This is a genomic window from Streptoalloteichus hindustanus (assembly GCF_900129375.1).
In the GTDB taxonomy this organism is placed as follows: Bacteria; Actinomycetota; Actinomycetes; order Mycobacteriales; family Pseudonocardiaceae; genus Streptoalloteichus; species Streptoalloteichus hindustanus.
The window spans coordinates 1-57,429 of record NZ_FQVN01000020.1; the positions used below are offsets into that span (position 1 = coordinate 1).

The window sequence follows — 57,429 nt, forward strand, 5'->3', positions numbered from 1 at the left end:
CCTGCGCGGCCTGTGCGAGTCGGGCGGCGGCAGCGGCGTGCGATTCGGCGTTGGCCCGCCACCGTTTCGCGTTCTCCTCATGCGCCTTGGCCTTGCCCGCGGCATCCGTGGCCGCCGCCTCCGCCGCGATCGCGTCCACCGCGTGCGCCGCGGTCTCCGCCGCGCCCTTGGCGGCCTCGGCCGAGCCGGCCATGCCCTGCACGACCTTGGCCCACTGCGCCCCGTGCGGCATCCCGTTCTGCACCAGGATGTCCACCTGCGTGCCTGCCCCGGCCGCCGCGGCCCTGGCGTCCTGCGCGTCCTTCACGGCGTAGCCGACGAAACGGGCGACCTCGTCCTTGGCCCGCTGATACAACTCCGGGTGGTAGGAGCCCCCGGCCTGATCGGAGGCCAGGGTCCGGGCGGCCTCGCGGGAGACGTTCGCCGCCGAGGTCATGTCGTTCGCGGCGCGCTCCAACGCTCGCACCCCGTCCGCATGCGCGGCAAGGAGGTTCTGGCGGGCCCGCATCGCCCGCGCGGTCCGCTGCGCCGCCTCGGAGGCCGCCTCGGCCTCCTTGCGCTTGCGCTCCAACTCCTCCAGCTGCTTGTCCCGCGCCTGCGCGTCCCGCTGCGCCGCGGCCAGGTAGCCCGTCTTCAGGAACTCCTCAATCGCCGCATCGCCCGCCGCCAACGCCGCCTTCGCCGCGGCGGAGACCTCCGGGGTGCCCCGGTCGGCCGCCAGCTGCACGTGCGCGCGGCGGCGTTGTTTGAGTTCCTTGTCGTAGGCGCCGTCCCGGCGGTCCTGCTCGGCGGCGATGTCCCGCCCGAACGCCAGGAAGTCCGCCCGGTCATGGGCGTTGCCCTTCAACGCCCGCTCCACCGCGGCGTTGAACACCGGACCACCCGTCCCCGCCAGGGACTCGATCAGGGCACGGTTACGGGCATCCGCCTCGTCCTTGCGTTTCCTGGCCTGGGCCTTGGCGTCCTGCTGCCCGTGGTCGAAGAACCGCTGGATCGCCCCAGCGTCCCCGGCCTCGGCCTTCTTCAGGGTCTCGCGGGCGGCGGTCCGGACTTCCTCGTCCTCGTCGAACGCGGCGATGTCGGCGAGCAGGTCCAGCTGCAACTGCCGCAACACCGCGTCCTGATCCGGATCCTCGGCCGGCGACGAGGACGACTTGTTCTCGGCGGTGGCACCCTGCGCCGGCGACTGGGACTGACCGCGCAGTCCCACCCATCCGGTGGGAAGGGCCGCCGCCGTCCCCTGCGCGGCCGCCGCACCCGTGAGCACCGTGGCCAAGATCAGCACGACGGCGCGGCGGAACCAGTTCGGGACCAGCGTTCCACGTCGTGGTCTTCGCGATAACTTACGCATCACAAAACACGCCCCATAATTCGTAGGAACAGGCGGGGATTCAGCGGGATTTCGGAAGGGGTTCCGTTGTTCAGGGGCGTTTGGTCATGCGGTCGTAACCGGCCTGGGACTGCCCCCACACATCCGCCCACTGACGCGACTGGTCACCGGCGAAGGTGTTCTCCCCGGTCCAGTTGTCACGATTCTTCTTCGCACCCGAAGCGATCGCCGACCACACGGGCCCGGCCTCGGTGTTCGCCCGGTCGATCACCGTCTGCCAGTACCGGGCCTGCTCGGCGCACAACCGCTGCTCGTCCTCCCACGCCTTCCGCGCCGCCTCGGCCTTCTCCCGGCTGGTGGCCCACGCCCGCGCCGCCACCGCCCGCGCCTGCTCCGCGGCCGCATCACCCGCGGCCAACGCCTCCCGCTCCGCCTCCTGCGCGTCCGCCACCAATCCAGGGATCACCGCCAGGAACCGCACACCCGCGTCCTGCGACCGCAGACGGAAGATCTCCACATCCACCGCCGCCGCGGCCATCCACCCCGTCGCGTAGAACGCCCGCACATCGGCATCGGTGGCACCGGGGCGGATCGCGTGCTGGGCGGCCAGCCGCACCTGCTCACCCGGATCACTCTGCGCCAGCAGCCGCACGAAGTCCCGCTCGGCCTGCGCGATCACCTGCCGGTGCTGCTCATCCGCCTCCCGCGCCGCGTCATCCAGCGCCTTGGCCTCGGCGAACCCCGTCCGCGCGAACCGCTCCCGATCCGCATCCGTGCCCTTGAGCGCCTGTTGCGCGGCGGCGTGCACCCGCGGGGAGAACTGCGGGCTGTAGGTGTTGGCCACGCGCTGGGCGAAATCCCGGTTCCGCGCGGCGTTCTGTTGCGCCCGCTCCCGAGCCTCCCGGAACCCCGAGGCCACGAACCGCCGCAACGCGGGCTCGCCCTCATCCGAACGCAACGCCTGCCACGCCGCGACCCGCACCAACGCCTCGGAGTGGTACAGCGCGACCTGCCGAACCATCGGATACCACGGCGACTGCTCGATACCAACAGACCGCGTCTCCACCTCGACCGCGGGAAACGGCGCGGCCAGAGCGGTGGGCGCGCCGGAAACCAAGATCATTGTTGCCGCCGCGAGCCCGGTAAACGTGACACGTAAACGCACGAACGCCCCCCAGTAATGTGTCGGAGTCACGCGATTACCAGCCGCTGGACTATGGCACAACACGTGACCGGGATCAGCGGATGGTGATCCCGGTCACAGTGGTCGGAAATCTGTCATCACGGCCGGGTTGCGGTTCGGTGACGGTTCAACCACCTGGTTGACCCGCATTTCCTCCCGGTCAACGATTCTGGGGCGCGGGCCGCGTTCGCGCGCTATTTGGTTTCTTTTCTCTGTCACGGGGGATTTCTTTGAGAAAATCCTGTCAGTCCGCGGTGCCGGGGACACGGCCGCGTCGTGCGTTGCGGGGGATCGCGGCCAGCGCCGTGCTCGCCGCGACCATCGGCCTGGCCTTACCCCTGTCGGCCGCGGCCGCCCAGCAGCCAGCCCAACCCGGACCTGTTTCCCCGCAACCGAATCCGTCCGCTTCCGCCGGCTCCGGGGACCCGAAGTCCCCGGCGGAGCAGAAGCCGCTGACCCTGGCGATCGGCACGTTGCCGGACAAGCCCGAGCTCGCGGCACGCCAGCAACCCGCGGCGGCACCGGCGCCTCAGTCCACCGATGTGGAGAAGGGCAAGGCCGCGGCGGAGCTCGGCATCGTCGCGGGTCCGGAGTTGTTGGTGCTCAACGACCGCAACTTCACCGCCGCCATGTACTACGCGGCTGACGACCTGGACAAGCCGCACCCGCTGGAGCCCGAGCACCAGAAGGTGAAGGAGGCGGCCATCGCCGCCCTCGGGGCCAACGACGACGAGTGCACCACCTTCATCAGGACCGGCATGGCCGCGGCGAACAAGCAGGACCAGCAGATCGTCGCCGAGCGCCGCAAGAAGCAGGAGGAGGACCGCGCGGTCAAGGCCAAGGCCGCCGGTGCTCTCGGCATCAAGGTCGACGACGCGGTGCTGTCGAAGTCGGTCTACGACTTCATCGTCCACTTGGAACTCAACGCCGACAACCACAAGGACGCCGCGGTCAAGGAAGCGGCGCGCGCGGCGTTGAAGGGCACCGCCGAGGCCCAGTGGACCTTCCTCACGGTCGGCGTCTTCGACGAGCACAAGAAGGACGTCGACCGCCTCATCCAGGAGGACAAGGACAAGACCGAGGCCGAGAAGGCCGCGGCGCTGTCCCGTGAAGCCAAGGCGAACGCCGCATGGCACGCCCTGGGGATCAAGGCCGACGACGCCCTGCTCAACCTGAGCGACCAGGACTTCGTCATCGAGATCTGGAACCGCGCTCCCCGTGACACCGAGGTCCACGGCGCCGCCGAGGCCGCCGTGCGCAGCCGGAATCCCGCGGACTGGAAGTACTTCATCGACAAGGGCGCCAAGGAGGCGCACCTCCGCGACATCGAGAACGCGCTCAAGAAACGCGACGACGAGTACATCCGCCAGATCGGCGAGATCCGCACCCGGGCCGTGAAGAGCCTGGTGCGTCCCGCGTTGGTCGCGGCCGCCGACGCGGCCCTGGCCGGGAGCCCGGTCGACCGGGAGCGGTTCGTCCGGGTCGGCCAGCACCAGCACCTCACCCAGTCCCTGCGCGCCATCACCTCGCTCGGACCGGACATCTACCTCACCGACAGCAACGGTGACGCGGTGCTGAAGGAATGGCAGCCGGGTGACCGCCCGGAGCAGGCGTGGAAGATCGAGGCGGGGCTGAGCGACCCGACCTGCTTCTCGTTCCAGTCGGTCACTCGTCCCAACAACTACCTGCACTGGCGCAAGAACGCCGGAGGCCACTACCGCGCCTTCGTCGGCGTGGACCCCTCCGACGGCTCCAACGCCTTCAAGGTCGAGGCGACCTGGTGCGTGCGGGGCGGCGGGAACACGGTCGTCATCTCTCCGGTCAGCGCGCCGAACAAGTACCTCTTCGTTCCTGGTGTCCGGGACGACGAGGGCACGGCCGGTCCGGCGGTCTGGAACGTCGAGTCCCCCCAACCGCCCACCCCGTTCGACCGGCGCTACGCCTCGGACCAGAAGCTCAGGGACAGCCTCGGCAAGCCGGTGCGCGACCCCGTACTGGACAAGGACAACCTCGGGTACCGGGAGTACGAGAAGGGCCGCCTCTACCGCACCCGCAACGACCACGGGGACTTCGTCCGAACTGATGTCCACGTGGTCTACAACGGTCCGGTCCTCGACAAGCTCGTGGAGATGGGCGGGCCGAACGCGCTCGGCGGGAAGTTCAACGACCAGGCGCCGGCCAAGGACGGCAAGGGGCAGGTGGTGCGGGTCGACCGTCCCCGGGCGGGTGGTCAGAACCTGTACATCATCTGGAGCCAGGCGACCGGCGCCCACGAGGTCCACGGTCTGATCGGCGAGACCTGGGCCAAGGCGGGCGGGGAGACCGGGCCGTTCGGGTACCCCACGACCGACGAGTCCGGCTTCGGCAGCGAGGGCAACCGGTTCAACCACTTCACCGGCGGGTCGATCTACTACCTGCCGAAGGTCGGAATCCGGACCACGCGGGGTGAGATCCACCAGAAGTTCGCGTCCCTGGGCCGGCACGAGGGGCCGTTGGGCCACCCCGTCGGCGAGGAGACCACCTTCGGCACCGAGGGCGGGCGCTTCCAGCGGTTCGCCACCGGGTCGGTCTACTACACCCCGAAGACCGGCGCCGTGGCGATCCACGGCGAGTTCCACAAGAAGTTCGCCGAGTTCAAGTACGAGGCCGGGCCCCTGGGGTACCCGCTGAACGAGGCCGCCGCCACGTCGGACGGCGTGGGCCGGTACATCAACTTCAGCCAGGGCGGCGGCGGGATCTACTGGCACCCCGCGACCGGCGCGCACCTGGTGTACGGGGCCATCCGGGGCAAGTGGAACGAGCTCGGCGCGGAGAAGTCCTACCTGGGCTACCCGACCACCGACGAGTTCGACCTGCCCAAGGGACGTCGCAACGTCTTCCAGGGCGGTCGGATCGACTGGAGCAACGACGGCGGGCACACGATCGCCTACAAGGTCCTCACCATGACGCCGGGCGCGATCGCGCTCAGGGGTGTCCAGTCAGGACGGTGCCTGCAGGTCGCGGGCATCAACCAGGACGCGCACGCGGACCTGGCCGGAACCGAGATCTGGGACTGCATCGGCGGCGCGCCGAAGCAGATCTGGGACCTGGTGAGCCTGGGCGACAACAAGTACGCGCTCAAGAACCGGAACTCCGGCAAGTGCCTGGACCTCCGCTACGGTGACCTGAGCAACACCACCCCGATCGTCCAGTACAGCTGCCACTACGGCTCCACCCAGCAGTGGGAGTTCACGACCGCGGCGGACAACACGGTGGCGCTGCGCAGCGTCCACTCCGCGAAGGTCGCGGACGTGATCGGACCCAAGACCGAGAACGGGGCCTACGTCGGGCACTACGCCGACCTCGCCGGCGTCAACCAGCGTTGGACCGTGATCCAGGTCAGCACCACCAAGTAAGCGCGCAGACGCGCGCACGAACGCGCCGGCTCCAGGCTCTTGCCTGGAGCCGGTGTCGTTTTTGGTTGTCCGCCTGCGAGGGCGGCTCAACGAAGATCGGATTTGTCGGGAGCGGCCGCGGTGCGGCGGGCGCGCAGGGCGCGGACCCTGCCACGGCTCGCGCACGTCGGCGAGGGGCACCAACGACGGCGCCCGGCCGAGTCGACGAACACGCCTCGGCAGTCGTGTTCCGGGCAGCTCTTCAGGGCGTGCCGGTCGGCGCTGGTCAGATGGTCCACGGCCTGGTGGGCGATGCGGGCGAGGGCGTCGCCGACCGTCGCCGGGGGTTCGCGCCGCAGTCGGTCGTCCACAGTGAACCGGATCGCGCTGCTGTGTCCACTGAGGAAGGTTTCCAGTTCCGCTGCCGCGTCCGCAGGCGGCGGTGTCTGGTCCATAGTGGACAGTGCGAGGGCGCGTAGTGCCTCACGCAGGCGCCAGGTCTGGCGGAGATCCTCTTCGTTGGGCGCCCTGGTCGGCGTGAGCTCGCAGTGCTCCAGCCACTCGCCGAGCCGCTCCGGCGTGCTGAGCCGCTCCACGGGGTTCGCGCTGAACGTGCGGCCCCGGGTGGCGAGCAGGTTCAGCCACACGGCGCCGCAGTCGAAGCGGAAGGCGAGCGCGTCCTCTTTCCCCACCCGGCGAGTGTAACGCTCTGGTCGTTACGTGTGCTAGCGTCCGCTGTAACGCATCAACCGTTACAGCGGGTCGGCGCGGGACGGCACCGACCCCGGACAAGGGCGTGATCATGACGACGACACCGTCGCTGCCGGAACAGCTGACCCCGGCCCGGCTGGACCGCGACGAGGCGTACCGGGTGCTCGACCTGCTGCAGGACCGGGCCAGCCAGCAGGCGACCCTGCCCGGCCTGGACCAGCTCGCCCCCGGGTTCCCCGACTGGATCGTCACCGCCCTGTTCGGCGGCACCTATCTCCGCGAGGGGCTGTCCCCGCGCGACCGGCAGTTGGTGAACCTGGCGGCCCTGACCGCACTCGGCGGTGTCGACCCGCAGTTGGCCAGCCACGTCCGGACCTCACTGCGGGTTGGCATGAGCCGCAAGGACATCGTCGAGGTCTTCGTCCACCTGGCGCCCTACGTCGGTGTGCCCAAGGCCCTGGCCGGGCTGCGCGTGGCCGCCGCCGCGCTCGCCGAGGCGGAGAACGCCGACGAGCAGGAGGCGACACGATGACGATCACGGCGACGACGGCGATCACGGTGACGGCCTCGGGGACCGGCACGACGACCGGCGCGATCCGAACCGTGCTCGGGGATGTCCTGCCCGGGGAACTGGGTGTCTGCGACGCCCACGACCACCTGTTCCTCCGCTCCCCGCTGATGCCAGGGCACGAACTGGACGACCCCGGGGCCGCCCTCGCCGAGCTGGACGCCTTCGCCGCCGCCGGCGGACAGGCGGTGGTGCAGTGGACGCCCCGGGGGATGGGGCGGCACCTCCATGCGCTGCCCGACCTGTCCCGGCGTTCCGGCGTGCGCCTCGTCGCCGCGACCGGGATGCACCAGGCCAAGCACTACGGCCAGGCCGATCTGACGCCCGGCGTCGACGAGCTGGCCGAGCTGTTCGTCCACGAGTTGACCAGCGCGCCGGTGCGGGCCGGGATGATCAAGGTCGCCGGGGCGTACCACCACCTGGACGACCACGCGCGGCACGTGATGGCCGCCGCTGCCGGCGCGCACCACGCCACCGGAGCTCCCATCGGCGTCCACCTGGAGGCCGGCACCGCCGCACTGGACGTGCTCGATCTGCTGTGCGGAACACACGGTGTCGCCCCGGACCGAGTGCTCCTGGGCCACGTGCACCGGTTCCCGGACCCGGCCATCCACCAACAGGTCGCCGAGGCCGGGGCGTTCCTGGTCTTCGACGGCCCTTCCCGTCCGCACCACGGCACCGACTGGCGTCTGCTGGCCAGCCTGCGCGCCCTCGTCGACGCCGGGCACGCCCACCAGATCCTGCTCGGCGGAGACACGGTCACCTCCGGCGCGCGGTCCACCGCGGACGGTCCCGGGATGCCGTTCCTGTTGACCGGACTGCGTCCCAGGATCGAACGGGAACTCGGCGCCGACGTCGCGGCCGCGATCCTCACCCGGAACCCGGCTCGCGCGTTCGCGGTCGACTGGCGCGACAGTCCTCGGTGAGGCAGCGGGAGATCAGTCCAGTCGATCAGTCCTCAACGGACGAAGGCGCGCACCTGCGCGATCAGCCGGTCCGGAACCGGATCAGTGCGGTTCAGCCGGCCGACCGCACCGCGCAGCGCGTCCCATCGGCTTCCCGGGCGTAACGCCTCGCGCAAGGCGGCCGCGCCACCCGGGTCGCTTCCTCCACCGGCACCTCCGATGCGGCGTGGCGTGGAGAGGGAGGACGCCCGCCGCATGGGGCGGAGGACGCGCTCCGTCTCGATCGCCGCGACTCTGATCAACCAGCCCGGGAGCTGGGTGCCGCCTATTTCCCGAATCTGGCGTAAGAATCCGAGCCACACCGTCGCGACGACGTCCTCAGCCTGCCCTCGGTTCGCTCCGTTTCCCCGTGCGACGTGCCAGATCAGGGGGGTCAACTCCGAGACGAGGGCGGCCAACGCCTCCTGGTTCCCGGCCCGTGCGGCCTCCAGGCAGGCGGCGTGCCGCGCCACGCCGTCAAGGCCCTCCCAACGGCGGTCAGGAGCGACGACCTTCTCGTTCTCCCCGGTGGGGGCGGAAACAGGTGGAGCGCCGGTGAAAGCGGGGGTTTGCCGGGCGAGCGCGCTCAACAGCTCGGCGTCGGCGCCGGGGCGGGTCGGCTCCGGTGACGTCGACCGGAACGCGGGCGTGTTCCGCGCGAGCGCCCGGACGAGCTGGCCCCAGAAGGAGTCACTCCGCATCGTTGCTCCCTGTTCTCGCGGTGACGGTGGGAGGTTCGTCGCGGGTCTCGGCTCGCTTCCTGCGGGCTCGGGGCGGGGACTGGTCCTTCCGGGGCGCGTTCGACGACCCCGTCGGCAGCGTCACCTGGCTGGCGAGCTGCGCCACGACCAGCGGCGCGGCGATGCCGATCGCCAGCGCGCCGAAGGGCCCGCCGACCTGGCCGGCGCTGCCCGCCGCCGCGGCCAGGCCGCCGCCCACGGTGAGCCGGATGACCACCGAGATCAGGAGGGGCGCCGGGCCGGGCTCACCGGGCTGCCTCCACGGCCAACCGCCCGTGCGCCGGATGGCTCCGGCGAAGTCCAGCCCCTCGACGGCGAAACCACCGAACAGACCCCATAACGCGCACTCGACGACACCCACACCGCGCAGGGTAGCGACCAACTCCGACGATCAACTCCGACGCGGGCGAACGTCGTCGTGCCGGGGATCACTTCGCGGTGCGGTAGTGGTAGCCGCAGATCTCGGCAAACCCCGCCTGTTCGTACAACCGGCGAGCCGGGACGTTGTCCTGTTCCACCTGGAGATAGAGCTGGTCGGCCTGGTGGGCGCCGGCCCAGTCCGCGAGGGCGGCCAGCACGCGGCGGGCCGCGCCCCCGCCCCGGGCGTGGGGGAGCGTCGCCATGCCGAACACGCCGGCCCAGCCGGTGTCGGCGACCGCACGACCCACCGCGACGACCTCGTCCCCGACCACCACGCGCGCGTAGCCGCACGGCCGTTCCACGCGTTCGAGCATGTCCCATTCGGATCGGGGGTTGCCGCCGTGTCCGTGCACGGCGTGCCAGACGTCGAACCAGGCGCGCGTCGGGTGGTCGTCGACCTCAACCCCGGGCGGGTTCGCCGACAGTCGACTCAGGACGTGTGCGGTCGAGGCGGTCTGGAGCGACATCGGGCTTTCCCAGCGGTAGCCGCGTTCTTCCAACAGTGTGTCGAGTTCCGGTGGACAGGCGCCCGGAGTGATCTGGAACCGGGCGACAGTGCCGTAAGCGGCGTGGAACTTCTCCGCCGCGGCGACGCGGAGCTCCAACTCGCCCGGCCCCGCCTCGCCGTGGGGCAGCACCGTGCCCACCCACCAGGCACAGCGGGGAGCGTGGCGCAGCCACCAGCCCTTCGCGTGCTCCACCCGTTCCGCGGGAAGAGCCAGGGCGGTTCTCTCCTGCAGGCCTCGGACCAGCTCCGGGTCGGTGGCGACGGACACCGCTGACACAGGCACCTCCTCCGGGACCGTCGGCGACGGACTCCTCCCGATCTTGGCGCAGGCACGTCCGGTTGGGGAACACGCGCGGGGACGGTGGTCGCGGATGCCCAGGGGGGCGCGGACGAAGACGGGGTTCCCACGAACAGTCGGTTGCCCACTGCCCAGAGATGCTCAAGACTGATCGATAAGCAACATCTTCGAACACAACTGCTCGAAGGGATGCGCACATGAGCAGCGTCAGCAGACGGGGCTTCCTGGGCGCGGTCGGCGCGGTCGGCGCTGTCGCCGCCTCCGCCGGTGTGGCTGGGGCAAGCCCGCGCACCGTGCTCGCCCAGGCCGGCCACCCCTCCGGCCTGACCGTGGACGGCGACCGCTTCCTGCTGGACGGCAAGCCGTTCCAGATCGTCTCGGGCGCCGTCCACTACTTCCGGATCCACCCGGACCTGTGGCGGGACCGGCTGCTCCGACTGCGGGCGATGGGGCTGAACACGGTCGAGACGTACGTCGCGTGGAACTTCCACGAGCCACGACGCGGCGAGGTGGACTTCGACGGGTGGCGCGACCTGCCGAGGTTCGTCCGGACCGCCGGTGAGCTGGGACTCAAGGTGGTGTTCCGGCCCGGCCCCTACATCTGCGCCGAGTGGGATCTCGGGGGACTGCCCCCCTGGCTGCTGGCCAACCCGGAAACGGCGCTGCGCTGCGGAGATCCGGAGTACACCCGCGCCGTGGACACGTGGTTCGCCCACCTCATCCCGACGGTCGCGCCGCTCCAGGCATCCCGGGGCGGGCCGGTGATCGCCGTGCAGGTGGAGAACGAGTACGGCAGCTACGGCAACGACCAGGAGCACCTGCGGCACATCGCGGAGCTGTTGCGGCGGCACGGCATCGACAGCTTGTTGTTCTGCTCCAACGGCACGGCGGACTACATGCTGCGCGGCGGCAATCTGCCGGACGTGCTCGCCACCGCGAACTTCTCCGGCGACCCGAAGGAGCCGTTCGACGCCCTGCGCCGCTACCAGCCCCACGGGCCGCTGTGGTGCACCGAGTTCTGGAACGGCTGGTTCGACCACTGGGGCGAGAAGCACCACGTCACGGACCCCGCCAAGGAAGCGTCCCATGTGGACAGGATTCTCGCCGCCGGCGGCTCGGTGAACCTCTACATGGCGGCGGGGAGCACCAACTTCGGCTGGGGGAGCGGCGCCAACTTCGACGACGGCAGCAGGACCTACCAGCCCACCGTCACCAGCTACGACTACGACGCTCCCGTGAGCGAGTCGGGCGAGCTGACCGAGAAGTTCCACCGGCTCCGCGCCGTGATCGGCAAGTACGTCACCCTGCCCGACGAGCCACTGCCCGCGAGCCCTGCCCGGCTGCCGGCGCGGACAGTGCGGCCGACGCAGCGGGTCGGACTGCTCGACTCGCTCGGCCGACTCGCCGAACCCGTCCGCGTCGCGGCCCCCGTCCCCATGGAGCGCCTGGGCCAGCCCCACGGGCTGATCCACTACCGCACGACCGTCCAGGGGCCGCGCGCGAAGCGAAGCCTGCGCGTGCCGGGACTGGGCGACCGCGCGCTCGTCTTCCTCGACGGCAAGGAGATCGGGCTGCTCGACCGCAACAAGCCGGACCAGGGCGTCGACGTCGCGGTCACCGGCGACTCCGCCCGGCTGGAGCTGCTGGTCGACGCCGGCGGGCGACTCAACTTCGGGCAGAACCTCAACGACACCAAGGGAATCCGTGGCAACGTCCTGCTCGGCGCCCAGGCGCTGTTCAACTGGGAGATCTTCCCGTTGCCCCTGGACGACCTCCGCCACCTGCGCTTCTCCAGCCGACCGCCGACACTGCCGGGTCCGGTGTTCCACCGCGCGACTCTCCGCGTCGACCAGCCGGCGGACGGGTTTCTCGCATTACCCGGATGGCGGAAGGGCCTGTTGTGGCTCAACGGCTTTCTGCTCGGCCGGTACTGGGACATCGGCCCACAACGCACCCTCTACGCACCGGCGCCCCTGTGGCGACCAGGGGTGAACGAGCTGATCGCGCTCGAACTCCACCACGCCGGCCCCACCATCGAGCTCCGAGAGGCACCCGACCTCGGATAGATCAGTTTTCCGAGTCGGTAGTCCTACGCGCGCGAAGGCACCAGACGAACCACAACCCTGGGCGGATGACGAAACCCAGACAACGGTTGCCTCCGCAACCAGCGGCGGCAACCGTTGGTCTCGTGGTACCGCTCCTGCTCCTGATGTTGGTGCTGTGTGCCTCCCATCAGCCCCTCCGCGAGGTGATCGGTTGGAGCCGGTTCGACTCGTTTTACGCCTAAGTAGGCAGTTCAGAATGAGCTGGGGTGCCGGCTTTGCCTGTGACACAGGGCGTACCAAGATCAGCGCGTGCGTGAGAAGGTCCTGACCGACCAGCTGTGACCGTCTGGAGCCCTTGATCCCGGTGCACCCGCGACGGTTCCGTCATCCCGGCCGCGAACCCGCCGACGGCGGCAACCGCAACGACGTCACCCAACTGATCCCACTGATCGACGCCATCCCGCCGATCCGAGGCGTGGTCGGCACACCACGCCGTCGACCACGCCGTCGAACATGCAGGCTCTACGCCGACCGCGGCTACGACCACGACAAGTACCACTGGCCTGGTCCGCACCGCGGCACCACCTCGCTCATCGCCCACCGCGGTGTGGAGCACGGCTCCGGCCTGGATGGGCGCCGCTGGCCGGTCGAGCGAACCTTCACCTGGATCAAAGACTTCCGACGACTCCGCGTCCGCACCGAACGACGAGCCGACGTCCACCAAGCGATGCTCAGCCTGGCCTGCTCGATCATCCGCCTACGCGAGCTCATTCTGAACTGATCACTAAGCCGGCATCGCGTTCGGCGCCTCCGTCGGGGGATGTCGGCTCAACATCCGCCCACTGAACTCGTCGTGGAGTTCGTTCGGCGCTGGCCTCATTCTCGCGGGCCTGAGCGCCACCGTGTGTGGCATCGCGTTCCGGGTGATGCTCGCGATCGCCTTCTCGGGCTGGCGTTCACCGCCCTAGCTTGGGTTTCCACCATGTGCTGGGCTTTCCCGCGACCCTAGGCTGGGCGTAGTCAGCCTCCGTGTCCGCAGCTGTGTTCAGCGCAGGCCGATGGCGTGGTGGAAGCGTCCCGGGTTGTCCAGGCTCTGTTGCTGGTGGGTGGGGACCGCGTCGCGGTTGGCCGCCATGCTCGACAGTCGGTCCAGTGTGGACGCGTCGCGCCCGTCCGGCTCCTCCCTGATGACCTCGCGGAGCAGGACTCGGTGCGTGGCGGGCAGGTTTCCACCGGTGATCTCGTGCACCGCCAGCACCTTGAACCGGCCGCCTGGTGGGAAGATCACCCGTCGGTACTCCGGCCCCTCCGCGTCGGTGAACATCTCGATCCGTCGCGCGGTCAGCGCCCACACCAGGAACTCGACGTTGCCCGGCAGCGAGACGAACGGGGTGGCCAGGGCGTGCAGGAAGCCGTCCTCGGTGAGGATCGCGCCCGGCCGGTATTGCTCCCACAGCTCGGGGTCGACCTCCGCCGAGCACAGCACCGGGCCGCGGTAGGAGGGCAGTCGGCGCAGTCCGGAGACCACGCACCCGGCGTACGGTCGGAACGCGCCGAGGTGGCCGGTGCGCTGCGCCCGGTCGAAGCCCTGGTCCACGGCCTCCGCGTAGACCCGGACGGCGACCAGATCCGTCACCACGGCGTCCTGGCCGTCCTCGTCGGCGCGTGGCCCCGGCCAGTTCGCCAGCAACCGCGTCACCGCGCCGGCGTAGCCGTCGTACCGGGAGCCCAGCGTCCGGCGCAGCCATTCCCGCTCGCGCGGCTCGCTGTGGTGATCGCGGGTGATCCGGTCCGACCCGGGCTCCTCGGCCGGCTCTGGCTCGTCGGCGGTACGGGGCTCGCTGACCGAAGCGAGTTCGTCGGCCGAAGCCGGTTCGCCGACCGAAGCCGGATCGTCGACCGGAGGTGGTTCGTCGGTCGGCTTCGGCTCGGGAGTGGCCGGCTCGGGAGTGGCCGGAGCGGCGGGTTCTCCGGCCAGCTGTGCTGCCAGGGAACCCGGCGGAAGCTCTTCGCTTCGTGCTTCCTCTTCGTCCTGTTCGGACGGTGCGAACACCAGCCGGACCGCCCGCCGGGTGAGGGGGTCGAGGTGTCGGACCAGGTCAGCTGCCGCCTCGGTCAGCTCGCCGGGCCGGTCTCGACCGGGTTCGCCCACGGTGATCCGCGCGTGCCCCGGGTCGAGCGGCACCGCCCGGACCTCGCTGCCGTCCACCGGTTCGCCGGCCGTGCGCACCCACAGCCCGGACTGGACGACCTCCACCGCGACGGTGTCGGTGAGGCGGAACGCCCCGGGGCGGATCTCGTCCAACCCCGGCAGCGGCGCACGGTAGCGGAGCACCTTGGGCACTCCCGGCATGGGCACCCGGCGCGGCCAGTAACCGAGCACCGTGGCGAACGGCCACCACCCCGGCCGCCCATCGGCGGTGATCACACCGTCCACAGTGGACACTCCGGCCCGCACGGCCACCGGTCCGTCGAGCGCGTCCGCGACGAGCTGGCCGAGCGAATCATCGCCGCGCTGATGGGTGCCGTAGGGCGCCAGCGCGACCAGAGCCCGAGCCACCGCCGGCAGCGCTTCCACCAGGTGGCAGATCTCGGACACCGCCACGGCACGGGAGTTCGGGCCGCCGACCACCACGGTCAGGGTGCCCGCTTCGCAGGGCAGGTCGAGCAGAGACGGCGGCGCCCCCAAAGCTCCGTGGTGCAGCCACAACCCGGCCGGGATCGGCTCGACGACCAAGCTGGTCCCGATCTTCACCGCGTGTGGTGGAAGGCCAGATTCCCAGGCAGGCTCAGGGAACCGGTTGCCGCCCTGCCGCGGTGGCTCTCCTGGCCGGAACCACAGCCAGCGGCCGCTGCCACCGTCGGCCAGCACGAACACCGAGCCGCCGGGCACCTGCCGCAGCACACCGTCCGGGGCGACGACCTCCGTCCGCAGCCGCTCGGCGAGGAGGTTCGCCATCGCGCCGGCACCGCCCGAGCCCGCGCGGGAGAGCACCAGCCGCACCGGCCGCCCGGCGGGGAGCAGCGCGGCGAGTCGCACTGTCAGTTCCGGGTCGTCACCGGCGGCCGGGTCGACCACGACCACCGTGCGTCCCCGCTCGGCGGGAAGTGCCCGGGCCAACTCCACCGCCGCGTCCGACGGAACGCCGACCGGGTGGGCGAGCAGCACCGACCCGACCGGGTCGCACGTCAACGCCGAGCTCCGAGGGGCCGGTGCCCGCGCGGTGGTCGGCTGGAGATCCGTCGTCATGGGGTGCTCCGTTGCGTTCTGGCCGCCTCGGGGTCCAGGGCCGGGCCGGTGGGCACGAACGCCAGCACCGAGGTCGGCACGGGCACCGGCGCGGAGCCGTCGTAGCCGAGTGCGCGCGTCACCTCGTCGCTGGGCAGGGGGAACTTGATGCCGACATCGGTGATCAGGTACTTCGTGCCGGCGCGCACGCCGGGCGCCGGTTGCCCGACGACCAGCGCGCCCGCGCCGGCCGCCACCCGCACCTGGTCGGCCGTCCGCTCGTCGGCGGCCCCGGCGCGGGCCGGGCGGCCGGCCGCGGCCACCCGGACCCGGCCCTGGTCGACGGTGACCAGCCGGGCGCCGGCGCCCTCCGCGGCGAAGCCCAGCTCCACGCACAGCGCCCTGCCGTCCAGGTCCGCCGCCGGCGCGGGCGGCTGTCCGGGCAGGCCGCTGCCGCCCTGGGCGGTCGCCGACTTCGGTGCTTCCGCGACCGCCGCCGGGGTCAGGGGGATCGGTCGCACCGGCTGCCCCGGGTACGCCCTGGCGGTGTCGGGATCGGCCAGCAGCAGCGCGAGATCCGTGCCGGACAGCGCGGACAGCCCGTCGGCGCGCACCAGGTAGTGGTCCTTGGCCCCGCCGGTGACCGTCACCTCGAACACCTGGCCCACCCGGGTGGGCTGCCCGGCCACCCGCGGTCCCTGTGCGCCGCGGTCGCGCACCGCCGGCGGGGTCAGGTCCGGACCGGCGGGCAGCGCGTTGAGCCAGGACGGGTCGACCCTGACCGGCGGGCTGCCGCCGAAGCCGAGCGCGACCAGCACGGCCTGGCTGACCACCTTCATCCGCTTGCCGCGCCACACCAGGTAATGCGCGCCGTCCTGGGTGGAGACCGGAACCGCCCGGTCCTCGGGCACCGCCTCGGCCGGCCACGACCGGCCCACCGACACCGCGACGCCCGGCCGGTCGACGGCTCCCGGGGAGCTGACCGCGGCCGAGCACACCTGCCAGGAGTCGGTGACGAGGCGCGGTGGCGCGGGCAGCGCGTCGGGCGCGTCGGGGATGCCCACCGGCAGGCCGTGCGGCACCCCGTCGAGCGAGGACCGGGGCACCGTGCGGACCTCGGCCTTGCCGCCGCCGGCGGCCAGCAGCGCCGAGGTGTAGTTCAGCGCCGGGCGCAGCGTCCCGTCGAGGAACAGGTACCTGCTGCCCGTCTCCTTCTCCACCACGATCGAACCCGGTTGCCGCCAGGAGTCGTCGCCGCCCCGCACCACCAGCCCGTACACCAGGAAGCCCACCATCAGCACCACGCCGAGCAGCGCCCCGAACGCCGCGCCGACGGTGGTCCGCCGCATGGGCGTCTCCTGCGCGTCCGGCTCGCCCCGGACCAGCGCGGACACCAGCCTGCCCACGACGAACAGGTGCGCGTGCAACTGGTCTCGCTTGTTCTGCACGACCGCCTCCCCTCAGCCCCCGCCAGCCCTCAGCCCGCCAGCCCGCGCACCAGCGAGAACACGTCCAGCACGGCGAGCGCCACCGGCACCACCGCGACCGCCGACACCGTCTCGGCGATGTCGGCGGCACGCCCCCAGTACGGCAGCAGCCGGCGGCCGGGCAGCCGGCGTGCGCCCGTGAGCAGCAGAACCGCCACGGCGACCAGCGCCGCCACCAACGCCATCCGCGCGACCGGGGCCAGCCCGGCGACCAACCCGAGCACCAGTAGGGCCAGTCCGACGGCGCCGCCCGCCGCCACCGAGATCCGCTGCCACGCGCCGACCAGCACCCTGGACCGCAGCAGCAGGGCTACCGACACCACGCCGACGAGGGTGCTCGGGGCCCAGCCCGGTTCGGGCACCAGCAGCGCGAAGCACCCGACGCAGACCACGCTGATCGCCACGAACATCGCGGAGAGGAGCTGGTCGGCGCGCGCCGCCTTGGCCAGCACGGTCCGCTCCGGCACCGGCTCGACGTCCTGGCCGAGATCACCCGCGCCGGTGGGGATCTGCGGCAACCTGATCCGCACCATGCGCGCGGCGGCGCTGGGCGCGACCACCCCGGCGAGGAACGCCACACCCGCGACCAGTCCGGCCGCCTGTGCCCCGGTCAGCCCGGCGACGGCGGACAGCAGCCCGCCGCCGGCCGTCGCCGCGCCGGTCAGCACGATCCCGAGGAACAGCGGGGTGTCGGCGCCGGTCGCGAGCAGGGCGATGATCCCGGCGGCGGTGGCGAAGGCCGCGCCGGCCGCCATCGCCGGCGCGCCGGTCACCCCGACCGCCCCGGGCAGCAGCATCCCGGACACCAGCGCGAAGGGCACCGCGGCGACGCCGAGCAGGGTGCCGACCACGCCGTCGCCGAGGGCGCGGGAACCGGCCGCCGCCCCGCCGAGCAGGGCGACGGCCAGCGCACCGGAGGTCAGGCAGCGCAGCAGGACGTCCCCGGGGTGCAGGACGACGCCGGCCAGCGCGGTGGCCAGCCCCAGCGCGCCGAGGGCGAGGAACAGCCGCCTGGTCAGCTCGGGCCGCCAGTTGTCGCGGCGTCCCTCGACGGCCGTGCGCACGCCGTCGATCACGTCGTCGAAGTCGATCGGGGGCAGCGGCGCGGTGCGCGGGCGCAGGTGCAGCACCTCGCCGTCGCGCAGGCCGAGCGACCGCGGGGTGCCCTCCTCGTCGAGGGGCGGGTCTCCCATGCGCTGCAACACCCAGTGGCCGCGGCCGGCGGCGGCGTGGGCGCGGTCCGGGTCGGCCCGGCGGACCAGGACGGGCAGCAGGTCGAAGATCGGGGTGTCCACCGGGACGGCGAAGTCCGCGCGGCCGTCCGGCGCCAGCACGGTCAGCCGGCACAGGCCAGGGTCGGTGACCGCGGTCATCGCCGCTCACCCGCGCCCGGCGCGTTGTCCGTCCACTGTGGACATATGGGGGAGTCCGATGTGGTCACCACGTCGAGTCCTCTTCGGGTTGGGCCAGGAATCCGGTCTGGACGAGCTGGACGCTCCTGCGGGTCACGAACTGGGCGCGTCCGGCGGGCAGTTGACGCGGCTGGGCCTCGCCGAGGAACTTGCCTTCCTCGCGCGGGTAGGAGAACAGCAGACCGGGGCAGCCCAGTTCCCACATCCTGCGCAGCACCGGGTCCATCATCGCCCGCATCGCGCCCGAGGTGCTGCGCGCGACCACCAGGTGGAAACCGATGTCGGCGCCGTGGGCCAGGAGTTCGGCCAGCGGTTCCAGCACACCGCCCATGCCGCCGACGAACAGGTCGTAGTCGTCGACGAGGACGAACAACCGGGGACCGCTCCACCAGTCCCGCCTGCGCAGCCGACCCGGCGTGATGTCCGCGCCGGGCAGGCGTGCGCGCAACGACACGGCGGCGTTGCCCGCCAACTCGGCCAGGGTGTCGCCGGCCACCGCGTAGCCGATCCGGTACTCCTCCGGCACCAGGGGGAACAGCGCGCGGCGCGGATCGGCGAGCAGGATTCTGGCCTCGTCCGGGCGGTAGCGCTCCATGACGCCGCGCGCCACCAACCGCAGCAGGTTGGTCTTGCCGGTCTCCGCGTCCCCGAACGCCATCAGGTGTGGCACCTGGCCGAAGTCGTGCCACACCGGGCGAAGGCGCTGCTCGTCGAGACCGAGCGCGACGCGCAGGTCCCCTTCGGCGGGCGGCAGTTCCCTGGCCGGCAGCTCGGCCGGTAGCAGCCGTACTTCCGGCGCGCCCTCGCCCGGCCAGAACTCCGCGATCTCCTCGACCAGCCCCTTGGTCGCCACGGAGAGGTCCTGAGTGGAGCTGCCGCCGTCGAGTCGGGGCAGCGCGCCGAGGAAGTGCAGTCCGTCCGTGGTCAGCCCGCGGCCGGGCAGCGGCGGCACCCCGGCCGCGGCGCGGCTGCTGACCTCGGACTCCAACGAGTCGCCCAACCGCAACTCGTAGCGGGTGCCGAGGAGGTCGCGCAGCCAGGGCCGGATCTCCGACCACCTGGTGGCCGCGACCACCACGTGCACGCCGTAGCCCAGTCCACGCGCGGCCAACTCGGAGATCGCCGACTCCAGGTCCTCGAAGTCCTGCCGGACCGTGGACCACCCGTCGACCACCAGGAACACGTCGCCGTACCGGTCGGCGCCGGCGCCGCTCCGGCGTGCCCGCCGGTAGGCGGACATGGATTCCACGCCGAGGTCGGCGAAAGCGCGTTCCCGGTGTTCCAGGAGGTCGGTCAGCTCCGCCACGGTGCGCCGGACCCGGTCCCGGTCCAGCCGGGCGGCCACCGAGCCCACGTGGGGCAGCCCGGCCAGGCCGCCCAGGGTGCCGCCGCCGAAGTCCAGGCAGTAGAACTGCGCCTCGGCGGGCGTGTGGGTGAGCGCGAGGGAGAGCACCAGGGTGCGCAGCAGGGTGCTCTTGCCGGTCTGCGGCGCGCCGACCACGCCGACGTGGCCGGCCGCCCCGCCGAGATCGGCCAGCAACAGGTCGCGGCGCTGCTCGAACGGCCGGTCCACCACGCCGACCGGCACCCGCAGCGCGCCGCTGCCCGCCCAGTCCGCCGTGCCCAGACCCCGGTGCGGGTCGGGCACCACGGCGGGCAGCAGCACGTCCAGGCTGGGCGGGTCGGCCAGCGGGGGCAGCCACACCTGGCGGGCCGGCGGGCCCTGCCCGCGCATCCGCTGGATCAACGCGTCCATCAGGGTGACCGAATCGTCCACTTCGGACTGGTCCGGCGAGTGGGGCGGCCGCTCCGCCTCCGCCGCCCGCGACGGGGTGGGCAATGGCTGGTGGAGCGGGCCGAAGGGGACCACTTCCCGCGCGACTTGCTGTGGCTCCACCGGATTCTCCTCGACGACGGGGGAGGACAGCGGACCGGAGACGTACCCGGCCCTGAACCGCACCAGGGACGTCGTGTCCTTCTTCAGGTAGCCGTGCCCCGGCGCCGAGGGCAGTTCGTAGGCGTCGGCCACCCCGATCACACTGCGGCTCTCCGAGGAGGAGAAGGTGCGCAGCGCGATCCGGTAGGACAGATGGCTCTCCAGCGCGTGGATGCGGCCCTCGTCCAGGCGTTGCGACGCCAGCAGCAGGTGGACCCCGAGGCTCCGCCCCAACCGGCCGATCATCACGAACAGCTCCATGAACTCCGGCTTGGTCGCCAGCAGCTCGCTGAACTCGTCGCAGACGACGAACAGGGTGGGGAACGGGTCCAGTGGCGCGCCCTGGGCACGCGCTTTCTCGTACTCCAGCCGGGAGGAGTGACCGGCCTGGCGCAGCAGTTCCTGCCGCCGCGTCATCTCGCCGTGCAGCGAGTCCTGCATCCGGTCGACCAGCGGCAGTTCGTCGGCCAGGTTGGTGATCACCGCCGAGGTGTGCGGCAGCTCCTCCGCGCCCAGGAAGGTCGCACCGCCCTTGAAGTCCACCAGGACGAAGTTGAGCGCTTCGGGGGAGTGCGTCGTGGCCAGCCCGACCACCAGGGTGCGCAGCAGCTCGCTCTTGCCCGACCCGGTCGCGCCGATCAGCACGCCGTGCGGACCCATCCCACCCTGTGCGGACTCCTTGAGGTCCAGCTCCACCACCGAACCGTCCTCGCCGAGACCGATCGGCACCCGCAACTGCGCGGACAACTGCGCCCGGGGCCGCCACAGCGCGTCCACCGGGAAGGCGCGGGGATCGCGAATGCCCAGCAGCTGCGCCAGATCGAAGTCGGTGGCCATCGGCTCGTCCGCGTCCACGGCGCCGGAGGTGCGCAGCGGGGACATCAACCGGGCCAACGACTCACTCCTGGCCTGACCGAGAAAGTCCGGCACAGCCAGCTTCCTGCCGTCCGCCGTGCCCGTGACGGCGAGCCGGTCCCGGTCGACCTCCAGGCTCAGCCGGTAGGCCCCTTCGTGGCCAGCCGTTCCCCCGACGTCCAGCAGTAGCGCGTTGCGCAGTCCGCCGGCGGCCAGCCTGGAGTGCTCCGGCAGGACCACACCGTCGCAGAGCACGACCGTGTAGGGCTCCGCGGGGCTGACGGGGGCGTCCGGCTCGAACTCGCCGCGGTTCGCGAAGTCCGGGCCCAGCAGGGCGAGCAGCTCGTCGTGCCCGGTGGCGAACAGCCGCGCGGCGCCGGCCGCGTCCTGCGCCCGCGTGCTTTCCAGGTGCGGCAACCACTTCGTCCACTCCCAGGTGTCGACCCGGTCCGGGCTCGCCAGCACCGCCACCCGCAGGTCCTCCGGCGCGTGGAAGGTGACCAACTGGGCCAGCACCGCCCTGGCGAAACCCCGCGTCTCGGCGGGCGCGCCGACCAGCTCGACACCGGAGAACCCGCGCAGGTGCAGCGCGGTGGCCACCCCGGACACCGTGGAGTAGGCGCGGATGAACCGGCGCAACGCTCCGGCCGACAACGGTTCCAGGTCCTCGACCGGCTTCGTCTGCGGCGGCACCAGCCGGAGCAGCGAGCGCTGCTCCCCGGTGCCGATGCGCACCTCGGCGAAGTCGGCGTTCGCCGGCCTGCGCTCCCAGAGCCTCGGCCCCGCCGCGACCGTCCACAGTCGAGCGGGCTCCGGGTGGTCCCAGTCGACCGCGGCCCGGTGCTGGTCGACCGCCCTGCGCACCTGCCTGCGCACCTGGGCCAGGTAGCGCAGGTAGTCGCGGCGTTCCCCCTTCAGCTTCCGCTTGCGCTCCCCGGAGGACCGGCCGAGCTGGCTGAACACCATGCCCACTGTGGACAGCGCCATGAGCCCGGACGCCACGTACATCCCGCTGTTCGCGCCGGGGTTGGCGAACATCAGCACCGTCGCCCCGGAACCGAGCCCCATCGGCAGGTAGGTCAGCACGGAGGACACGTCGGCGCCCTGCGCCTCGGGCAGCGCCGGCGGCTCCTGCAACTCCAGTTCGCCCTGCGGCAGCGGCGGTCCCGGCCTGCGCGGTGGACGGCTGATCACGAACGTGCTCACAGCCCGCTCCCCATCACCCTCGTCGTGGTCGTCATGTCCGATGTCGCGCTCACGGCGACTCCACCCGCTCCGCCGCCCGCCAGTTCCTCCGCCGTGCCCTCGGCACCAGGCTCCGGAGCGCCCAGGCCAGACCGGCCAGCCCCACCGCGCCGAGCGCGACGACCGCCGCGACGAGCCGCCCGGAGTTGTCGGTGTGCGGCCAAACCGGTGGTGGCACCACCACCGGCTGTCCGTCGGCTCGCCGAGGACCGCTGGATTCCTCCGGCAGCACGGCGGTCACCGCCGTGAGCGGGTTCACCACGCCGTAGCCGACCTGCGGGTCGGGCACGTCGCGCCCCGGTCGGTCGGCGGTGGCCTCCAACCGGTGCTTGACCTGCCTGGCGGTCAGCTTCGGGTGGTAGGCCCGGACCAGGGCGGCCGTGCCCGCGACGAACGGGGTGGCGAAACTGGTGCCCTGCGCGGAGACGTGGCCGGTGCCCGCCGCGCTCAGCCCGATCACGTCGACGCCCGGCGCCGCCAGGTCCACGAAGTCGCCGACACCGGAGAACCTGCCCCGGGAGCCGTCCTCCGCGATCGCGCTCACCGCCAGCACGTCGGGGTAGGCGGCCGGGTAGGACCTGGGGTTGCCGTTCTCCGCGTCGTTGCCGGCGGCGGCCACGAGGAGCACGTCGCGCTGGCTGGCGTAGCCCACCGCCGCCTCCAGCTCGGCGGTGGGATGGGCGGAGGTGACCGACAGGTTGACGACCCTGGCGCCGGCGTCCACCGCCGCCCTGATCGCCGCCGCCATGCTGGCCGCGCTGCCGTCGGTGCCGTTGGTCTGCCGCAGCGGCAGGATGACCGCCGCCGGGGCCACGCCGACAACCCCGGTGCCCTCGGCCTGGCCGGCGGCGATCACCCCGGCGACGAACGTGCCGTGGCCGAAGCAGTCGGTGTCGGCCCGGCCCTGTCCGGACACGATGTCCTTGCCCGGCAACACGCGCCCGGCCAGCTGCGGCACCTGTCCGTCCACTCCGGAGTCGACCACCGCGACGACCTGGCCCGCGCCTCGGGTCAGCGGCCACACCCGGTGCGGGGCGAGGCGTTGCTGCGCCCAGGTCACGCCCGGGTGCACCGTGTTCGACCGAGGGGCGCACCTCCCCTGCCCCGACGGCTGTTCCAGGGGCGGGACGGTCGGCCGGCCCGGCTGGTCGGTTCCCGCGCGGGCCGGCGCGCCCGGTGCCGAGACGGTGGCCAGCACCGCGATCAGCACCACCGCCGGCAAACCCGGTGTGACCCGTGAGATCCGCATGTCGCTGCTCTCCTGGTGAAGGGCGTCCTCGGCGGTGGCCACGATCAGCCGTGCGGCACCACGCCAGTTGCCTTGCCAGTCCTCGTTGTTGTCGACGTCACCGGCGCCCGCTGCCGGCGTGGTCCTCGGGCAGTGGTGGGGCCGGCCTGGCCTGAGCGCCTCCGGCGATGTCCAGCCCCGCCACGTTCAGCAAGCTGGGGAACAACTCCCGCAACCGCGCCTCGTGCCCGGGCAGCACCGCCCGCAACCGGTTCGCCAGATCCGGGTTGCGGTCCAGCAGTCCGATGGCGCCCACCGGTTCCTGCTGCGCGACGCTCGCGATCATCGGCAGCAACCAGGCCGGGTCCTGTGGCCCCATCACGTCGACACAGGCCTCCACCGCGCTCACGGCGTAGGTCAACCTGTGGTCGGCCCTGCGGCTGCCCGCCTCCAGGGCGTACTCGGCGAGAGTGTCCGCCTGCTGCCGAACCAGACTGTCGGTCTGCTGGAGGGACTGCGGTTGCGCGGTGCTGGGGAAACCGTAGGCGTGCGCGTCGGTGACCACCGCCACGGCCGTGCCCGTCGGCCTCGGGTTCAGCGGGTCCGCCGTCCAGAGTTCCGGGAACAGCACCGAGTTGATGACCAACTCGCCCTGCACCTGCGCCAGATTCCCCTCCAGGAGCCAGGTGTTGCCGTGGTTGAGGCCCATCCGACCGAGCCACTCGTCCGCGCTGAGCAGGCCGGCGCCCATCGCCGGGTCGAACACCGCCCACCACGGTCCGTTCGCGCCCTCCACCCGCACCACCGGGGCCACGTGGTAGTTCCAGAAGACCGGCGCGGGTTGGCCCGGTCGCGCCCCCGCGGCGTACTCCGACATCACCAGGAGCGCGGGATCGCTCCGGGCCGCGAAGATCTTGTAGGGCTGGGCCCCGAGCCGGTTCAGCTCCAGCGCCCACAGGTGCGCGCGCAGGTAGCAGCCGTCCTCGGGGTGCTCGGTCGGCATCGCCATCTGCCCGAAGAGGTGGTGGTTGAAGGTGAGGCCGCGCAGTGCCTCGTACCACTGGACGGCCTGGGCCCGCGGCACCGGGTTCTCGCTCGACCAGCCGAGCTGGTGCGCGGCGTAGTCGGTGTGCGTCGGGCGCAGGCTTCGCAGATCGGTCTCCAGATCCGTGCCGAGCAGCTCCCGGTAGGCGTCCCGGACGGCCCAGATGGTCCGCGGGTCCCGGCCCGTTCCACTGAGGACGGTCATCGCCTCGTCGAACTCCCGCGCCCGCACCCGCCTGCCGAGTTCCTCGGCGAGTTGCCGCACCGGTGGCAGCGTCGCGGGGTCGTTCCCCGGCGCCACGGCGGTGGGTCCCAGGTGGGGGGCGCGTGCCGGGTCGGCGAAGAACACGTCCGCGAAACCCAGGACGACGAGGGCCCGTTCGTAGTCGACCGGGCGCAGGTCGCCGCGGCTCACCGCCTGGCTGAGCGCGTCGGCGAGCGGTCCGCGCAGTCCCTCGGCCCCGTTTGGGGACTGCCGCGCCCGGTGCAGCTCGTTGAACAGTTCGGCGGTGTTCACCGGATGTTCCTCCAGCAGACGGGTGATGCGCTGAGTTGGCTGGCCGGCGGCGGTGTCCTGGCGGTTCCAGTGGGTGGGGTCGTCGAACGCGGGCCTGGTCCGCGGCGCGGTGTTCCCCTCGTCCAGCGGACCGGTGTCCCGCGTGGAGGTCGGGACCGGCCCCGACTGGTCGTACCGCGTGTCGGGCACCATGACCTGGCTGTTGGCGGTTCGCTCGATCATCCACAGGTGCCGGGGTTTGAGCGCGGGGGAGCCGTGCACTTCGGCGCCCATCAACCCGTTGTCCGGCACCACGAGATTGGACCGGGTGTGCCCGTCCGGCAGCCGTTTGCCGTCGCTGTTGAAGATCCTTTCCTGGTTTCCCCGGCTGTCCCGGTACTCGTCCGGCAGCCCGAAGTAGTGCGCCACCTCGTGCGCGAGGACGTTGGCGGAGCTGTTCCCGCCCCAGTTCGTCTGGTCGGCGGAGGTCCCCTCGGTGATCCGCACGGTGGTGTGGGCCTGGCTCCGGTCGGCGACGAACTCGACCTTGGCGTGGAACTGGTCACCGGACGGCAACCGGTATCCCTTGTTCAGCACGGAGTCCACCCCTTCGGTCACTCTGGCGCGAACAGTGTCCACTTCGGACTGAGAAGCCCGGTCGCCCCGGTCGAGATGCACGCGCAGGGTGTACTCCTGCACCCAGTGGCCGGGCTCGACCTCCATTCGCCGCAGGTCGTAGCGCACCAGCCCGAGGACCGAGTTCAGGCCCGCGTTCGACCGGCCGCCCTGTCCCGTGGTGGTCCCGCTGCTGGTCAGCACGTCCGCCACTTCCGTGTGGACGGTGCGCACGTGGGCGCGGTCGCGCATCGAATCCCACTGCTCCGGCCGCAGTGGACGGTTCGGCTCGGACCAGGGTGCGGACTTCGCCGTGCTGTGGCGCCAGGTCTCGTCGTCACCGGGACGCCGGGGAACCACGGGTTGCCTGGTGTCCGGCTCGGACCGGTTCTGAGCGACCGGCGGCTCGGGATGAGTCGTTCGGGACGTGCTGTCGGCGGGGTTCTCCACCGGGTGCGCGGGACGAGTGCCGGACGTCGTGGGGGAACCCTGCACCGGGCCGACGAAGTACTCGCGGAGCATGGTGTCGAAGACGTCGTTCGGGCGGAACGGGTCCCACTTGCCCCGTTTCCTGTCGAACTCCTTGTTGAGGTTGTCGATGTTCTCCTGGTAGCGCTGACTGCCGTTCTCGAACTGGTTGTACTGCGGGTTCGTGCCGAGTCTCGCGGCGAGGGCGTTGGTGATCCCGCGGGCCAGCAGCTCGGTCACGGCCTCGTCCGGGATGAGGTTGGTGTTGTAGACGCCGCCTTCTCCCTCGCGGTGGGCGAAGGTCCGGTCACTGCCCACCGAGTGCAGGTGCATGAACTCGTGGACGAGCAGGTGCTGGATGGCATCGGCCTTACGCTGGGGATCGACGGCGAGTCCGTCGAGGTGGTTGGTGTTGAGCAGGACGTGCCCGTTGATGGTTCGGGCCGGGTTGGTCAGGCAGTTCTGGATCAGTTCGTTCCGCTCGTTGTTGACCTTCTCGGGTGTGGCGCCCCGGCCGGCCTTGGCCTGGGCGACCTGGTCCAGCACCCCGTCGAGGACCGCGAGGTTGGCGGGGTTGGTCAGATCGCGCAGGAAGTTCTCGTCCAGGATCTGGCGACGCACGTCCTTCGGGTCAACGCCGTGCTCCTTGAGTTGATCGACCGTCAGGTCGGCCTGTCCTCGGTTCTGCTGGTTCAACGCCTCGTCCATGGCCTGCTGAACGGCGAAGTGCTTGGCGAAGGTCAGCTCGTCGAGCTGCACCACCCGCTCACTGCTCACCTTGTTCGTACTGGTGATGCCGGGGTCTCTGCCCAGCTTGCCGAACAGCGCGTCGAACCCGCTGCGGACCTGCGCGAGGTTGACGTCGACGCCCGCGATCGTCAGCTTCTCGTTGCCGAACTCGGGTGGAAGCCCGTCCAGGATGCCCTGCTTCAGGTCCGCGTCCCGGATTTCCGAGAACTTCTGGGAACTCGTGCTCTGCGGTGCCGGTGAGCTGGAGGGCTGCCCGGGAGGAACGGGCGGCGGCGGCCCCTGTCCCGGGATGGGCGGAGGTGGTGGCGCGCCCGGCCCCGGGGGCCGCCCCGGAGGGGGTGGCGGTGGCGCGCTCGGGCTCGAAGGGTGCGCCGGAGGTGGAGGTGGAGGTGGGGCGGGCGCGGTTGGTGGCCCTGACGTGGTGACAGGAGCCGGTACGTGCTGCGGAGAGGACTGTTGTTGTGGGGACTGCGGTTGTGCGGTGTGGGTGGTGGGGGCGCTGCCGGGTGTGGTGGACGGGGCTGGGATGTTCGGCTCGACGGGAGCCGAGCTGGCGGTGGTGGACGGGATCGGCGGCGTGTGGCCGGGAACCGGTGGCGGGGCTGGCAGCGGAACACCTGGCTGCCCGAAGTGCTGGGGTGGTGCGGGAGGTGGCGGTGGAGGAGGTGGCGGCGGGGGAGAGGTGGGTTGCTGCGCCACGTGTTGCTGAACCGCGGACTGGGGAACGGGACCGGCGTGTGGAGGAGGCAGGGGTGGTGCCGGTGGCGCGGCCTGATGTGGCGGTGGCGCCTGCGGGATCGGCTGCGATGTCGTGCCGGAGTGCTGTGGCGGAAGCGGCGGTGCCGGGGGCGCCGGTGGTGCTGGCTGTGCCGGCGGAACCTGGTGTGCCGACGGGATCGGCTGCGCCGGAGCGGACTGGGGTGGCGTCGGCAGGCTCGTCTGGTGCGATGGCAGGCTTGCCGGTGCCGGTGCCGGTGCCGGGGCGGGCTGCTGCCACGAGAGGGACGACGTCCGCGGTGGGATCTGGGGTGGCTGTGCGCTCGGCTGGACCTGGCTGGGCTGTGGTGGTGGGGCGGGTTGCTGCCACGGCAGGGACGACGAGCGCGGTGGGATCCGGGGCGCGGGCCGGTGTTCCGGTTGCTCCCCGGGGAGGGGTGGACGAGGCGGAGCTGGACGCGACGGCTGCTGCGGCCGGTCCACGGGTGAGACGGGCGAGGTCGACCGCTGGGCAGGTCCCCGCTGCGGCTGTCGTTGCGGAACGGGATCGGCGCCGTCCCGTGGCCGGGTGAGGTCCGGCTGCTGCGAGCTGCTCGGAATCCGCGTGCCTCCCGGCCTGGGCGCCGGGGGAGCGGTGGGCTCGACCGGCCGCGGGCGAGGCTGCCGCGGAGGAGAAGTGCGCTGTCCGCCCACGAACGAAAGACCGTCCATAGTGGACTGTCTCGGCGTCGTCGGCGTCGGAGTCGGTCCGGGGTCGGGCACCGTGTTGTTCGGCACCGTGTTGTTCGGTGAGGTGTTCGCCAGACTGCTGCCGGGGTCGCGGCTCGGCGTGGTGTTCGGGCTGGGAACGGGGGACGGGCTTCCCCCGTGGTGCACAACAGGCGGGTCAGAGAGGCCCGGGGTGTTCGGGGCGCTCCTCGTCGGGATGTCCGGGGCGCCGGTCGGAAGGCCGTCAGCGGAACCCTTCGGCAGGCCGCCGCCTCCACCCCGGTCGCCGCCCCCGAAACCGTTGGCGGGCGGGGGCATCTGCGACAGCGTGTTCGGATCGATCTTGTTGATCTCGGTGCCGCCGTGCGGGCCACGACCGCCGGCCCGGCCCCTCCGGCCCATGCCGCTGACCGCGCCCTCGACCCCGCCCGCCGTGGCGGCGAACGGGTTGAGGTCCTCCCACTGGCCCTGCACGCCCTTGCTGATCTGCTCGGTGAGCCACTCGTGGGCCGCGCCCTGGACGATCGACCCGGGCAGCGAACCGGCGAACTTGGGGGCGAACTTGCCCAGCGCCGATCCGAGGCCGAACCCGACCAGCCCGCCGACGACCCCGGTGATCCCCGCGCTCTTGGTCAGGTTCGCGTCCCACTGGGTGCGGTCGCCCTTGAGCATCTGGATGCCCTGGATCGCCACGTCCATCCCCACCTGGAAGACCACGCCGAACAGCACGGCCTGGACCAGGTTCCGGACGACCACCTGGACCGAGATCCGGGCGGCGGCCTGCATGGCGGGGATGGCCGCGGTCGACGCGCCGAAGGTGAAGGCGGCGTTGGCCAGCGCCCAGGCGATCTGCGCGGCCAGCATGACCAACGTACCGATGATCATGTACTTCGCGTACTCGACCTGGAGCGCGGTCTTCCTGGCCAGTTCGCCGAGCTGCTTGGCGGTCGTCGCCACGGCCGGCACCTGCTGCTGGAACGCGGCGGTGAACTTGCGGAACTCGGCGGAGGCCGTGCCCTGCAACGCGCCCAGCACCGAGGCCGTGACCGAGTCGACCTCGCCGCGCAGCTCGGTCAGCTCCTGCGCCGCCTGTTCCCACGCGGTGCCCAGGATTCGCAGCTTGTCCTCGTCGCCCTTCGGCCACTCGTCGCCGCAGACGATCCTGACCAACCCGTGCAGCTCCTCGGGAATCCGCACGCTCATGACCGCGGTCCGCTCACCCGGTGCCAGACGCGGTCGCCACCGCTCGGCGCGGTGCTCGGCTCCGTCTTCGGCAGGCCGACCGCGAGGGTGTCGACGGCGTTGGCCTCGGTGCGGCGAAAGCCCTTGGCCATCGTGTTCACGCCGTCGCGCATGCTGCGCACCACGCTGCTCATCTCGCGCATGGCGGTCAGCACGTCCTTGCTGTTGGCGAGGTAGTTCTGCTCGAACGACTTCCCGGTCTTGTCGTCGCCCCAGCACTGGCCGACTTCCTGGGTGCGGCTGAGGAGGTTGTCGTAGATCCGCTCCAACCGGACGGCCAGGTTCTCCGCGTCACCCGAGACCTTGCCGAGCCGTTCGGTGTCGACGCCGAACTGCCGCGTCATCACCACCACCTCCGCTCGCCCTGCTCGGCATCGCCCTTGCGCGCCGCGGCCCTGCCCGGTGTGTCCGGCACCGCGAAGCGCGGGTCGTCGGAGACGAGCTCGCGCACGGCGTCGGTCATCGGTGGGCGCTCGGGCAGGAGGGCGTCGGCATCACCGCCGAGCAGGTCCCCGAAGGAGAGCCCCGTGGGCATGTGCGGTCGCATCACCTCGACCATCTCCGCGTGGGCCGCCTTCCGCGCTTCGTCCATTGTGGACAAAAGCAGCGCGGACAGCTCGGCCGGCGCCATCCCGCGGTACGCGCCGGAGGGGAAGCTCAGCTCGGTGATCTCCCCCCGCACGCTCGCGGTGACCGAGACCGCGCGGTTGGGCGAGGTGACCGTCACCGAGATCCGCCTGATCCGGCGCTGCATCTCGGCGAGGCCGGCGCGCCGGCGCCGGTACTCGGCCATCAGCTCGTCGATGCGCTCGTCGTAGTCGGACGGCGAGGTCATTGCCCACTCCCAAGAGGTTCGCCACGCGGGGAAGGGGCTCCGCGCCGAGCCCCAGAACGGCGCGGAGCCGGTCGACCGCCCCGCGCTCCCGACGTGCGACGGCGGGCCACGCCGGGAGCGGCGGGGGCAGGTCTAGCCGGACCGCCCGATCACGCCGGGCGGGGCGTCCGGGTTGGCGCCCCAGACGTCCTCGTCCTCCACCAGCCAGGTGGCGCGTTCCCGTTCCTGCTCCTGTTTGCCCGGTGCACCGGGCATTCCGGGGCTTGTCGGCATACCGGGAGCACCGGTGGTTCCACCCCGACCGCTGCCCGGCCCCGTGCCGCCGGGACCACCCGTGCCGCCGGTCCTGCCGCCGCCACCGGCGGGTCGACCGCCGGAGGCGGGGCCGCCGGCACCGTCCCCATAGGACTTGACGCCCCCGCCGCGAAGGGAACCGCTGCCGGGGCTGTACGGCGGAACACCTCCGCCGCCCGGTATTCCGCCGCCCCCGCCGGGAAACGGGCTCGGGCCACCCTGGGACTTGCCACCGGAAAAGCCCGGCAGGTCGGTGGAACCGGGACCACCGCCCGGGTACGGCTTCAGCCTGCCGGGCTCGCCACCGGAGAAGCCGGCGAGGTCGCTCGAACCCGGTTTGTCCCCGGGATACGGCGTGACGCCACCGCCTTTTCTGAGAACCGGATACCGAGCCAGCCCGCCGTCCGGCCCGCCACCGGGGTAGGGCGTGGGTCGGCTGCCCGGCTTGACAACCGGATAGCGAACCTGGCCGGCGCCTGGGAAGGGAGTTGGGCCGCCCGATCCCGGCCCGCTCCCCGGGTAGGGGGCCGGAACCCCGCCTCCCGGATAACCAGTGGCACCAGGTGAACCGCCGGGGTGGTACGGGTCGAGGCGGGCACCCGGCGCGTACGGGGCCTGGGTGTGGGTGAACGCTCCTGTTCCGGCCAGCCCGGTGCCCGGGTCGTACGGGTCGGGGGCCAGCCCGAGTTCCTTCGGACTGAGCGGGGCGTACTGGGCTGGCACCTGTCCCGGCACGCCACCGGAGAGGTCGGCGCCCGGGACGTGCGTGCCGGCCGACGTGCCTCCGGGAAACTCGCCAGGAACGCCGCCACCCGGGACCCCGGCTCCAGGAAACTGGCCCCCAGGAAACTGGCCGGGAACCCCACCACCGGGAAGTCCGCCACCGGGGTACCCCCCACCCGGGAATCCACCGCCGGAGCCGTCACCACCGGGGAAGTTGGTCAACGACCCGCCGGGCACGCCGGTGAATCCGGGGAACTGCTGGCCCGGCCCGCCGCTCCCGGGTGGTGGGACGAACTGCGGGGGCGGACCCGTGTTGACGCCGTACGGGTTCGGCCCGCCCGGGTTGTTGGGGTTCACGTTCGGGGTCTTGGGCACCGGCGCGCTGAACGTCGGGACCTTGACCTCGTACTCGCCGGCGAGCTCCCCGATCACCTTCCGCATGTCGCGGTCGAGCAGCTTCACGACCTCCGGCTTGCTGGAGACCGTGACGAGCTTGGCCCCGTCCTTCTCGAAGGTGGACGCGCCCAGCCTGGTCGCCTGGTCCGCGTACCAGAGGTCGATCGCGTTGATCTTCGCCTGGGCGGTGCTCAGCTTGTTGCCCGCGTCCACCAGTTCCTGCGGCAGGGACCGGCTCCCGCCGAACTCGGGCTTGGTCACCCGGTCCACGTGGGCGTCGAACACCTTGGCGTAGTAGTCCATCTGGTTGAGGAACGCCTCGGCGCTCGGGCCCTTCCACACCCCGCCCGGCCCGGCGATGGCCTTGGCGTGGACGCGGAGGGTGTCGCGGCACAGCGCGAAGACCCGCCCCAGGTTCTGGATCTTGTTGCCGGCGTCCCAGAAGGACGCCGGGTCGCTGTGCGCCTTCCTGGCGGCGTCACCGCCGTGTTCCTCGGACCCGCCGCAGATCGCCGCCTTGATCTGCTTCCACGTCCAGTTCTGGTAGTCGTCCCCGGTGGGGACGTCCTTTGCCTGCACCATTGTCCCGTGCTCGCTCTCTCACCCGACTTCCGACGGGCGCGGCGGTCCGACCGCCGCCACCGCTACGGACCCCCGGCCACGCCCGGGATTCCCGCGCCGAACTGCTTCATCAGGTCGGCGACGTCGTTGGCTCCCTTGGAGTTGAGCTCCTCGGTGGTCTGGTACTTCGCCGCCAGCTCCTCGACACCCGCGACGAACTTCTCGAAGGCGGCGCCCATCTTCTTGAGGGCGTCGGAGTACTCCTTCTTCAGCCCGGCGTTGCCGGTCGGGCCGGTGATCAGGTCGCGGATCGCGTTGCCGTGCTTGAAGTTCCCGGCCCTGATGGCGAGCGAGTCGACGTCCCTGACCGCGTTCCTCAGGTGTGGCAGGAGCTCCTTGACGGCCGCCGCGAAGTGCTTGAGCGCCATCCCGTCGACGGTGACCGGACCCTTGCCACCCTCGCCCTTGAACACCGGGGGGACGGGCAGGGGGCTGTTGTTCTGGAGCGATCCCTGGTCGCCGCGGGACGACCCGTCCCACTCGGTCGGCGACTTCTTCTCCTGCTTCTCCCGATCCTGCCGGTTCTGGTTCTGCAGGGCGATGCCCTCGTGGGTCACGGCTCACCTCCGCCCGACGCCCAGGCTGTTCCACATGTCCGAGCCGGTGCCCTCCGCGCGGTTGTAGTTGGTCATGATCTCGGTCAGCGCCTGCCGCGCCTGCCTGAGCAGCTCGGGCATCCGCGCGGCGGAGGCGTCCCACTTCGCCTTGCAGTCGTTGTAGGCGAGCCGGGCGTCGCTCTGCCACTCGGCGAGGCTGCGCTCGGAGTTGGCCTCCAGGGTGTCCAGCATGGACCTGATCTGCTTGTCCACGCCCTCGATCTCGCCGAGGACCGCCTGCACCCTGCCGAAGTCAACGCTGTACTGCACCATCTCGTCCGCTCTCCCTGATCGCGTCGGGCGTCGTCGGTGTGCCGGTCACAGGCCGGGCAGGCCGCGCATGGCCGTGGCGGCCCGTTCGAGGGCGCTGTCCTCGGTGACCGTGTAGTTGCGCGCGTTGCCGTGCAGGGCCCGCAACATGGTCTCCAGCTGCCTGATGATGTTCTGGTACTCGCCGGACCAGGCGTTGAGCGAGCCGACGAACCTGGCGGCGGCCTCGCCGCGCCAGGACGTGCCCAGCTGCGCGATGGTGGTCTGCATCGTGTTCGACGTGGTCCTGGACGTGCTCAGCGCGGCCTCGAACTCACCGGCCGCCTTCCGCATCGCCGGAGTGGAAACCGAAGTCGGTTGCGGAGCCATGGTTTTCCCTTGTCTACTCGGCAAAGACCGTCGTGCGGAGTGTCGGCGGGTCTGCCAGCGATGCGCGTGGGCCGCGTGTCTCGACGAGAGCGCCAAACCCGCTGTCCGGATTCCCCTCGACGTCCGGGGCCTTGCCGTGTGCGGGGTGCGCTGTGCGGTATCGCTGTCATGCCCGCTGGAACCCAGTGTGCTCAGCGCGAGCCGCTACCGCGTTGACGATCGATTGACGAATGATTGCCGCAGAGGTCAGAGCCCTTTGCGCGGTTCGCGCAATGGCCGGGCACCGGCCTGGCGGCCAGGAGAACCACGCGTCGTGGAAGGGAAAACCGGTTCGGTCCGCGATCGCGGAGCCCGGATTCCCGCGTGGGGGAGCGATGTGCGTTGTGCCCGTCTCGTGACGGCCGAGCCGCTCGGGCACGGGCGGAGCGGTTGGTGGGACGGGCGGATCGCCCCACCAACCGTCTCGCGACTATTCGACGCAGGGGTCCTCGGGGGACACGCCGTGCGCGTAGGTTTCCCACTCGGCCCGGGTGAGTGGGGTGCCCCGGGCCGCGCAGATCCCGCTGCCGATGGCGGCGGTGTCCAGTCGCCAGACCGCCATCGGGCCGTCGGCGACCCCACCGACCAACGAGTTGTCCTTCGGGTTGAACGCCACCGACGTGACGTTGCTCTTCGGGCCGGACACGGCGGCGACCAACGCCGACTCACGCGGGTTGCCCACGTCCCAGATCAGCGCCGTGCGGTCCCAGCTGCCGCTGGCCAGGGTCCTGCCGTCCGCGCTGAACGCCACCGAGGTCACGGTGTTGTTGTGGCCGGCCAGGCTGGACAGGCGCGCGGGAGAGGCGATCTGGCCGATGTCGAACAGGTGCACCATGTGGTCATTTCCCGCGCTGGCCAGGGTTCTGCCGTCCGGGCTCAGCGCGATCTGCCGCACGGCGCCCTTTCCCGGCTGCGTCCGGCCGCGCGCCGTGGCGTGCCGGGGGTCGGAGACGTCCCAGAGCAGAACGGTGCCCTGGTAGTCCGCGCTGGCCATGGTGCGGCCGTCGCGGCTGAACGCCACCGAGCTGACCACGTCCGTGTGGCCGCTCAGATCACCGCCGAGCTGGACGGGTTGACGCACGTCGCTGACGTCCCACAGCTTGATTCTGTGGTCCTCGGCGGAACTGACCAGGACCCGCCCGTCGGGGCTGAACGCCACCGCCGCCAGTTGCTTGTCCGAAGCGGTGATCGTGGTCAGCGCGCCGGGCCGCCGAGGATCGCTGACGTCCCACAGTCGCACTGTGCGGTCGTAGCTGGCGGTCGCCAGCACCCGCCCGTCCGGGCTGAACGACACCCCGACCACCGCCTTGCCGTGTCCGGTCGCCGTCGCCAGCACCGTGGGGTTGCCCATGTCCGCGCTGTCCCACAACCGCACGCTGCCGTCGTAGTGGCCGCTGGCCAGGAGATCGCCCTTGCCGCTGAAGCCAACGGTCCACGCGGAGGAGGCGGCGCCGAGCGCGGCGGCGGTGCGGACGGGCCACACGGTCACCGCGCGATTGGCCGCACCCGTGGCCAATGCGGCGCCGTCGGGGCTGAACGCGACGCTGCGCACGGTGTCGGAAGACGGGAACGCGGCGAGCTGGCGCCCATCCGCCAGATCCCAGAGCCGGGTGGTCTGGTCATCGCCGGTCGCGGCGATCCTGCTGCCGTCCGGGCTGAACACGACCGACTCGACCACGCTCGTCGCGCCCTTCACCGCGCCGTTCCGCACCGCCTTGCGGCTGCTCACATCCCAGATCGTCACGTCGTGGACGGCCGAGTTGGCGCTGCCGGTGGCCAGTTTCGCGCCGTCCGGGCTGAACGCCACCGAGGTGGTGTAGGAGTCCCCGGGGTTGGCGGAGAACGTGTCGGCCAAGGCACTCTCGGCCGGGACGTCGGTCTGCCACAGCCGGATCGTCGCGTCGTAGCTCGCGCTGGCCAGCAACGGAAGCGTCGGGTTGAAGGCCACCGCCACCACGTCCCGTCGGTGCCCGGTGAACCTGGAGACCGCGGTGAGCGCCCGGGCGTTCTCCACCTTCCACAACCTCACGGTCGTGTCAGTGCTCGCGGAAGCCAGCTGGTCCCCGTTCTTGCTGAACGCCAGGGACATCACGCTGCCCGTGTGGTCGCGGTTGCGCGCGACCTCCACGGGATTGGCCGGATTCGCGATGTCCCACAGGCGAATCGTGCCGTCGCCCTCCCCGCTGGCGAGCAGCCGCCCCTGGGGGTGGAAGGCCACGGCGAACCCGTGGCCGTTCATCCTGATCTCGGTGAGTTGGCGGCGGGAACCCGTGTCCCACAACCGAACGGTGTCGTCGTTGCCGCCACTGGCCAGGAGTTTGCCGTCCGGGCTGTAGGCGACGGCGGCGACGGTGTCGCCGTGCCCGAGCAACCGGGTCGCCGGAGCCGGAGCCGCCGCCGACAGCAGGCTGCCCCGAGCGTCCACAGTGGACGACATGCGGTACGCGGCGAGGCCGAACTGGGCGGCCAGCGCGGGATCGGCGCCGATCAGGGAGTTCGCCCGCAGCGCGAGCTGCCGGGAGACGGCCTCCGAGCGCTGGGTCCGCGCGATCGACCGCTGCGCGAAGGCGTACACCGTGGTGGCGGTGACCAGCACCAGCAGCGCCGCCAGCGAGGCGGTCAACTGGCGCAGCCGCCGCGTCCTGCGCCGGGTGGCCCGCTGCTCGGCGTCCTGTTGGGCGACGCTGACGTCCAGGAACTCCTGCTCAACAGGGGAAAGAGCGCGCTCCGCCCCTGACTCGGTGCGCCAGTCCTGCGCGATGGCCAGCCTGCTTCCCCGGTACAGCAGGGAGATCTCGCGACCGGCGTGCGCCCAGGAGTTGGCGTCCTGGTGGACCTGTTGGTGGAACCGCAGGCCCTCGCGGTCCGCCGCGATCCACTCCCGGAACCGTGGCCACGCGCGGAACAGCGCCTCGTGGCTGATCTCCGCGTTGTCCTCGTCGAGGGTGACCAGCCGGGCGTCGGCCAGCGCGTGCAGGACGGCGGTCGCGGTGTCCGGGTCGGCGGAGTCCTCGATCAGCCGGGAGCGGTTCACCCTGCGGCGGGCCAGTTCCAGGCCGTCGCCGATGTGCACCATGCGCAGCAGGAGATGTCGGGCGATGCGCCGGGCCCGCGGGTCGAGCCGGGAGTAGGTGGCCTCCGCGGTGGTCGTGATCGACTCGTGCACGCCGCCGGTCTCCGCGTAGCCGCGCAGGGTGAGCCGGTTGCCCTCCCGGAGCTGCCAGACGGCCAACAGGGCGTGGGAGAGCAGCGGGAGCAGACCGCTCGCGCTCTCGTCCTCCACCGTGCCGAGGTCGCGCAGCAGCAGGTCGGTGAGGCCGTCCTCCAGCTCCAGCCCGACGAGCTCGGCCGGGCGTTCCACCGCCTCGCGCAGCTCCGCCCCGGTCATGGGGGAGACGACCAGGGCGTGTTCCAGGGCGGGCACGAGCTCCCCGTGGTTGGCACAGTGCCCGTAGAAGTCGGCCCGCAGACCGAGGACCACGTTCGCCACCGGCTCCCCGACGCCCTCGGCCCCGTTCCCGGCCACGGCGCTCACCGCGCACAGGGCTCGGACGAACCGGCGTCGGTGCGTCTCGTCGCGGCACAGGGTGAACAGTTCCTCGAACTGGTCGACGATGACGACGAACCGCTCCCGCCGGTGCCCGTCCACGGGCGCGCGCCGGGCCCCGGCCAGCAGATCGACGAGGGCGTCCTGGTCGGAGTCGACGGCCTCCTCGATCTGCTCGACCGGAATCCTCGTCGCCCGGCTCAGCGCCGTCGCGAGGTGGTGGACGGGCTTGTCGCCCGGGGTGAGCAGGAGCCACGACCAGCGCTGGTCGGTGGCCAGGTCCATGTTCTCCAGCGCCGCGACGAAACCGGCGCGCAGCAACGAGGACTTGCCGGAGCCGGAAGCGCCGACCACGACCACCGGCCCGTCGCGGCTGTCCTCGCCGAGCCGGTCCACCAGCGCGGTGGTCAGCCGCTCCCGACCGAAGAAGTACTGCGCGTTGCCCAGGTCGAAGGAGGCGAGACCCGGGTACGGGCTGGTCTGCCGCACCGGGGGCGGTTCCCGCCGCGTCGCCCCGCCCAACAGATCGGGGTCGTTGGCCAGGATGCGTTCGTGCACCTGCCGCACGGCCGACCCGGGGTCGATGCCCAACTCCTCGGCGAGCACCCGGCGCAGCCGGTCGTACTGCTCCAACGCCTCGGCCTGCCGGCCGGCGCGGAACAGCGCCGTCATGAGAATCCCGCGCAGCCGCTCGCGCAACGGGTGCTCGCTGACCGCCGCCGTCAGCTCGGCGGTGATCGTGTTGGTGTGGCCGAGGTCGAGCAGGGCTTCCGCGCGGTCCTCCATCGCGGTGAGTCGGAGTTCGACCAGGCGGGAGCGCTCCGCCTCGACGAAGGCACCCGGCAGTTCGGCCAGTGGGGTGCCGCGCCACAGCTCCAGCGCCGCTTCCCAGTGCCGGAGCGCGCCTTCGGCGTCCCCGGCCTCGCGCAGCGAACGGGCGCTGGCCAGGTGCTCCTCGAACCGCCCGACGTCTCGTTGGTCCGGCGCCAACTCCAGCCGGTAGCCGGTCCCGGTGCTGGTGAGCACCCCTCCGGTGTCCTCGGGGTCGAGGATCTTGCGGAGCGCGCCGACGTAGGAGGAGACGATGCGGCGCGCGGTGGCGGGTGGCTGCTCGCCCCAGATCCCGTCGATCAGCTCGGCGCGGGGGACGACCTGGTTGGGCCGGGTGGCGAGGAAGGCGAGCAGCGCCTGTTGTTGGGGCGGCCCTAACTCGAGCTCCGCCCGACCGCGCAGAACACGCAGCGCGCCAAGCAAGTTGACCGATAAGTGCAAATCATCCTCGGGAGCCATGCCCGCTGAGCCTACGCACGTCGCCCCTGCCCGGATGGGCGGCCACCGCTGCCGCCGGGGCAGGCGCGAAGTACCGGGGACGGCTGCTCGAACAACGCTCTGACCAGCGTCAATAGCGTGTTGAACGGATATTGGCTGGTTGTTGCGGGCGCCTCACCAGACTCGGGCCGCGTCATCGACCAGGGGTCTGGGGGTACCTGTGCAGGAGTCAATCGTGATGTGGCGCCAGCCCGTCGGTTCGTCCCCCGAGCCGGGGCGGGCCAGCGCGGGCGGTCCGCTGCGGTTCGAGGTCCTCGGCGCGGTCCGGGCCTGGCACGGCGGCCGGGAACTCGCCCTGGGCGCTCCGCAGCAACGCGCAGTGCTGGCGATGTTGCTGATGCGCTGCGACCAGTTGGTCGCCGTCGACGAGCTCGTCGACGGGCTGTGGGGGCCGACGCCGCCGGCGCAGCCCCGCACCACCCTCCGCAGTCACATCTCCCGGCTCCGCCGGGCCCTGGTCGTCCCGAACACCCTGGTGCGCGAGAGCGACGGCTACCTGCTCCGCGTGCCCCGCCAGGCCGTCGACCTCGCCGCGCAGGAGGCCCGGCTGGCCGAGGCCGCCGCGGCGGCTGCGGCCGGCGACGTCGCCGGGGCGGCCCGCATCGGGCGGCAGGTCCTCGACCAGTGGCCCGCGCACGGCCTGGCCGGCATCCCCGGGCCGTTCGCCGAGGCGACCAGGGCCCGGCTGGCCGAGCAACGGCTGCGCGCCGCCGAACAGACGCTCGACTGGCAACTCCAGACCGGCGGCCACGAGGAGGCGGCCATCGAGCTGGCCGGGCTGGTCGCCGCCCACCCGATGCGGGAACGGTTGGCGGAGTTGCTGATGCTGGCCGCCTACCGGTGTGGACGCCAGGCGGAGGCGCTGTCCGTCTACACCGACACGCGCCGGGTGCTCGACGAGGAACTGGGCATCGAGCCGGGACCGGGCCTCCGGGAGATGCACCGACGAGTGCTCCGCGCGGACCCGCTGCTCCTCGCCTCACCTGCACCTGTTGACCCGCGCGGCACCGCGGCCCGCCCGTCACCCACCCACCTGCCCGAGGACACCGCCGACTTCACCGGCCGCGCCGCGACGCTCGCCCACCTCCGCGACGCCCTGCGCGGCCCGCGCCCGCTGGTGGCGATCACCGGCATGGGCGGGATCGGCAAGACCGCGCTGGCCGTGCGCCTGGCCCACCAGGTCCGCGAGCGCTACCCGGACGGGCAGCTCCACGTCGACCTGCGCGGCACCGACCGGCAGCCGGCCGACCCCGGCGAGGTGGCCGCCGACCTCCTCGGCGCGCTCGGCGTGGCCCCCGCCGCGATCCCCGCCTCGTCGACCGAACGGGTGGAGCTGCTGCGCTCCGTCACCGCCGACCGGCACGTGCTGCTGGTGCTGGACAACGCCGCCGGAGCGGCGCAGATCCGCCCCCTGCTGCCCACCGGCCCGCACTGCGCCGTGCTGGTCACCAGCAGGCACACCCTGCCGGAGCTGAGCTGGCTGACCGGGTGGTCGGTGACCCGGTCCCCGCTGACCACCGTGAACACCGGCGAGGCCCTGGCCATGCTCACCGCGATCCTCGGCGAGGCCAGGGTGAGCGCCGAGGCCGACGCGGCCGTCGACCTGGCGGCCGCCTGCGGCCACCTCCCGCTGGCCATCCGGATCATCGGCGCGCGCCTGGCCACCCGGCCCACCTGGTCGCTGTCGGCCATGACCACCCGACTGGCCGACCAGGACCGCCGCCTCACCGAACTGCGCGCCGGCGACCTGACGATCCGCGACTGCTTCGCCGCGAGCCACGAGCAGCTCGACCCCGAGCTGTCCAGGGCGTTCCGACTGCTCGCGGTCCCCACCTGGTCCGGCTTCTGCGTCGGCTCCGCCACCGCCGTTCTCGACCGGCCACCGGCGACGGCGGAAGAGCTCGTCGAGGACCTCGTGGACCGAGGTCTGCTGGACTCACCCCAGTCCGGCTGGTACCGCTACCACGACCTGATGTGGCTGTTTGCCCACACCCACCCGCACACCACGCCCGAGGAGCGAGCAGCCACCCACACCCGCCTGACAGCAGCCCACCTGGCCACGGTCCACCACCTCCACGCCACGGCCTGACCGCCGTCGTCGCCCTGGTGGTCCAGCGGACGTGGCGTGGGACGGGGTCCGGAATCGGCGAGGTGGAGGTGGGCGAAGTGCGCGAGCATCGCGGATATCGGGTCGGGCATGACGCAGTGTGGAATGACGAAAAACTCAGGCCTGAGGGGAGGGCGTGCTGGCAACGTTCCTCCGGAATGCGGAAGGCGCTGGCTTCTCAGGTGGTGGTGTGCGGTTGGTCGGTCGTTGCCACCGGCCTGTTCGTTCCCTTTTGGGTCTCTCCCTGGCGGAAAGGCGCGTGATTCAGGGGCTCGGCTGAGCCAGAGTGGCCCCGTACTCAGCCGAGTGTTCCACGTGTGAACGAGTCCGCCGGTGTCCAGGAGTGGGGTTAACGGCAAACGGTAGCTGATCGCCCTCCGGTTACGGGGTGACGGCGAGGAGGAGGAACGCGCTGAAGACCATCAGGTGCACCGCGCCCTGGAGCACCGTCGCGCGGCCGGACACCAGCGTGAGCGTGCCCACCCCGCCGGTGAGCACGAGGAGCACGAGTTCCTTGCCGTCCAGGCCGAGCACGAGCGGTCCGGTCAGCCAGAGGGAGGCCAGCGCGATCGCCGGGATGGTCAGGCCGATGCTGGCCAGCGCGGACCCCAGCGCCAGGTTCAGGCTCACCTGGAGGCGGTCGCGCAGCGCGGCCCGGACGGCGGCGACGGTCTCGGGCATCAGCACCAGCAGCGCGATCAGCACCCCGACCAGCGACACCGGCGCGCCGGCCGCCGCGACGGCGGCCTCCAGCGTCGGGGACACGGTCTTGGCCAGTCCGACGACCCCGACCAGGCACACCAGCAGCAGGCCCAGGCTCAGCAGCGCCGTGCGCGTCGACGGCGCCTCGGCGTGGTCGTCGGGGGTCCGGTCCACCTTGGGCAGGAAGTAGTCGCGGTGGCGCACGGTCTGGACGAACACGAACAGCCCGTACATCACGAGTGACGCCACACCGGCGAAGGCCAACTGCGCGCCGGAGAAGGTGGGCCCCGGGCTGCTGGTCGTGAACGTGGGCAGGACCAGGCTCAGCGTGACCAGCGCGAGCACGACGGCGAACGCGCCGCCGGAGGCGTGCGCGCGGAACTCCTGCACGCGGTGCCGCAACGACCCGATCAGGAGCGCCAGGCCGACGATGCCGTTGCAGGTGATCATGATGGCGGCGAACACCGTGTCACGGGCCAGGGAGGCCGCCTTGTCGCCGCCGGAGACCATCAGCGTGACGATCAACGCGACCTCGATCACGGTCACCGCCATGGCCAGGATCAGCGTGCCGAACGGCTCGCCGACCCGGTGCGCGACGACCTCGGCGTGGTGCACGGCGGCGATCACCGCGCCGCCCAGCGCCAGACAGACGAGCACGAGCAGCGCCACCCCGAGGCTCTCGCGTCCCCAGCCGACGGCGAGGACCAGCACACTCAGCGGGGGGACGACGACGGACCAGCGGGGCAGCGCGACACCATTCACCCTTTTGACTCTAATGTCCACTTCCCGAAGCGGCCGGCCACGAGCGGCGGACGCGGTGGGAACCGTGGCGTGTCCCACTCCGCCCGGCGATCGGGCGGGCGGCGACGGCTTTCCCTTTGTTGATCAAGATCTGGCGCTCCGGCTGATCACTCCTCTTGCGACAGTCGGAGTGTCCACAGGGGACGCGTCCGGAGGTGTCCGCGTTGCTCGGTCCGCAGTGGACAGACGGGCGAACCTCATTGTTCCGGTTCCCGCGCGACGCGTGAAGTCTGCTGTGGTGCGTGCGCTGGCGCGGTCAGCGGGTGTTCCGGAGTGGGGAAGGCGTACCAGCGAACGGTGATGTGGCGCGTTCCGGGAGCGGGACTGCTGCGGAGCAGGCAGTACCGGGTGAACATTCCCTCGTACTCGGCGTTGAACTCGGCGAGTTCGGCCTCGGTGAGGTGGGCGTTGCCTCGGCTTCCCTGCGCCCACGAGCCGAACTCGTCGCGGTGTCGCACCGCCCAGTCGAACAACCGCAGCTCGTAGTCGTACTTCTCGTCGTAGAAGGCGCGGAGCCGCGCCTGGTCGGCCTCGCTCAGGCGCTCGAGCGCGGGGGGCATCAGGGACTGGGGGACGCGGCGCCAGCGACCGTCCCGCCCGCGCCTCAGCCGCTCGGCCCGAAGCAGTCGATCGAGCATCGGGGACAGCTCGTCGGCCGGACACGAGAGCGCGTCGGCCAACTCCTCGGTGGTGGCCGGCTCGGTCGTCGCGAGGGCCTCCTGCAGCCGTTGGTACTCGGGCCGGGTGTGCAGCTCGATGTCGGCGACGGTGAACTCCCGGCGGACCATGCCGCCGGTCAACAGCACGTGGGCCCTGGCCAGCAGCAGGCCCGCGACGGGCAGTTCGACCAACACGGCCAACGCGACGGCGCTCCAGTGCCCCGGCGAGCCCCAACCCAGCGTGACGTCGAACCAGGCGTCGCAGCACAGCATCGCCGCCGTGAAGGTCATGAGCGTCACCGCGGCCCGCCGACGGCGCCAGCCCAGCCACGCCGCCGCGGCGAAGCAACCCACCAGCGCGACGTCGAACCCCACCCAGCTCCACCGCCACAGGCCCGTGTCGTACCGCGTCGGCAACGTGGCCGACAGGAAGACCGTCCACGGAACCAGAACCGCGGCCGCCCCGGCCACCACCACCAACAACACGCGTCTCAACACACCAAGACGCTAACGCCGCCACCCCCACCCGCCATCAGGGATTGTCCCGGATGAGAGCAGGAGGGTGTTCCCTCCTCGCCGCGGGGGCGGGGGTGGCTCGTCGCTCACATGGTCAGTCCCTCGTCTGGGGGTTTTGGGTGGCGTCCTCCGTGATCAAGAGTGGGGTGGTGTCCGTGCTTCGGTCACCTGGAGTGTTCGTCGACCCGTCCCCTCTTCCCCTTTCGTGGAGGACCGCTGTGGCCAGTGACGACCGCGAACTGCTGTTGAGCCGTGATCCGGACAAGCGAGCCCTGAGCGAGAAGATGCACCGGCTCGGCTTCGGGAGCTACTACGACTTCCCGGAGAAGGTCCCGGTCATCAGGTCGAGCGAGGTGCCCGCCGCCCACTGGAAGGACCCCGTCGGGGACAACACCAACGGGTACGGCGTCGTCGGCAACTGGAAGGTCATGAGCTACTACCGGGGTATCCCGACCTACGTGGGGGACCCGGTCTTCAACGACACCCCCGACGACGCCTCGATGACGGTCGGCGGGTCCAGGACGATCAGCTCGGAGTACACCTTCGGGATCGAGTACTCGGCGGAGGCGAGCTTCTTCGACCTGGTCAAGGCGTCGACGACGTACTCCTTCAGCGCCTCGTGGAGCGAGTCGACCACCTTCACCCAGACGATGACCGTGACCATCCGTCCGGGCTGGGTGTCCTGGATCGAGGTCTCCCCGGTGGCACGCGTGCTCGACGGCGACTTCATCTACCTGCGCGCCGAGTCCGGCACCCGGAAGATCGGCAGGTTCAGCGGGGTCATCGAGGCGCCGGGCATCGAGGGCAACCTCAAGGACGTCTACACCCTCCGCTCCACCCCGATGACCGAGGCGCTCGTCTCCCACGTCCAGTCCCTGGCCAGCCAGAGCGACTCAGGCGTGCGGGCGGTCGGCGACGGAGGCCTGCGGTTCTCCGCCGACCTGCTCCCCGCCGACCTGCGCGCCGGCGCCGAGCGGCACGACACCGACCTCTGACCGCCACCGACCCTTCCGGGAGAAGAACGTGACCGTCGACGGCACCGCCCAGCCCGAGGACCCGACCACGGCCGACGAGGCAGCCGCCCTGCGCGCGGCCAAGGACGACGAGTCCGGGGTCCAGTCCAACCAGCACTTCATCCACTACAAGGACAAGGACAACAAGAAGCGCCGGCTCGCCGCCAACATGCCGTTCCTCCTCTACTGGTGCAAGGGAACGGGGGACACCTACTACCCGCTCGGTCTGTGGGAGGGCAAGGACTTCATGCCCAAGAGCTCGGTGAGCAAGTCCGGCGTCATCCAGTGCCGGTTCGTCACCGCCGACGGGGACATCGACAACCACACCATCAAGAACGCCGAGCTCCAGTACCGCGTCGGCCCCACCGGCTCCTGGTCTCGTCCGGTGCAGCGCAAGGGCAAGTACCACTACCTCGCCCACACCGGCTCCAGCGACAGCATGCGCAAGATCATCAACTGGAACATCTACCCAGAGCAGATCCGGTTCGCGCTGCGCTTCGACATCTCCGGCGCCGGCGACTCGTGGATCTCCGAGAACGAGTACACCGGCTCGATCCGCATGCGTGACAGCAGCGGCGACCGCGCCTGGCTGGCCGCCGTCCGTTACGGCACCACCTGGGACGACCCCTTCGGCACCAGGACCAGCTTCAGCTCCCGCTCCTGGCAGAACGACCTCAGCAGAGGCTGACCCGCCCTTCGCGGAGCTCACGCCGTCAGCCGGAGGTGGTCCCGACCACCAGCACGGCGTGCTTCCGGATGGGCGACGAGTGACGGCGGGCTGAAGGCCCACGATTCGGAGCCTGTCGTCGCGGACGGCAACAGCGGAGCCGAGTTCTCGGCGCGGCGGAGGGGGCGGAGCCGGTGTTCGCCCCTTCCTGCCGCTGCTTCTGCTGGGCCCGGCCGCAATTCACTTGATCTGGCCACAGGTCAGCGCCACTGTGGCGGAACACCACGAGTCGTGGTACCGGCACCCCGGGAAGGCAGCGGCAGCAATGGAAATCCGCCCCACGAGCGACCAGGACCTCGACGTCTTCGTCAACACAGTCCATGCCGCGTTCGGGCGCTTCCCGGAAACCCCGACCGAGGGCGGCGGGGTCTGGTGGTCGGCGCTTGAGATGGATCGCAACCTGCTCGCCGTGACGGCGGACGGACGGCCCGTCGGCACCGCCGGCGCGTACTCCTTCGAGCTCACCCTGCCCGGTCAGATCCTCGCCCCGGCCACGGGGGTGACCTGCGTCGGCGTCCTGCCTTCGCACCGGCGCCAGGGCGTGCTGACCGCCATGATGCGGCGTCAGCTCACCGAGCTGCGGGCCCGCGGGGAATTCCTCTCCGCACTCCTCGCCTCCGAAGCCGTGATCTACCGCAGGTTCGGCTACGGACCGGCGACGTACACGCAGCGGCTGACGGTGCCACGTCGCCAGGCCGCCCTCGCCGTCCCCCGAGCACGCGGAACGGCCGACGCCCTCGCGACCGGCTCGGTCGAGCTGCTGCGTCGCGCCGAGTGCGGCGAGATCCTGGAGGAGGTCTACGACCGGTACCGCCGTGCCCAGCCCGGCGCGCTGTCCCGCCCACACCGCTGGTGGGCCCTGGGCGCGGGGCAGCCCCCGGTCTCTCCGGCGCCGCGCTACGTCGCCGTCCACCGGGACGCCGACGGCGTCCCGGACGGGTACGCCAGCTACTCGGTCGACGAGGCAACGTTGACGGTCGACGAGACCATCGCCACCGACGACGCCGTCTTCACGGCCCTGGCCCGGTTCGCGCTCGGCCACGACCTGATCACCGAGGTCGTGTTCAAGCACTTCCCGCCGGAGCACCCGCTGCGCTGGCAGCTCGCGGACTTCAACGCCGGCAAGGTGAGCGACAGCACCGACTGGCTCTGGGTGCGGCTGCTGGACGTCCCGCGTGCGTTGACCTCGCGCGGCTGGCTCACCGACGGCGAACTCGTCCTCGACGTCGACGACCCGTTCCTCGGCGAGCACGGCCGCTACCTGCTGACCGTCCGGGACAGCAAGGCCGACTGCGTCCCCACGGACCTGGAGCCCGACCTGTCCCTGGACGTGAGCGACCTGGCCTCGGTCTACCTCGGCGGCACCACCCCGAGCACGCTCGTGCGCGCCGGACACATCCGAGCCCACAACCCGGACGCGGCCACCGTCGCTGACACCCTCTTCCGCGCCGAGCGCCCCCCGCACTGCCTGCACTGGTTCTGACCGCACCCTCGCCGACCCCGTACTTGGGTCTGTGTTGGAGCTATGGGGTGACGGATGGTGGCACCGTGCTCTAGCCGAACGGCACTCGGAGCCGTCAGGCCCGGGCAGCCTCACAGCTGGGAATTCAGCACGGCGACCTCGGGCCACGGGTCGAAGCCGTGCTCGATCAGCCAGCGGACGGTCCGCAGGCTGCGCAGTGACCACCACGCCCGGATCACGTCGAGGTCGACGTCAGCGCCGTAGCCAGCGACGACGTCGCCCAGGTGCTCCTCGTAGCCGAGCGTCAGGGTCGCGAGGTCGAACAGGGCATCACCCCGGCCCGCCTCGGACCAGTCGATCACACCGGTGATCTCGTCACCGTCGACGAACACGTGGGTGGGCTGCAGGTCGCCGTGCGTGAACACCGGCGTCCACGGCCGCAGGGCAGCCTCGGCAATCCGGCGGTTGCGCGTGACCACGTCGGTGGGAAGGACGCCATTGGCGATGAGCCAGGCACATTCGTCGTCGAGGTGCGACTCGACCTCGACGAAGCTCCCACCGGTCCGGGGTGGCAGCGGCGCGTCGTGCAGCCTCCGCACGGCGGCGCCCGCCGCGGCCCACGCCGCCGACGACGCGGTCGACGGTTCGCCGAGGCGGCCGAGTGCCGTCCCGGGAAGGGCGGCGAGCGCGAGCACGGGCGGCTTGCGCCACAGGACCTCCGGAGTGGGGATCGGCGCCAGAGCCATCGCCTCGACCTCCACGTCCGTGCGCGCCTGATCAGTGTCGATCTTCAGGAACGCGTCGCCGACGCGCAGCGTCGCGCGCTCGTGATGGGCGACGACGACCTGGACCTCCTCCACGTCGGCCATTATCGCGAGAGAAGTCAGGAACGGTCTCCTGAATCAGCCCAGGGTTCAGACAGTCTCATGGATCGAACGCGCGGATGGACCGGTGTTGGTCGACGTGGAGGACGTTGTTGTCCACCTGGTACCTCGTGCTCGCCGGAACCAGTCCCCGCCACGCGATCTCGCTTGTGTGGTCCTACACCCCTTGGCCATTGCGGTCATCCACCAGCCGGAACCGCCGCGCGAGGTCATCAGCCAGTTCCGCGGCATCGCGGGTGCCGTCAACCGCGAGCACCGGCAGATCTGCCGCGGCGGCCTGTCGGCGAAGCTCGGCGTCCCACAACTCGTCGCGGGCAAGGCGGTTGGCGAACGCCCGGGTGTGGTCGCCGTCCCCCCAGTTGACCCGGGCTCGATCCGGGTCGGCGAAGCGGATGCCGAGCACGCGGCGCCGGAACTCGGGCGTGGGCAGGACGAACACGGCCTGTTCGCGCCAGGTCAACAGCGGGGCGAGGTCGCGCGGCGCGATACCGAAGTAGTCCACCAGGACAAGACGGTCGGCGGGGAGGGCGAGCAGATCCTCGACGAGGAACTCAACCGTCTCGCCGTGCAGGCTGGCCATCCCGTTGAACTGGTCCTCAGGCGTGAGCTGGCTTCGTTGCTCGTCGGCGAGCCTCGCCATCGCGCACAGATACGGGTGTCGATCGGGCGTGCACCGCGCGACCCAGCCGAGCTCAGCCCGGTCGCCGTCGTACACGTACGTGCCGAAGCGCTCAGCCAGGATCCGGGCCACGGTGCTCTTCCCGGCACCTGTGCCGCCGGCGAGCCAACGGACGTGCGCAAGCCGGCGAGCAAGGTCAGAAGCAGTGCCGCGAGCGCCAAGCATTCCCATGGGGAGCAGTGTCATGTCCCCTGAGGCCAAGGAACAGTCTTGTCTTCACACCCTTCGCTGGAGAATATGGGGGTAGAGCACCGGTTTCCCACTGGTCGGCGTACTCGGGAAGCTCGCCAACTGTTGAGTACCAGTCCGAACAGGACAGAGAGCGACGCGGGACCTGTCGAGCCCGGCCGCGGGGGAGTACCGACGGTGACATCCTGCGCCAGACAGGCGATTTTCCTTTCAGAACACATACTTCTGTCACTTGATCACTTCCGGCTGTCGGGAGGGTTGCGACAGTGTCGGCAGGCTGGGCGTATCGGGGGCGTGGGCGACGAGGAGGACGGACCGGTTCCCCTCAGCCGTCGCGCGTCCCCGCCGCGTCCAGGACACCGCAGAACCTGTGAACACCCGATCGACCACAAAGGACGTGTGAGCGTGACAGGCACCACCGAGACCTCCCAGGCTGGCCAGGCGACCTCGACGGCGCGTGGAGTGCGGAGCGAACAGGAGCGGATGGACCACACCCGGGCGATCCTGTCCGGCGGCGCCCGGGCGGACACCCGCGGAGCGCGGCGGATCCACACCAACCGGTCGGGCAACATCCTGCTCGGGGCGTTGCTGCACGCCGGGGCCCGGTTGGAAGCCGGCCTGACGTTGACCGACCTGGAGCAGCACCTGGTCCAACTGGTCTCGACCTACGTTCCGGTGCCCGAGTTGCGGGCCTTCGGCCGCGCCTACTCCGAGGCCCTGGCGGCGGGCCCCGTCCCCGCCCTGCCCGAGACGGTCACGCGCAGATCGGTGGAGTCGGGCTACTCGCTGGCGGAGTTCACCGACAACCTGCCGACGATCGGACAGCAGGTGCTCGCCCAGCCCAACGCGCGGGTGGTGGACCTGGGCGCTCTGGCCCCCGACGAGCCGATCGACGACGATGCGTTCACCACCGCCCTGGCCGACCACGGACGCGGTCTCACCATCGTCACCGGCCCGCCCGTGCCGGACGCCAGCACCCTGGCGGCGTTGACCGTGCGGCTGCGCATGGACCGCTTCCACTGCGTGCGGGAGTCCGGGGAGTCCGGGCGCGACGAGATCTACTGGGCGGTGGGCGCCGGCAGCGACACCACCGCCCGCAAGTCCTTCACCACCCGCGAGTACGGGGCGGTGTCCACTGGGGACACTGAGACCTTCGACTACTCCTACGGCGACAAGACCTACATCTTCAACGGCACCGTCGACCAGCACCTGACCGCCGAGATCGAGTGCTGGGAGGCCGACCACAGCAGCGGCGGCTTCTACAACGACCTGCGCTCGGCGCTGTCGGACTTCGCCCGCTACGCCGCGAGGGCCTCCTCCGAGCTGACCACCGCCGGCGACAACGAGACCGCGAGGGCCGCCGCCTGGGCCGCCTTCATGTCGGTGGGCGCCAGCCTGCTCAACGCCATCCTGGGCTGGTTGACCAACGACGACGACCTGGTGTGCGAACGCAGCATCGGCTTCACCCGCGCCGGCCTGCTCGCCCTGGCCGCCCGGCCCAACAACGAGGACGTCTGGCACTTCAACGGCGGCGACGGCGGGTACCACAAGCTCTACCTGCGCATCAACGACCTCTGAGCCCTCCCGCACCGGCCGGCCATAAGAACGAGAAGAAAAAGGGGGCCCGGCATCCACACACGACGTGGGCGCCGGGCCCCCCGACCCATTTCATCGAAGGCTCGGTTCGAGGTATCCCGTTGGTGCCGCAGATCGCTCCGAGATCTGGTGGTCCTGAATGAGAAAGCGGTGGACACGACGATACCGGAACCGCTGTGCGGGTCGGGGCGTGGATCAATTGGTCGGCCCCGGGGTGGAGGCCGACGTGGTGAATGTTGGTGCGGCGTCGTAGAAGGCGAGGCCCTCAGGCGGCAACGGGTCTCCGGGGAGGACGCGCACAAGACATCTGTGGCTACTTCAGCGGCATGCGAGGCAGGACCAGGCAGCCGCCGATGCCTACCGCGCCGTGGCTGCCGCACGCTGCGTCACCGACGCCGCGAGGGCGGGCCGCGCACTGCGGGCCGCCCTCGCGTGGGTGCGGTGGGGTTACGGCTTGACGGACAGGCTCAGCAGGGTGGACGCCGGGTCGTTGGCGGCCTCGCCGACCTCGGTCCACTCCTCCTTGCGGATCGCGTAGCTCTTCTCGCCGTTGGCGTTGCTCACGGTGGCGGACACGGTGTTCGCGGTGCCCTTGACGAAGATCACGTTGGGGATCTTCATGGTCAGGTAGCCGGTGGTGCCCCTGACCTGGAAGCAGGCGGGGTTGCTGCCGCGGCTGCGGACGGCGAGCACGCCGGTGAGATCGGAGGGGCAGGCGTCCATGAGCAGGATGTGGCCGTCCCCCTTGATCAGGGTGATGCCGCGCTCCTGGAGGATCTTGGCCGCGCCGGGGTAGCTGTAGTCCTCGACGAGTGGCGGCGGCGTGTCCTCGGCCGGGCTCGCCGGAGCCGACAGGGCCGCGGTCGCGCAGCCCAGCGCGACCGCGACGGTCATGGCGCCGAGGGCCGCGAGTCGAGCGTGAGTTCGCATAATGAGTTGTTCCGTTTCATCCGAGCGGACCGAAGAGCCGCGCGCGATTTACACACCTTCGCCGAACCCTGGAACCGGGTGCAAGGTAGCAACGCCGTCTCGGCCTGGTCAAGCACGCTTCAAGCATTCCTTTCAGGGGTGCGGGCCCGGCGGAGCGGAGGGCTTGGGCCGGACGGCCCAGCACATTCTTTCACCACCACTTCACGGTCTTGTGCCACGCGCCACGGGTGACGTATACCTTGATTCAATACAATTTCTTTCAGTTCGGTTGTCGGTTGTTCTCCGGGGGTTCACATGCGAACGGTTCGGATGCTCGCGCGATTATGGGTCGCGCTGGCCACCGCGCTGGCGTTGACGTCGGGACTGCTCCCCTCGGGCGTGGCGATGGCGGAGGATCCGCCGCCGCCGCCCGACCGGGCCAGGGCACTCGCGTTGATGAAGTCGGCGGGGCCGGGGGTCTCCAGGGCGGCCGAGGCCGCGCTGGCGGGCTCCGACGAGGACGTCAGGAAGTTCCTCACCGAGGAGTTCCCCCGGCTCGCCGAGGACGATCTGCGGGTGCAGATCGGGCTGCTGCTCAACGTCAGCGGATCCGGTGTCCGCAAGGCGGGCAGCGACTCCCTCAACGGCTCTGTCGAGGACATGGGGAAGTTCCTGGCCGACGGCTGGAAGAAGCCGTGGGAGGACGACCTGCGGGTGCGCATCGGCCAGCTCATGACCGCGGGCGGCCCGGGTGTGAAGCGGGCGGGCAACAAGGCCCTCAACGGCGACACCGACGACATGCTGCGGTTCATCAACGTCGAGTACCCGCGGGAGCAGGCCGACGACGACCGGGTCCGGGTCGGCCAGCTCATGTCGACCGGCGGCACCGAGGTGCGGCGGGTCGCCAGCCGGGTGCTGAGCGGCGACGTCCAGGACGTCCGCGACTTCCTGCGGGTCGGCTACCAGGTCGCCGCCGAACGCGACCAGGAGGTCAAGTCGGTCGCCGCGCTCGCCGAGCTGGCGCGCGAGGCGGGCGAGAAGGCCGCGGTGCAGACCCAGCTGGCCAAGGAGGCCGCCGACCAGGCCGTGGAGGCCGCCCGGGTGTCCAAGGAGGCGGCGCAGCGCGCGGCCGCCGAGGCCGAGGCCGCCAAGCACTCCACCGAACGGGCCGCCAGCGCGGCGAACCGCTCCGCCGACTCGGCGCGCCGCGCCGCGGAGGCCGCCCAGACCGCGATCAACTCCGCCTCGGTGGCCACCGAGGCCGCCAGGTCCGCGTCGCACGCCGCGGGTCAGGCCGTCCGCGCGGCCTCGCTGGCCAACCAGGCCGCGGCCAGGGCGCACAGCGCGGCCAGCGCCGCCGCCCGGGACAAGAGCAAGTCCGAGGGCGCCGTCGCCGCTGCGCAGCAGGCCCGCGACGCGGCCAACGGCGCGCAGGCCGCGGGTGAGGCCGCCGCGCAGGCGGGCAACGCCCTCCAGGCGGTGTTCACCGCGCTCACCGCCGCGATGAGCGCGGCCGCCAACGCCGACGCCGCCGCCGGCGCCTCCGGCGAGGCCGGGAAGTGGGCCGAGCAGGCCGGGGCCAGCGCGGCCGAGGCGAGGCGGCAGGCCAACCGGGCCCGCGCCGCCGCCAACGAGGCCCGCCGGGCAGCCGGGGCGGCGCAGGCGCTGGCCAGGGACGCCGCAGCGGCGGCGAACGAGGCGCGGCAGGCGGCCAACGAGGCCGCGGCGCACGCCAGGGCCGCGGCGGCCGCTGCGGACGAGGCGGCGAAGGCAGCGTGGGAGGCGCAGGTCGCGGCCCGCAAGTCGCACGAGTTCGCCGATTCGGCCGGTGAATGGGCCAAGGAGGCGCAGAACGCCGCCACCAAGGCGCACACGATCTCCGACCTGGCCCGCAAGGCCGACGAGGAGCGCCTGGCCGCCCAGCGCAGCCAGGCGATCCGCGACGCCCAGGAGGCGCTGGCGGAGGAGAACAGCAAGAAGGAGGCCGCCGCGTGGGAGACGGGCCAGGCCAACAAGCTCGACGCCGAGGCCCAGCGCCTGGTCGGGGTGGCCGCCGACCCGAACACCACCGCCGCGGTGGCCGTCGAGAGTGGACGCCGGGCCGCCGCGAGGCTGTGGCGCACCGGCGGCCCGTGGGTGCGGGCCGAGGCGGAGAACGCCCTGGCCGGCAAGGCCGATGACGTGATCCAGTTCGCCAGGCAGCGGTTGCCGCAGGCCGTGCAGCTCGACGACCGCACCAGCGCCGTGCACCTGGCCAGCGCGGGCGCCCGTCCCGGGCTGCGGAAGAGGGCCTCCGAGGTGGCCACCGCCGACTACGAGCAGGTCAGGTCGTTCCTGGCGGAGAAGACCTACCCGGGCAGCGAGGACGACGACCTGGTCGAGGCGGGCAAGATCATGCAGGCCGGCGGTCCCGGCGTGCGGGCCGCGGCCAACAAGGCGATCAACGCCGGGCCCGCGGCGGTCCGGGAGTTCCTCCGGGTCGGGCAGTTCCGGGCTCGCGAGGACGACGACCGGGTGCTGGTGGGGCAGGCGGTCGCCGCCGGCGGCCCCGAGGTGAAGGCCGCGGGTCAGGCCGCGTTGGAGGGGCCCGCGTCCTACCTGCGCAAGTTCCTGGACGTCGACCTGCACAAGGCGCGCACCCGGGACGAGGACACCACGGCGCACGTCGCGTTGATCAGCGCCCTGCTGGCCAGCGCGGACAGGTCGGCGGCGACGGCCAAGCAGAACGCCGCCGAGGCGCAGGAGGCCGCGTTGCGGGCCGACGGCGCCGCGGCCGAGGCCGACCAGTGGGCCAAGCAGGCGCAGGAGTCGGCCAGGGTGGCCTCGAACTACGCCGATCAGGCCAAGGGCCACGCGAGCCGGGCCCAGGAGAACGCCGACCGGGCGGCTCAGTCGGCCCGGCAGGCCACCGCGGCCCGCGACAGCGCCGAACGCGCCGCCCGGTCGGCGCAGGCGTCGGCGCGGCGGGCCGAGGCGGCCGCCGCCGACGCCCGGCTGTCCGCGGCGGCGGCCGCGCAGTCGGCGGCGCGGGCCAAGGCGGACGCGGAGGCGGCTGGCAAGAACGCCGCGACCGCGGCCGGGCTGTACCTGGAGACGATCAAGATCATCAGCGACAAGTACGCGAAGGAGCGACTGGAGAACGACCCCGACAACTTCGGCGCCAAGGGCAACGAGCGGGGCAAGGAGCTCAGCTCGGTGCTGGGCGGACTGGACGCGAAGTCGGTCGAGGACGCGTTGAACCGGCTGCGCAACCACCCCGACGGCGACCTGGTGGGCTGCGTCGACCGCAGCCCGCAGCCGACGCCGGGCGTCGACTGGTGCCAGAACAACGGCGACTGGCTGAGCCGGTCCATCAAGGCGGCCAGGGCCGCGGGCGTCGACCCCCGCATGGTGCTCGCCCGCATCCTGATCGAGATGAGCAACAAGCACGCGGGCTCCGGGCCGGGCCGCGGCCTGGTCATGGCCGACAACTGGCTCAAGCTGATGTGCCACGACCTGGGGCTCTACTCCACCTGTGCGAGCTTCGCCGACAGCAGCAAGAACGCCGGCGACGGGCCCTCGATGGGGATCTCCAACATCAAGCAGCCGGTGTTCGACCTGGTCAAGGCCAAGTACCCGAACGTGTTCGGCCGAGCCAAGTTCTCCGACCTCGCCACCAGTGACGAGGTCGCGATCTGGGTGACCGCGTACTACTACAAGTACCTCAAGGAAGAGGTGCTGCCGAAGACGTCCAGGGCGGCCAGGGAGAACAACTCCGACTGGGACAACATGGACATGTACTACTGGTGGGGCCACGACAAGGCCCCCAACATCTCCCGCCCCGACGGCAAGGACTGGGAGGGCGACCCGCTGCTGCACCGGGACGACATCCGCAAGTGGCGCGACAAGGCTGACAAGATCATGTGCCACAGCGGTGCGTACATGTGCATCACGAAGTAGGAGGGTCAGGGGCATGAGGTCGAAACGGCTGACGTACACGGTGGGCGCACTGATGGGGACCGGCCTCTTCGTGGCGTTGGTCAGCGGCGGCCTCTGGCTCCTGAAGTCCACCACCCCCACCCACGACGAGCGGTTGGAGGCGGTGCTCGGCCACGTCGGTGTGGCCGAGCACCGCCTCGGCGGTCGTCGGTTCGAGAACGCCGGAGACCGGCGTTTCCTGCGCGCCTACTTCGTGGGCGCCCCCACCACCGGCGACGCCAAAGCCCTGGTGAAAGGTCCCGCGCTGCACCCCTTCTCCGACCCGGACCGCCAGACGGAGCGGCCCCAGGGGCCGGTCGACGGCTGCGGGATCTTCGGCGGCGGCACCCGCCTGCCAGCAAACGAGGTACCCACCGAGGGTCTGTCCACAGAGGACGCCGACGCGGCGCGAGCCGGCCGCTCGGAGATCATCCAGGTGAGCATTCTCTGCGACTCCACCTGGTAATCCCCAGGGGGAGAACAGCAGGCCCTGCCGCAGCGACCCGTCCTGGCTGTCGCCCCTCGACGTCGGCGCCGATAACCTGCATCCGTCGGGTCTGCGTGGCCCTGCACAACCACGCACGAGGTCCTCGCCGGAGCAGTCGCCGTAGGGCGACAAGACCGCGTTGCTACCCCGGGGGACGGTGAGCGAACTTGGCCGTCCTGCCCTCGGCGGAGCAAGTGCGGGGTTTGGAGGCCCGGGCGCCCAGCTTTCCCTGACCCTCCACAAGGGACAGGGACCCCGGAGGTTCGCCTCGCGGGTCCCTGTCCGGTCATGGCAGTGCTTTGAGACGGTCAGAGGCGGACCGGCAGGTTGTGCCGCTCGTTCAGCTCTGCCTTGATCTCCTCGACGGTGTGGTTGCGCTCCATCCGCGGCGAGTACAGCAGTGAGCTGACGATCGCCGCCGAGGCCTGTGCCTCCACGAACGCCTCCGCCACGTGGGCGACGCTGCCCGCCCCACCCGAGGCCACCACCGGCACCCCGACCGCCTCAGCGACCATACGGGTGACGCGCAGGTCGTAGCCGGCGTGTGTGCCGTCCTGGTCGATGGAGTTGACCACGATCTCACCGGCCCCGAGCTCCTCGCCCCGCCGCGCCCACCACACCGCGTCCATCCCGGTGTCCACACGGGCGCCGTCCACGAACACGCTGTAGCCGCTGGGGATCGCCTCGGTCTCGGGGACGCGCTTGACCTGCATGCTCTGTACGACGCACTGGCGGCCGAACTCCTCAGCGCCCTGCCGCAGCAACTCCGGATCGCGCACGGCCATGGAGTCGAGGCTGATCTTCTCCGCCCCGGCGTCCAGCACCGCGTGCATGTCCTCCAGGGAGCGGACGCCCCCGCCCACGGTCAGCGGCACGAACACCCGCTGGGCGACCGCGGTGATCGTGGCCAGATCCGCCTGCCGTCGCCGCGCGCTGGCGAGGATGTCGTAGAAGATCAGCTCGTCGATGCCGTCCTCGTACATCCGCGAGGCGATCGCGGGCGCGTCTCCCACGTCGGTGTTGTCCTGGAAGCGGCGCGCCTTGGTGACCCGCCCGTCGATCACGTCGAAACAGGCGATCAGGCGGGCGGCGAGCACAGTTCCTCCGAGGTGAGCGAGGCGAACCGGACCAGCAGTCGCAGACCCAGCGGTCCGGACTTCTCCACGTGGAACTGGCAGCCGACGATGTTGCGGTGCGCGGTCATCGAACAGAACGTCTCGCCGTACTCGGTCCTGCCCGCCACGTCGTCGTTCTGGTTCGGCACGACGTAGAAGCTGTTGACGAAGTAGAAGTAGCCGCCCTCGGGCATCTCCGACACAAAGGCGTGACGTCGCCGGGGACGGACACGGTTCCACCCCATCTGCGGCACCCTCACCGTCCTCGACCACACGAACGGCACCACATGTCCCGGCAACCATCCCAGGCACTCGGTGTCCTGCTCGGCGCTGTGCTCGAACAGCACCTGCATGCCCACACAGATCCCCAGAAACGGCGTCCGCTCAACCAAAACCCGCTGCGCCAGCCACTCCGGCCAGCCCCGCGACCGCAGCACACGCATCGTGGTGCCCGCAGCTCCCACCCCCGGCAGGATGACCCGGCCCACGCCGTCCGCTTCCTCGGGGGCGGCCACCAGCCTGTTGGGGATTCCCAGATGGCTCAGGGCGTGGACCACGCTTTGACTGTTGCCCGTCCGATAGTCGATCACACCGACAATGTCAGATCCACCGCCAGGTCGCATCGCTCCTCGATCCTCTGATCACGCGGACACTCATCGTCGCACGCCCATGACAACCCCGATCAGGTGAACACCCCGGCAACGTCGCGCAGTGCGGAATGACGAACCCGGTTTTCTCAGCGGCACTTTCCACAGCCACGACTACCGGGAGCCGTGAGCCACCATTCGCTCCACCGTGCGCCCGACTGACTGGAATGGGCTCGGTTGGTGTCCACGATGGACTCATCACCATCGCCGCCGCCGATCCAGAGATCCCCAAGGATCTCACCCTCGGTGATCAGCACATACGGCCATCCACCTCTCGGCCCGACACGCTGCGCGATGACCGCGACAAGTACCGCGATGCGCCAGGTGCTCGGGGTCGAGCCCACCGAGGGCATGCTGGAGTTGTCGGACGACAACTTCATCCGTGAGGTGTGGAACCGGGCCAAGCC

At 71.4% G+C, this 57,429-nt stretch carries 36 protein-coding genes and 2 pseudogenes; 12 read left to right on the top strand and 26 right to left on the bottom strand.

What is annotated here, in order from left to right:
- Positions 1-1,351, bottom strand: a pseudogene (locus BUE43_RS35740) (hypothetical protein); the annotation flags it as partial.
- A gap of 70 nt (positions 1,352-1,421) precedes the next feature.
- Positions 1,422-2,351, bottom strand: coding sequence for a hypothetical protein (locus tag BUE43_RS34520; RefSeq protein ID WP_073490033.1), 930 nt, complete (start codon positions 2,349-2,351; stop codon positions 1,422-1,424).
- A 443-nt stretch (positions 2,352-2,794) separates the two neighbouring features.
- Here BUE43_RS34520 and BUE43_RS31475 point away from each other — a divergent pair, with 443 nt between their 5' ends.
- Entirely contained in the window at positions 2,795-5,908 is a 3,114-nt protein-coding gene (locus BUE43_RS31475) for an RICIN domain-containing protein (protein WP_073490003.1), read from the top strand.
- Between the two features lie 86 nt (positions 5,909-5,994).
- On the opposite strand, the gene BUE43_RS31480 is transcribed toward BUE43_RS31475, so the two are convergent.
- Positions 5,995-6,579 (bottom strand): CGNR zinc finger domain-containing protein, encoded by a 585-nt coding sequence (locus BUE43_RS31480; protein ID WP_073490004.1) that lies wholly within the window; start codon positions 6,577-6,579, stop codon positions 5,995-5,997.
- Between the two features lie 110 nt (positions 6,580-6,689).
- Here BUE43_RS31480 and BUE43_RS31485 point away from each other — a divergent pair, with 110 nt between their 5' ends.
- On the top strand, positions 6,690-7,130 hold the full coding sequence (locus tag BUE43_RS31485; RefSeq protein ID WP_073490034.1) for a carboxymuconolactone decarboxylase family protein: 441 nt from the start codon (positions 6,690-6,692) through the stop codon (positions 7,128-7,130).
- Complete coding sequence (locus tag BUE43_RS31490; protein WP_073490005.1) at positions 7,127-8,092, top strand: phosphotriesterase family protein; 966 nt, start codon at positions 7,127-7,129, stop codon at positions 8,090-8,092. The genes BUE43_RS31485 and BUE43_RS31490 overlap by 4 nt, the downstream gene beginning before the upstream one ends.
- Positions 8,093-8,124: 32 nt before the next feature.
- Here the strand turns inward: BUE43_RS31490 and BUE43_RS31495 are convergent, their stop codons facing one another.
- From BUE43_RS31495 to BUE43_RS31505, 3 genes are all read right to left on the bottom strand, one after another.
- Complete coding sequence (locus tag BUE43_RS31495; RefSeq protein WP_073490006.1) at positions 8,125-8,811, bottom strand: RNA polymerase sigma factor; 687 nt, start codon at positions 8,809-8,811, stop codon at positions 8,125-8,127.
- Positions 8,801-9,211 (bottom strand): hypothetical protein, encoded by a 411-nt coding sequence (locus BUE43_RS31500; protein ID WP_073490007.1) that lies wholly within the window; start codon positions 9,209-9,211, stop codon positions 8,801-8,803. Before BUE43_RS31500 ends, BUE43_RS31495 begins: the two co-directional genes overlap by 11 nt.
- A 67-nt stretch (positions 9,212-9,278) precedes the next feature.
- The gene (locus BUE43_RS31505; RefSeq protein ID WP_327083657.1) at positions 9,279-10,055 is read right to left on the bottom strand and encodes a GNAT family N-acetyltransferase; all 777 of its coding nucleotides are present in this window, start codon (positions 10,053-10,055) and stop codon (positions 9,279-9,281) included.
- Between the two features lie 218 nt (positions 10,056-10,273).
- Between BUE43_RS31505 and BUE43_RS31510 the strand changes: the two genes are divergently transcribed.
- Both BUE43_RS31510 and BUE43_RS31515 read left to right on the top strand, forming a co-directional pair.
- The gene (locus BUE43_RS31510; protein WP_083960368.1) at positions 10,274-12,142 is read left to right on the top strand and encodes a glycoside hydrolase family 35 protein; all 1,869 of its coding nucleotides are present in this window, start codon (positions 10,274-10,276) and stop codon (positions 12,140-12,142) included.
- Between the two features lie 388 nt (positions 12,143-12,530).
- Positions 12,531-12,902: pseudogene (locus BUE43_RS31515) on the top strand (transposase); the annotation flags it as partial.
- A gap of 264 nt (positions 12,903-13,166) precedes the next feature.
- Here BUE43_RS31515 and BUE43_RS31520 read toward each other — a convergent pair.
- From BUE43_RS31520 to BUE43_RS31580, 13 genes are all read right to left on the bottom strand, one after another.
- On the bottom strand, positions 13,167-15,371 hold the full coding sequence (locus tag BUE43_RS31520; RefSeq protein WP_073490009.1) for a hypothetical protein: 2,205 nt from the start codon (positions 15,369-15,371) through the stop codon (positions 13,167-13,169).
- Positions 15,368-16,798 carry a type VII secretion protein EccB gene (gene eccB, locus BUE43_RS31525; RefSeq protein ID WP_073490010.1) on the bottom strand — a complete coding sequence of 477 codons (1,431 nt, stop codon included), beginning with the start codon at positions 16,796-16,798 and terminating at the stop codon, positions 15,368-15,370. The genes BUE43_RS31520 and eccB overlap by 4 nt, the downstream gene beginning before the upstream one ends.
- A gap of 29 nt (positions 16,799-16,827) precedes the next feature.
- Complete coding sequence (gene eccD / locus BUE43_RS31530) at positions 16,828-18,210, bottom strand: type VII secretion integral membrane protein EccD (RefSeq protein WP_073490011.1); 1,383 nt, start codon at positions 18,208-18,210, stop codon at positions 16,828-16,830.
- Between the two features lie 64 nt (positions 18,211-18,274).
- Positions 18,275-22,246 (bottom strand): type VII secretion protein EccCa, encoded by a 3,972-nt coding sequence (gene eccCa / locus BUE43_RS31535; protein ID WP_073490012.1) that lies wholly within the window; start codon positions 22,244-22,246, stop codon positions 18,275-18,277.
- Between the two features lie 49 nt (positions 22,247-22,295).
- The gene (gene mycP, locus BUE43_RS31540; protein WP_083960376.1) at positions 22,296-23,534 is read right to left on the bottom strand and encodes a type VII secretion-associated serine protease mycosin; all 1,239 of its coding nucleotides are present in this window, start codon (positions 23,532-23,534) and stop codon (positions 22,296-22,298) included.
- Between the two features lie 97 nt (positions 23,535-23,631).
- On the bottom strand, positions 23,632-29,514 hold the full coding sequence (locus BUE43_RS35745) for a WXG100-like domain-containing protein (RefSeq protein ID WP_073490013.1): 5,883 nt from the start codon (positions 29,512-29,514) through the stop codon (positions 23,632-23,634).
- A complete protein-coding gene (locus tag BUE43_RS31550) occupies positions 29,511-29,897 on the bottom strand; it encodes a WXG100 family type VII secretion target (protein ID WP_143174518.1) in 387 nt (128 codons plus the stop codon). The genes BUE43_RS35745 and BUE43_RS31550 overlap by 4 nt, the downstream gene beginning before the upstream one ends.
- Complete coding sequence (locus BUE43_RS31555; RefSeq protein ID WP_073490015.1) at positions 29,897-30,388, bottom strand: YbaB/EbfC family nucleoid-associated protein; 492 nt, start codon at positions 30,386-30,388, stop codon at positions 29,897-29,899. The genes BUE43_RS31550 and BUE43_RS31555 overlap by 1 nt, the downstream gene beginning before the upstream one ends.
- Before the next feature lie 132 nt (positions 30,389-30,520).
- The gene (locus tag BUE43_RS34530) at positions 30,521-32,383 is read right to left on the bottom strand and encodes a hypothetical protein (protein WP_073490016.1); all 1,863 of its coding nucleotides are present in this window, start codon (positions 32,381-32,383) and stop codon (positions 30,521-30,523) included.
- A gap of 62 nt (positions 32,384-32,445) precedes the next feature.
- Positions 32,446-32,979: a hypothetical protein gene (locus tag BUE43_RS31565; protein WP_073490017.1), complete on the bottom strand. Its 534-nt coding sequence runs from the start codon at positions 32,977-32,979 to the stop codon at positions 32,446-32,448.
- Between the two features lie 3 nt (positions 32,980-32,982).
- On the bottom strand, positions 32,983-33,291 hold the full coding sequence (locus tag BUE43_RS31570; RefSeq protein WP_073490018.1) for a WXG100 family type VII secretion target: 309 nt from the start codon (positions 33,289-33,291) through the stop codon (positions 32,983-32,985).
- A 45-nt stretch (positions 33,292-33,336) separates the two neighbouring features.
- The gene (locus BUE43_RS31575) at positions 33,337-33,657 is read right to left on the bottom strand and encodes a WXG100 family type VII secretion target (RefSeq protein WP_083960372.1); all 321 of its coding nucleotides are present in this window, start codon (positions 33,655-33,657) and stop codon (positions 33,337-33,339) included.
- A gap of 469 nt (positions 33,658-34,126) precedes the next feature.
- Positions 34,127-38,533 carry an nSTAND1 domain-containing NTPase gene (locus tag BUE43_RS31580; RefSeq protein WP_083960373.1) on the bottom strand — a complete coding sequence of 1,469 codons (4,407 nt, stop codon included), beginning with the start codon at positions 38,531-38,533 and terminating at the stop codon, positions 34,127-34,129.
- Between the two features lie 217 nt (positions 38,534-38,750).
- Here BUE43_RS31580 and BUE43_RS31585 point away from each other — a divergent pair, with 217 nt between their 5' ends.
- Positions 38,751-40,661 (top strand): AfsR/SARP family transcriptional regulator, encoded by a 1,911-nt coding sequence (locus BUE43_RS31585; RefSeq protein ID WP_073490021.1) that lies wholly within the window; start codon positions 38,751-38,753, stop codon positions 40,659-40,661.
- 399 nt (positions 40,662-41,060) lie between these two features.
- On the opposite strand, the gene BUE43_RS31590 is transcribed toward BUE43_RS31585, so the two are convergent.
- Both BUE43_RS31590 and BUE43_RS31595 read right to left on the bottom strand, forming a co-directional pair.
- Positions 41,061-42,143: a calcium:cation antiporter gene (locus BUE43_RS31590; protein ID WP_200797745.1), complete on the bottom strand. Its 1,083-nt coding sequence runs from the start codon at positions 42,141-42,143 to the stop codon at positions 41,061-41,063.
- A gap of 236 nt (positions 42,144-42,379) precedes the next feature.
- Positions 42,380-43,339 carry a hypothetical protein gene (locus BUE43_RS31595; protein WP_083960374.1) on the bottom strand — a complete coding sequence of 320 codons (960 nt, stop codon included), beginning with the start codon at positions 43,337-43,339 and terminating at the stop codon, positions 42,380-42,382.
- 236 nt (positions 43,340-43,575) lie between these two features.
- Here BUE43_RS31595 and BUE43_RS31600 point away from each other — a divergent pair, with 236 nt between their 5' ends.
- The 3 genes from BUE43_RS31600 (at position 43,576) to BUE43_RS31610 (ending at position 46,580) form a co-directional block, all read left to right on the top strand.
- Positions 43,576-44,352 (top strand): hypothetical protein, encoded by a 777-nt coding sequence (locus tag BUE43_RS31600; RefSeq protein WP_073490023.1) that lies wholly within the window; start codon positions 43,576-43,578, stop codon positions 44,350-44,352.
- 28 nt (positions 44,353-44,380) lie between these two features.
- Positions 44,381-45,058, top strand: coding sequence for a hypothetical protein (locus BUE43_RS31605; RefSeq protein ID WP_073490024.1), 678 nt, complete (start codon positions 44,381-44,383; stop codon positions 45,056-45,058).
- A 304-nt stretch (positions 45,059-45,362) separates the two neighbouring features.
- On the top strand, positions 45,363-46,580 hold the full coding sequence (locus BUE43_RS31610) for a GNAT family N-acetyltransferase (protein WP_073490025.1): 1,218 nt from the start codon (positions 45,363-45,365) through the stop codon (positions 46,578-46,580).
- 110 nt (positions 46,581-46,690) lie between these two features.
- On the opposite strand, the gene BUE43_RS31615 is transcribed toward BUE43_RS31610, so the two are convergent.
- Positions 46,691-47,428: a phosphotransferase family protein gene (locus tag BUE43_RS31615; protein WP_200797746.1), complete on the bottom strand. Its 738-nt coding sequence runs from the start codon at positions 47,426-47,428 to the stop codon at positions 46,691-46,693.
- 172 nt (positions 47,429-47,600) lie between these two features.
- Positions 47,601-48,194, bottom strand: coding sequence for a hypothetical protein (locus BUE43_RS31620; RefSeq protein ID WP_073490026.1), 594 nt, complete (start codon positions 48,192-48,194; stop codon positions 47,601-47,603).
- 522 nt (positions 48,195-48,716) lie between these two features.
- Between BUE43_RS31620 and BUE43_RS31625 the strand changes: the two genes are divergently transcribed.
- Entirely contained in the window at positions 48,717-49,889 is a 1,173-nt protein-coding gene (locus tag BUE43_RS31625; protein ID WP_143174519.1) for a hypothetical protein, read from the top strand.
- 465 nt (positions 49,890-50,354) lie between these two features.
- Here BUE43_RS31625 and BUE43_RS31630 read toward each other — a convergent pair whose 3' ends face one another.
- The gene (locus BUE43_RS31630) at positions 50,355-50,801 is read right to left on the bottom strand and encodes a hypothetical protein (RefSeq protein ID WP_073490028.1); all 447 of its coding nucleotides are present in this window, start codon (positions 50,799-50,801) and stop codon (positions 50,355-50,357) included.
- 330 nt (positions 50,802-51,131) lie between these two features.
- Between BUE43_RS31630 and BUE43_RS31635 the strand changes: the two genes are divergently transcribed.
- Both BUE43_RS31635 and BUE43_RS31640 read left to right on the top strand, forming a co-directional pair.
- The gene (locus BUE43_RS31635) at positions 51,132-54,755 is read left to right on the top strand and encodes an ALF repeat-containing protein (protein WP_083960375.1); all 3,624 of its coding nucleotides are present in this window, start codon (positions 51,132-51,134) and stop codon (positions 54,753-54,755) included.
- 13 nt (positions 54,756-54,768) lie between these two features.
- Entirely contained in the window at positions 54,769-55,239 is a 471-nt protein-coding gene (locus BUE43_RS31640) for a hypothetical protein (RefSeq protein WP_073490030.1), read from the top strand.
- A gap of 329 nt (positions 55,240-55,568) precedes the next feature.
- Here BUE43_RS31640 and hisF read toward each other — a convergent pair whose 3' ends face one another.
- Positions 55,569-56,357: an imidazole glycerol phosphate synthase subunit HisF gene (hisF, locus tag BUE43_RS31645; RefSeq protein WP_073490031.1), complete on the bottom strand. Its 789-nt coding sequence runs from the start codon at positions 56,355-56,357 to the stop codon at positions 55,569-55,571.
- Entirely contained in the window at positions 56,339-56,965 is a 627-nt protein-coding gene (hisH, locus tag BUE43_RS31650) for an imidazole glycerol phosphate synthase subunit HisH (protein WP_159447825.1), read from the bottom strand. The genes hisF and hisH overlap by 19 nt, the downstream gene beginning before the upstream one ends.
- Positions 56,966-57,429 lie beyond the last annotated feature (464 nt).

What these genes read in the sequence shown, in the direction of transcription:
- BUE43_RS34520 (WP_073490033.1), bottom strand. Translation starts at nt 2,351, where the DNA reads ATGGTTCGGCAGGTCGCGCTGTACCACTCCGAGGCGTTGGTGCGGGTC.
- BUE43_RS31485 (WP_073490034.1), top strand. Translation starts at nt 6,690, where the DNA reads ATGACGACGACACCGTCGCTGCCGGAACAGCTGACCCCGGCCCGGCTG.
- BUE43_RS31490 (WP_073490005.1), top strand. Translation starts at nt 7,127, where the DNA reads ATGACGATCACGGCGACGACGGCGATCACGGTGACGGCCTCGGGGACC.
- BUE43_RS31495 (WP_073490006.1), bottom strand. Translation starts at nt 8,811, where the DNA reads ATGCGGAGTGACTCCTTCTGGGGCCAGCTCGTCCGGGCGCTCGCGCGG.
- BUE43_RS31510 (WP_083960368.1), top strand. Translation starts at nt 10,274, where the DNA reads ATGAGCAGCGTCAGCAGACGGGGCTTCCTGGGCGCGGTCGGCGCGGTC.
- BUE43_RS31520 (WP_073490009.1), bottom strand. Translation starts at nt 15,371, where the DNA reads ATGACGACGGATCTCCAGCCGACCACCGCGCGGGCACCGGCCCCTCGG.
- eccD (WP_073490011.1), bottom strand. Translation starts at nt 18,210, where the DNA reads ATGACCGCGGTCACCGACCCTGGCCTGTGCCGGCTGACCGTGCTGGCG.
- mycP (WP_083960376.1), bottom strand. Translation starts at nt 23,534, where the DNA reads ATGCGGATCTCACGGGTCACACCGGGTTTGCCGGCGGTGGTGCTGATC.
- BUE43_RS35745 (WP_073490013.1), bottom strand. Translation starts at nt 29,514, where the DNA reads ATGAGCGTGCGGATTCCCGAGGAGCTGCACGGGTTGGTCAGGATCGTC.
- BUE43_RS31550 (WP_143174518.1), bottom strand. Translation starts at nt 29,897, where the DNA reads ATGACGCGGCAGTTCGGCGTCGACACCGAACGGCTCGGCAAGGTCTCG.
- BUE43_RS31555 (WP_073490015.1), bottom strand. Translation starts at nt 30,388, where the DNA reads ATGACCTCGCCGTCCGACTACGACGAGCGCATCGACGAGCTGATGGCC.
- BUE43_RS34530 (WP_073490016.1), bottom strand. Translation starts at nt 32,383, where the DNA reads ATGGTGCAGGCAAAGGACGTCCCCACCGGGGACGACTACCAGAACTGG.
- BUE43_RS31570 (WP_073490018.1), bottom strand. Translation starts at nt 33,291, where the DNA reads ATGGTGCAGTACAGCGTTGACTTCGGCAGGGTGCAGGCGGTCCTCGGC.
- BUE43_RS31575 (WP_083960372.1), bottom strand. Translation starts at nt 33,657, where the DNA reads ATGGCTCCGCAACCGACTTCGGTTTCCACTCCGGCGATGCGGAAGGCG.
- BUE43_RS31580 (WP_083960373.1), bottom strand. Translation starts at nt 38,533, where the DNA reads ATGGCTCCCGAGGATGATTTGCACTTATCGGTCAACTTGCTTGGCGCG.
- BUE43_RS31585 (WP_073490021.1), top strand. Translation starts at nt 38,751, where the DNA reads ATGTGGCGCCAGCCCGTCGGTTCGTCCCCCGAGCCGGGGCGGGCCAGC.
- BUE43_RS31610 (WP_073490025.1), top strand. Translation starts at nt 45,363, where the DNA reads ATGGAAATCCGCCCCACGAGCGACCAGGACCTCGACGTCTTCGTCAAC.
- BUE43_RS31615 (WP_200797746.1), bottom strand. Translation starts at nt 47,428, where the DNA reads ATGGCCGACGTGGAGGAGGTCCAGGTCGTCGTCGCCCATCACGAGCGC.
- BUE43_RS31630 (WP_073490028.1), bottom strand. Translation starts at nt 50,801, where the DNA reads ATGACCGTCGCGGTCGCGCTGGGCTGCGCGACCGCGGCCCTGTCGGCT.
- BUE43_RS31635 (WP_083960375.1), top strand. Translation starts at nt 51,132, where the DNA reads ATGCGAACGGTTCGGATGCTCGCGCGATTATGGGTCGCGCTGGCCACC.
- BUE43_RS31640 (WP_073490030.1), top strand. Translation starts at nt 54,769, where the DNA reads ATGAGGTCGAAACGGCTGACGTACACGGTGGGCGCACTGATGGGGACC.